Source organism: Halomonas sp. PBN3 (genome assembly GCF_000475415.1).
Lineage (GTDB): Bacteria > Pseudomonadota > Gammaproteobacteria > Pseudomonadales > Halomonadaceae > Halomonas > Halomonas shengliensis.
The window spans coordinates 1-45,750 of record NZ_AXCA01000170.1 but is presented as its reverse complement, the minus strand read 5'-3'; the positions used below and the strand labels follow the sequence as shown (position 1 = coordinate 45,750).

Below are 45,750 nucleotides of genomic sequence, written 5' to 3'. Positions count from 1 at the left end.
GCCTCGGCGATCAGCTGCAGCGAGGAGGACTTGGGGATGAAGCCGGAGGCACCGTAGTCGATGGCACGGCGCACCACATGGGGCTCGTCGCTGCCCGAGACCACCGCCACCGGAATATCCGGGGTCTGGCCGCGCAGCTGGATGAGGCCCGAGAAGCCATGGGCCCCCGGCATGTGCAGGTCGAGCAGGATCAGGTCGGCGTCGGGGTGGCGGGTGACCACCTCGGCGGTGGCCTCCATGGTGTCGGACTCCACGATCTCAGCCTGGGGCGCCAGCTGACGCAGCGCCTGGGTGAGGGCTGCGCGGAACAGCGGATGGTCATCGGCGACGATGAATTTCTGGGCAAAGGCCATGGATTCTCCTCCGGTTCCTCTGGCAGCGGGTCGCGGACCGCCACGCGGGCTCTTCTGTCGTGAATCGCATGTTACCCCATGGCCGAGGCGATTCCCAAGCGCCACGGCCACATTGTCGACAACACTCCCGATGGCCGAAAAGAAGCCGGCCCATGGGGGCCGGCTCGTTGGGATCGGATGGCGACGAGCCAGGCTCGTCACCATGCCTCAGCGGTTGGCGCGATGCTCGATCAGCTCGTCCACCACGCTGGGATCCGCCAGGGTGCTGGTGTCGCCCAGGCCGTCGCACTCGTTGGCGGCGATCTTGCGCAGGATGCGGCGCATGATCTTGCCGGAGCGGGTCTTGGGCAGGCCCGGCGCCCACTGGATGACGTCCGGCGAGGCGATCGGGCCGATCTCCTTGCGCACCCACTGGGTGAGTTCCTTGCGCAGCTCGTCGGTGGGCTCCGCATCGTCGTTCAGGGTGACGTAGATGTAGATGCCCTGGCCCTTGATGTCGTGGGGGAAGCCCACCACGGCGGCCTCGGCCACTGCCTCATGGGCCACCAGCGCCGACTCGATCTCGGCGGTGCCCATGCGGTGGCCGGAGACGTTGATCACGTCATCGACGCGGCCGGTGATCCAGTAGTAGCCGTCCTCGTCGCGGCGGCAACCGTCGCCGGTGAAGTAGGCGCCCTTGTAGGTGGAGAAGTAGGTCTGGGTGAAGCGCTCGTGGTCGCCCCAGATGGAGCGTGCCTGGCCGGGCCAGGAGTCGGTGAGCACCAGGTTGCCGTCCACGGCGCCCTCGAGGGTGTTGCCCTCGCTGTCGAGCAGTGCCGGCTGCACGCCGAAGAACGGCAGGGTGGCGGAGCCCGGCTTGAGCGGCGTGGCGCCCGGCAGCGGCGCGATCATGATGCCGCCGGTCTCGGTCTGCCACCAGGTGTCGACGATCGGGCACTTCGAGTTGCCGATCACCCGGTAGAACCACTCCCAGGCCTCGGGGTTGATGGGCTCGCCCACCGAGCCGAGGATGCGCAGCGAGTCGCGCTGGCTGGAGTCCATGACGTTGTCGCCATGGGCCATCAGGGCGCGGATCGCCGTGGGGGCGGTGTAGAGGATGTTGACCTTGTGCTTGTCGACGATCTCGCCCATGCGGCCATGGCTCGGGTAGCTGGGCACGCCCTCGAACATCAGGGTGGTGGCGCCGTTAGCCAGCGGGCCATAGACGATGTAGCTGTGCCCGGTGACCCAGCCCACGTCGGCGGTGCACCAGTAGACCTCGCCCTCCTGGTAGTCGAAGACATACTGGTGGGTCAGGCTGGCGTAGACCAGGTAGCCGCCGGTGGTGTGCTTGAGGCCCTTGGGCGCGCCGGTGGAGCCGGAGGTGTAGAGGATGAAGAGCGGATCCTCGGCCTTCATCTCCTCGGCGGGGCAGTCGGTGGGCTGGCCGTCGACCTGCTCGTGGTACCAGAGGTCACGCCCCTCCTTCCACTCGATCTCACCACCGGTGCGCTTGACCACCAGCACCTTCTCGCACACCTCGGTGCCGTCGCGGGTCAGGGCGGCGTCGACGTTGTCCTTGAGGGGCACCTGCTTGCCGCCGCGCACGGACTCGTCGGCGGTGATCACCAGCTTGGACTTGGCACCGATGATGCGCTGGGCCAGGGCGTCCGGGGAGAAGCCGCCGAACACCACCGAGTGGACGGCGCCGATGCGCGCACAGGCCAGCATGGCCACCGCGGCCTCAGGGACCATCGGCATGTAGAGGGTGACCACGTCACCCTTCTTGACGCCCTGGGCCTTGAGCGCATTGGCCAGCTGGCAGGTGCGCTCATGCAGGTCGCGATAGCTGATGTGGGCGGCGTCGTTGGGGTCGTCGCCCTCCCAGATGATGGCGGTCTGGTCGCCACGCGTCTCCAGGTGGCGGTCGAGGCAGTTCACGCTGGCGTTGAGCGTGCCATCCTCGTACCAGCGGATGTCGACGTTGTGCGGGTCGAAGCTGGTGTGCTTGATCTTGCTCGGGAACTTGAACCAGTCGACGCGCTTGGCCTGCTCGCTCCAGAAGGCCTCTGGGTCGTCCACGGACTGCTGGTACATGGCCTGGTAGGTGTCCTTGTCGGCCCAGGCCTTGGCGGCGATGGCATCGCTCACCGGATAGACGTTCTGCTGTTCGCTCATGGAGTTGCCTCTGTCCTTGGGGTGGCCCCGTCAGATGGATGGAAACCGGCGACTTGATTAGGGTTGTTGACGCCGTCGGTGCCATGGGAAATGTGAAGCCAGCATAGCGCCTCGCGGCGCCACTTCCCCTTAGACATTGGTATGATCAAAATTCCTTTTTATAACAAAAGCTTAAGTCGTATTTTCGAGCACCGAATCGCCACGGTAGACCAAGGTCTCGGCACAGCGCCGACAGCGGTAGCGACGCCCCTGGCGGGCCAGGGCGTGGCGCCGCGGGGTGAAGGCGTGCTCCCGACAGCCGCAGGCGTAGCGGTGGGGAGCCGGGCTCGCCCGTCCGGTATCGAAACGGTGGGTGGTGGAAGGCGGAAGGCCGAAGAGGCGGCGCATCACCGTCTGCCACTCGCGGCCATGAGGCCGGGCCCGCCGGCCATCCGCCAGGTGGTGGACCAGCCAGTGGGCCATCTCGTGGGGCACCACCTCGACCAGGAAGGCCTCGCGGTTCTCGGCGTAGAGCACCGGGTTGAAGCGCAGCCCGCCGCGGCCGAAGTGGGCCTGGCCGGCGCTCTGCCCGCGCAGGTCGAGCCATACCCGGGGACGCGGCAGGTGGGGGTGCACCTCGCGACACAGCGCGTAGGCCGCCTCGACCCGCGCATGCAGGGCCTGCGCCAGGGCCTCCCGGTCGAGGGTGGCGAGGCGGTCGGGGTCGGGGGGCGGCAGCGCGGGTCGGGTCATGGGGTGCTAGAATGGCGCCAGCGTCGCCCGGCGACAAGCCCCGCCGTCGACGCCTCCATCCCGCCAGCGAGAGTGAGCGCTCCGATGTCTGACACCCCGCCGCCCGTCCCCCTGCTTGATGACGACGAGCTCGACCGCCTCGACGACTTCCTCGCCTCGGCGCGCGTGCCCGAGGACGCCCTGGACCTGATCGGCACCCACGGCTTCCTGGTGGCGCTGGCGGTGAGTCCCCGGGAGACGCTGCCGGCGGCCTGGGTGGCCGAGCTCTTCCAGGGGGAGCCCGCCTTCGCCGATGACGCCGAGCGCGAGGCGATCCTCGGCCTGCTGGAGAGGCTGCGCCACAATGCCATCGCGACCCTGGAGCAGGGCGGCCTGCCGGAGCTCCCCTTCGAGCTCACCCTCGACGGTCTCCCCGCCGAGGAGACCCCCATCGGCGACTGGTGCGCCGGCTTCATGGAGGGGGTCTTCCTCGATGAGCCAGCGTGGTTCGAGGAGGACGAGGAGGCCGCCGCCACCCTGCTGCTGCCCTTCATGGCGCTCTCCGGGCTCTTCGACGAGGAGCCGGACATGGCGGAGTTCGTCGCCGACGCCGCGCGTCTCGAGGCGCTGGTGCGCCAGCTCCCCGAGCTGGTGCTCGACCTCTACCTGCACTATCGGGTGCCGCCGGAGAGCCCCAAGCCCACCCCGCGCCGCAAGAAGCCCGCCGGTCACGGCAAGGGCAAGCGGTAAGCGCCGAACGCCGATGACCGGCGTGGCGCCGAATCGCTGATATACCGAGAATTTCCTGGCGGCTTGGCGCTAGCGTAACCGGGTGAGCACCCCGTCCAGGGTGCCGAAGAGCCACTCCCGCGCCCGCTGCCACAGCGACCGCCGCGCCCAGGCCGCGGGCTCGATCTCGCGGCTGGCGGCATAGTGGCGCTCGAACAGCGCAGCCACCTCACCGGCGAAACGGCGGTCCTCCACCTCCTGGTTGGCCTCCAGGTTCCAGTGCAGGCTCCAGTGATCGAAGTTGCAGGAACCGAGGCTCACCCAGTCGTCGGCCAGCGAGACCTTGGCGTGGATGAAGGTGGGCTGGAACTCGAAGATGCGCACCCCTGCCTTGAGCAGGCGGCCATAGAAGCGTTGGCCGGCATAGCGCACCCCGGGGTGGTCATGGCGCTCCCCGGGCAGCAGCAATCGCACGTCGATCCCGCGGCGCGCCGCCTGCACCAGGCGCCGACGCAGGGTCAGCGTGGGTGCGAAGTAGGGGGTGCAGAGCCAGAGTCGATGGCGTGCGGTGACCACCCGGCCGTGGAGCGAATGGCGGATCGCCTGGTAACGGTAGCCCTGGCCCCAGACGGCACGCCCGCGCATGCCGCGATAGCCCGCCGCCGGTCGAGCGGCGGTCGCCAGGCCATGCACCAGCCCCGTGGCGCCCTCGCCGCGGGTCAGCGGCGAATCCCACAGACGGCAGAACAGCCGGACCCAGTCGGCCACCACTGGCCCCTGGATGCGCACCGCCACCTCGTACCAGGCGTCGAGGAACTCGTCCACCGCGCCGAAGCCACCGGTGAAGGCGACCCGGCCATCCACCACCACCAGCTTGCGGTGGTCGCGGGTCAGGTTGCGCGCCAGGGAGTGCAGGCCCAGGGGATTGAAGAAGCGCAGCGCCACGCCCCCCGCCTGCAGCCGCTCACGATCGCGCCCGGCGAGCCCCATGGCGCCATAGCCGTCGAGCAGCAGCAGCACCGCCACCCCGCGCTCGGCGGCGCGCACCAGGGCATCGATCAGCGCCGAGGCGAGCCGCCCCGACTCCATCAGGTAGAGCTCGATCAGGATCGAGCCACGTGCCTGCTCGATGGCCTCGAACATCGCCGGCAGGAAGCGGCTGGCCTCCGGCAGCAGCTCGAAGTCGTTGCCTTCTCGCCAGATCCCGTGCATCCCTCGCCTCTCCGTCCGTCGTCGCCTGGCTCGGCGCCACCGCGCGCCGACTGACCCGGCGCCCTTCGACGACTATACTGGCACTCCCCTCCCTTTCCAGCACCCGGGGCAAACGGATGGCCTTGCTGCACTCCCTCACCGCGCCCCTGCGCGCCTCCATGAGCCGCCTCCTCGACGCCTGGGTGCGCCCGCGCCTGATCGAATCCGCGCCCCACGCCCTGGCTCTCGACCCCGACCAGGCGGTCGTCTACGTACTGCCCAGGCCCGCGCTGAGCGATACCTGGCTGCTGGCGGCCTTGACCCGCCGGCATGGCCTGCCCCTCGCCGCCGGCTCGGTACGCCTGGGCGAGCGACGCCTGCCCGGGGTGCTGGCCCTGCCGGCGACACGCCGCCGGCTGCTGGGCGGCAAGGCCCGGACCCGGCCGCCCTTCCAGGCGCTGGTCGAGGCGCTCGAGGCCGACCCCGAACTGGCGGTGCAGCTGGTGCCGGTGAGCGTCTTCTGGGGACGCGCCCCGGGCAAGCGCTTCGGCTTCTGGCGCCTGGTCGCCGCCGACAGCTGGCAGCTCACCGGGCGGCTGCGCCGGCTGCTCTCGATGCTGGTCAACCGCCGCAGCGTGGAGCTGCACTTCGGCGCCCCGCTGCCCCTGCGCGAGCTATGCGACGGCCGCGACCCAACACTCACCAACCGCAAGGCGGCGCGCCTGCTGCGGGTCCACTTCCGCCGCGTGCGCACGCGGGTGCTGGGCCCCGACCTCTCCCACCGCCGTACCCTGATCGAGGGGGTCGCGAAGAGCCCCGAGGTGCGCCGGGTGATCGACGAGCTGGCCGGCGAGGGGCGCCTGTCGCGGCCCCGCCTGCAGGGCCGCGCGCTGCGCTATGGCCGCGAGATCGCCTCCAACATGACCTACCCGGTGCTGCGCTTCCTCGACGGCCTGCTGCGGCGGCTGTGGAACCGGCTCTACGATGGCGTCGAGGTCCGCGGCCTGGCCGAGGTGAAGGCGCTGGCCGAGGATCACACCCTGGTCTATGTGCCCTGCCACCGCAGCCATATCGACTACCTGCTGCTCTCCTACGTACTCTACCAGGAGGGGCTGATGCCGCCGCATATCGCCGCCGGGCGCAACCTCGACATGCCACTGGTGGGGCCCCTGCTGCGCCGCGGCGGCGCCTTCTTCCTGCGTCGCAGCTTCCGCGACAACCGCCTCTACGCCACGGTGTTCAACGAGTACCTGCACCGGCTGATCGCCCGCGGCCATCCGCTGGAGTACTTCATCGAAGGCGGCCGCTCGCGCAGCGGACGCATGCTGCCGGCGCGCCCCGGCATGCTGGCGATGACCCTGCGCTCCTTCCTGCGCAGCCACGCCACCGGCCAGGCGCGCCCGCTGGCCTTCATCCCCGTCTACATCGGCTACGAGCGGGTGATCGAGAGCGCCAGCTACCAGCGGGAACTCCGCGGCGGCAGGAAACGCAAGGAGAGCCCCCTGGCGCTGCTGCGGGTAGTAAGGCATCTGCGCCAGCCCTTCGGCCGGGTCAGCGTCAATGTCGGCGAGCCGCTGGCGGTGGCCCCCTACCTGGACGCGACGCTAGGTGAGGCGTGGCGCCGCGACGGCGAGGAGCGCCCCGCATGGCTGGCTGACATGGTGCCACGCCTGGGAGAGACGCTGTGCCGGCGCATCAACGCCGCCGCCGCTCTCAACCCGGTCAACCTGGTCGCCCTGGTGCTGCTGGCCACCTCCCACCACGCCATCGAGGAGCGCCTGATGGAGCGCCAGCTCGCGCTGCTGGCGGCGCTGCAGCGGCGACTGCCCGGCAGCACGCGGGTCAGCCTGCCGGAGGGCGAGCCACCGGCGTGGATCGCCCAGGCCCTGGCGCTGGGCATGATCCAGCGCCGCGAGCAGCCGCTGGGCGACATCCTGCTGGCCGACGCCGGCCAGGCCGGCCGGCTGGGGTGGTACCGCAACAACGTGCTGCACCTCTTCGCCCTGGCCGGCCTCACCGCCTTCGCCTTCCACCACCAGCCGGCGCATCGCCTGGAGGCGCTGACCGAGCTGCTGGCACCGGGCTGGCCGATCCTGGCACGCGAGCTGATGGTGGCCCCGCCGGCCTCGTTGCGCCAGGCGCTGGCGGCGATGCTCGACACGCTGGTGGCCCTGGGGCTGCTGGTGCCGGACGGCGACGCCGGCTGGCGGCGGCCCGAGGACGACATCGAGGCCGGCGAGTGCCTGGACCTGCTGGGCCAGCTGATGCAGCCCTCCCTGGAGCGCGGCTACCTGCTGCTCGCGGTGCTGCTGGACGCCGGGCCGGCGCGCCTCGGCGCCGAGGCACTGGCCGAGCGCAGCCGCCAACTCGCCGAGCGCCTCGCCCTGCTCTCGGGGCTCGACTCCCCGGAGTTCTTCGACAGCCGGCTCTTCGTCGGCCTGGTGGACGGTCTCGAGCAGCAGGGGTGGCTATGGCGGGACGCCGAGGGGCGGCTGGTCTTCGACGCGCAGCTGAGCGAGGCGGCGAAGCGCTCGCGGCGGCTGTTCGACCCGGCGCTGCGCCACCGGCTGCAGCTGGTGACCCACCGCGAGGCGGATCACCCCGCCGTCAGCGAGCGGTGCACATAGAGGTCGTAGCGGCTGGTCTTGCCCTCGAGCACATGGCGCGGCGCCGGCCCCGCGATGGGCGGTGCCTTGCGCGGGCGCTTGACCACCACCCGGTGGGTCGCCACGTCCAGGGCCGCCTCCAGCAGGCGCGGGGCATCGGCGTCGTCGCCGGCCAGGGTGCGGAAGAGCCGCATCTCCTTCTTGACCAGCGCCGACTTCTCGCGATGGGGAAACATCGGGTCCAGGTGCACCACCTGGGGCGGGAAGGCCGCCGCGGCCACCAGGGCCTCGAGCTCGCGGGCCGCGTCGCCCCACGCCAGGCGCATGCGCGCGGCGACCTGCGCCGTCTCGGCGTCCGCCCGGGCCCGCGCCAGGCCATCCTCGAGCAGGGCGAAGATCGCCGCCACCCGCTCCACCAGCAGCACCTCGGCCCCCAGACTCGCCAACACGAAGGCGTCGCGCCCCAGCCCCGCGGTGGCGTCCACCACGCAGGGCGTCACCCCCCTGGCGAGGCCGCAGGCACGCGCCACCAGCTGGCCACGCCCCCCGCCGAAGCGGCGGCGATGGGCGGCGCGGCCGGCGGTGAAGTCTACCGCCAGCGGATGACCGTAGCGCCTCTCGTCGCCGGCCAGCACCAGGCGCCCCTCGCGACGCGCCAGGGTCAGCTCGGCCTCGGCCTCCAGGGGCAGGCCGAGCCGCTCGGCGAGCGCCGCCAGCGCCTGCCCCTGCACCGCCACCGGGGCACTCACCTGGCCTTCTTCCACGCCACTTCGTTGCGCAGGTAGACCGGCTGGGCGAGATGCGCCGGCTGGCCACCGCCGTCCTCGAACGTCGCCATGGCGAGCAGCGCCATGTCGGCGGCGTCCGCCTCCACCTCGGGCAGGTGCTGGCCGAGCTCGGCCTGCACCTCGGCGGGCATGCGCTCGAGCAGCGTCCAGCCGGAGCCCACCCCGACCCAGTCGTGGTCATCATGCCCCGACGGCAGGCGCAGGCGCTCCGGTGCCATCACCGCCTCGTCCAGCAGCCGCTCCGGGCGAGCGCCGGTGCACTGCCAGGCGGCGACGTAGATCTCGCCCATGCGCGCGTCCAGGGCGGTGACCAGCCAGCGGAAGTGGTGCCGGCGGTGGGCACCCAGTGCCAGGGCCGCCAGGGTGGAGACACCGACCAGCGGGCGGTCGAGGCCGTAGGCGAGCCCCTGGGCGGCGCCGGCGGCGATGCGCAGGCCGGTGAAGGAGCCGGGGCCATGGCCGTAGGCGATGGCGTCGAGCTCGGCGGGCGCCACCCCGGCCTCGGCCAGCACCTCGTCAACCATGGGCAGCAGGCGCCGGGTGTGCTCGCGGGGGGTCAGCGCGAAGCGGGAGAGCAGTTCGTCGTCGGCGCCGAGGCGCCGCCGCAGCAGCGCGGCGGAGCAGGCGCTCGACGAGGCATCCAGGGCCAGCAGGATCGACATGGCAATACCATCCGGGAAAAACGGGCGGACATTATACGTGGCCGGGCCCCGAACGACGATGGCCCGCTCGAGGCGGGCCATCCGAGTGGAAGCGCTGGCGTAACTCCGAGGGGCGCCGGGGACAGGCCTGGAGGGGTTCACCGCGCCCCCGCTCAGGCATGTCGCCGGGCAAGCCCCTGCGAACAGGGCTCGATCAGCCCTCCAGGGCCTTGAGCACCCGCCTCTTGATATCGTCGACGCTGCCGATGCCCTCGACGCGATGGTAGGCCGGCGCGGCCTCGGGGTCCTGCTCGGCCCAGGCCTGGTAGTAGTCGACCAGCGGCGCGGTCTGCTCGTGGTAGACCGCCAGGCGGTTGCGCACGGTGGACTCGCGGTCGTCGTCGCGCTGGATCAGCGCCTCGCCGGTGACGTCGTCCTTGCCGGCCTCCTTGGGCGGGTTGTGGTCGACGTGGTAGACCCGGCCGGAGCCCGGGTGCACGCGGCGACCGGCCAGGCGGTTGACGATCTCCTCGTCGTCCACGGCGATCTCCAGCACGTGGTCCAGCTTCACCCCGGCCTCCTTCATGGCATCGGCCTGGGGAATGGTGCGCGGGAAGCCGTCGAACAGGAAGCCGTTGGCGCAGTCGGGCTGGGCGATGCGCTCCTTGACCAGGTCGATGATGATGTCGTCGGAGACCAGCCCGCCGCTGTTCATGATCTCCTTGACCTTGACGCCCAGCTCGCTGCCCTCCTTGACGGCGGCACGCAGCATGTCGCCGGTGGAGATCTGCGGGATGTTGAAACGCTCGCAGATGAACTGGGCCTGGGTGCCCTTGCCGGCACCGGGGGGGCCCAACAGGATCAAACGCATGATCGAGTCCTCGTGGTCAAGTGGTTGTCAGTAATGAAGAAATCGTGGGTGGTGAACGATAACCGCGGCCCGGGACCAGCACAAGCGCCACCCCCTTCCCCACTCCCGCCGAGGCACGAAAACGTCTTGCATTTCAACGCTCTCGCCCCGTGTTGCACTTTGGTCTTGGCGCACCGTGCCGGGCCGAAAATGACGACGGCGCCCCGCGGGGCGCCGTCGTCCGGGCAGGGGCTAGCCTGGCCCTAGAGCAGCAGTCGACGGATGTCGGTGAGCAGCTGCCCCAGCAGCGCGGTGAAGCGCGCCGCGTCGGCCCCGTTGACCGCGCGGTGGTCGTAGGAGAGCGACAGCGGCATCATCAGCCGGGGCTGGAAGGTCGCGCCGTCCCACACCGGCTTCATCGACGCCTTGGAGACGCCGAGGATGGCGACCTCCGGGGCATTGACGATGGGGGTGAAGGCGGTGCCACCGATGGAACCCAGGCTGGAGATGGTGAAGCAGCCGCCGGTCATCTCCTCGCGCTTGAGCTTCTTCGACTGCGCCTTCTTGGCCAGCTCCACGGATTCCTTGGCGAGGTCGATCAGCGACTTCTTGTCGGCGTCGCGGATCACCGGCACCATCAGGCCGTCCGGGGTGTCCACGGCGATGCCGATGTGCACGTACTTCTTGTGCACCACCGTCTCGCCGTCGCTCTTCAGGCTGACGTTGAACTGCGGGTACTGGCGCAGGGCGTAGGCGCACGCCTTGATCAGGAAGGGCAGCGGCGTGAGCTTGGCGCCTTGGGCCTCCGCCTCGGCCTTCATGGACTTGCGGAAGGCCTCCAGCTCGGTGATGTCCGCCTCGTCGAACTGGGTGACATGGGGCAGGTTGACCCAGCTGCGGTGCAGGTTGGTGGCGCCCATCTTCATCAGGCGCCCCATGGGCTTCTCTTCCACCTCGCCGAACTGGCTGAAGTCCTGATCAGGGATCGGCGGGATGCCGGAACCGGCCGCCGCGGACGCGCCAGGGGCGGCCTGGGCCTTGCCCTGGTTGGCCATCACCTGCTTGACGTAGGCGTGGACGTCTTCCTTGAGCACGCGCTGCTTGGGACCGCTGGGCGGGACCTGAGTCAGGTCGACGCCGAGCTCCCGGGCCAGCATGCGCACCGCCGGGCCGGCATGGACCAGCTTGCCCTCACGGGGCTTGTAGGACGCCATCTCGGCCTCGGGACTCGGGGTGCCGGCCGGAGTCGGAGCGGGCTTCTCGGCCTGGGGCTTACCTGCCTGAGACGCTTCGGCCGGCTTCCCGCTCGCCTTGCCGCCGCTCGAGGCGGGCGCGGGGGCGGCGCCGGCGGTCTCGATGACGCCGATCAGGTCACCCTCGGAGACGCTGTCGCCCTCCTTGACGGCGAGCTCCACCAGCCGGCCCTTGTGGGGGCTCGGCACATCCATGGAGGCCTTGTCGGACTCCAGGGTGATCAGCGGCGTCTCCTCCTCGACCTCGTCGCCCTCGGCCACGGCCAGTTCGATGATCGGCACGTCGCTGGCGCCGCCCAGGTCCGGCACCCGGACCTCATGACGCTGCGGCTCGCCGCCGCCCTGGGGGGCGGGCTCTGGCTCGGACTCGGCAGCCGCCTGGGGCTCGCTCGCCGTGGACGCGGGGGCCTGCTGTGCCTCGCCGCCCTCGTCGGTGATCTCCATGGTGCCGATCAGGTCGCCCTCGGAGACGGTGTCCCCCTCCTTCACGGCCAGGGAGACCAGCCTGCCGGCATGGGGGCTCGGCACGTCCATGGAGGCCTTGTCCGACTCCAGGGTGATCAGCGCTGCCTCGAGGTCAACCTCATCGCCCTCGGCCACCGAGACCTCGATCACCTCGACGTCGCTGTCGCCGCCGAGGTCGGGCACGGTGATCTCCACGGTGCGCTTGCCGCCGCCGCCCTTGGCCGCCGGGGTCTCGGCGGCGGGCTGCGGGGCCTTCTCGGGCGCCGGTGCGGCCTTCTCCTCGGCCTGGTCCGCCGCCGGCGCGGCGTCGCCGTCGCCCTCGATCTCGAGTTCGACGATGTCGTCACCCTCGGAGACGGTGTCGCCCTCCTTCACCAGCACCTTGACCACCTTGCCGCCCTTGGGCGAGGGCACGTCCATGCTGGCCTTGTCGGATTCCAGCGTGATCAGGGTGTCCTCGGCGTCGATGACGTCGCCTTCCGACACCGCGATCTCGATGATCTCCACATCGGTATCGCCGCCGATGTCCGGTACTTTGATGATTTCGCTACTCAAGGTCGCGCTCCTTCCAAATCGTGCCTGGAGGGGGCGGGCACGGGCCCGCCCCACCGGATCAGTCGGTCAGCGGATTCGGCTTGGCCGGATCGATGTTGTACTTCGCCAGCGCCTCGCCGATCACCTTGCGATCGAGCTCGCCGCGCTCGGCGAGCGCCTTGAGGGCGGCCACGGCGACGAAACGGCGATCCACCTCGAAGAACTCGCGCAGCTTCTCGCGGGTGTCGGAGCGGCCGAAGCCGTCGGTCCCCAGCACGTGGTAGTCGGTGGGCACCCAGGCACGCACCTGGTCGGCGAACAGGCGCATGTAGTCGGTGGCGGCGACCGCCGGCCCCTGGCGACCCTCCAGGCAGCGGGTGACGTGGGGCTTGCCCGGCTCGGCCTCAGGGTTCAGGAAGGCCTCGCGATCCAGGCCCAGCGCCTCGCGACGCAGCTCGCTGAAGCTCGGCACGCTCCAGATGTCGGCGCCCACGCCCCAGTCCTCGCGGAGCAGCTCGGCGGCGGCCTCGACCTCGCGCAGGATGGTGCCGGAGCCCATCAGCTGCACCCGGGCCTTGTCACCCTGGGTCTCGCGCAGCAGGTACATGCCCTTGATGATGTCGTCGGCGGGCACCTCCTCCAGCTCGGGGTGCTCGTAGTTCTCGTTCATCACCGTCAGGTAGTAGAAGCAGGGCTCCTTGTCGACGAACATCCGGGTCAGGCCGCTCTGCACGATCACCGCCAGCTCGTGGGCATAGGTGGGGTCGTAGGTGCGGCAGTTGGGGATGGTAGAGGCCTGCAGGTGGCTGTGGCCATCCTGGTGCTGCAGGCCCTCGCCGTTGAGGGTGGTGCGGCCCGCGGTGCCGCCGACCAGGAAGCCGCGCGCCTGCAGGTCGCCGGCCGCCCAGGCCAGGTCGCCGATGCGCTGGAAGCCGAACATCGAGTAGTAGATGTAGAAGGGCAGCAGCGGCAGGCCGTGGTTGGCGTAGGAGGTGGCCGCGGCGATCCACGAGGACATCGCTCCCGCCTCGGTGATGCCCTCCTCGAGTACCTGGCCGGCCTTGTCCTCGCGATAGAACATCAGCTGGCCCTTGTCCATGGGCTCGTACTTCTGGCCCTCGGAGGTGTAGATGCCGAGCTGGCGGAACATGCCCTCCATGCCGAAGGTCCGCGCCTCGTCGGGGACGATGGGCACCACCTGCTTGCCGAAGCTCTTGTGCTTGACCAGGCCGTTGAGCACCCGCACGAAGGCCATGGTGGTGGAGACCTCGCGGCCCTTGGAGCCGCCCATCTGGCTGGCGAATATCTTGTCATCGAGGCCCGGGATCTCCAGCGCCTCGAAGTCGTGCTGGCGCGCCGGCAGGTAGCCGCCCAGCCGCTCGCGCTGGAGATGCATGTACTTCATCTCCGGCGTGTCGTCGGCCGGCTTGTAGTAGGGCATGTCATGCTCGATCTCCTCGTCGGAGATCGGGATGCCGAAGCGGTCGCGGAAGCGCTTGAGCACCTCGGGATCGTCGATGGACTTGACCTGGTGGGCCTCGTTGTCGGCCTCGCCGCCGTCGGCACCCAGGCCGTAGCCCTTGACGGTATGCGCCAGCACCACGGTGGGACGCCCGTTGGCGTTGTTCACCGCCTGGTGATAGGCCGCGTAGACCTTGAACGGGTCATGGCCGCCGCGGTTGAGCTTCCAGATGTCCTCGTCGGAGAGGTCCTTGACCATCTCGGCGGTCTCCGGGTACTTACCGAAGAAGTTCTCCCGGGTATAGGCGCCGCCGTTAGCCTTGCAGTTCTGGTACTCGCCATCGACGGTCTCGTCCATGAGCTTCTGCAGGACGCCCTTCTTGTCCTTCTCGAAGAGCGGATCCCACAGGCGGCCCCAGACTACCTTGATGACGTTCCAGCCGGCGCCGCGGAAGACGCCCTCCAGCTCGTCCATGATGCGCGAGTTGCCGCGCACCGGACCGTCGAGGCGCTGCAGGTTGCAGTTGATCACGAAGATCAGGTTGTCGAGCTTCTCGCGGCTGGCCAGGTGGATGGCGCCCAGGGACTCCGGCTCGTCACACTCGCCGTCGCCCATGAAGCACCAGATCTTGCGGTCCTGCATCGGCTGCAGGTCACGCTGGTCCAGGTACTTCATGACGTGGGCCTGGTAGATGGCCATGATCGGGCCCAAGCCCATGGAGACCGTGGGCAGCTGCCAGAAGTCGGGCATCAGCCAGGGGTGCGGGTAGGACGAGAGCCCGTTGCCGTCGACCTCCTGGCGGTAGTTGTCCATCTGCTCCTCGGTCAGGCGCCCCTCGAGGAAGGCACGGGCGTAGATGCCCGGGGAGCTGTGGCCCTGGATGAACACCAGGTCGCCCTGGAAGTCACCGTTGGGGGCACGGAAGAAGTGGTTGAAGCCCACCTCGTAGAGGGTGGCGCTGGACATGTAGCTGGCCAGGTGGCCGCCGATGCCCTTGTGCTTGCGGTTGGCGCGGGTCACCATCGCCGCCATGTTCCAGCGGATCATGGAACGGATCTTGCGCTCCATGAAGAGGTCGCCGGGCATCGGCGCCTCGCGGTGCACCGGGATGGTGTTGCGGTGCGGCGTGGTCGCCGAGAAGGGGGGCTGGGTACCGTCGCGGCGCAGGCGGTCGGCCAGGCGCGTGAGCAGGAACCGGGCGCGCTCCTCGCCCTCATGATCCAGAACCGACTCGAGGGATTCCAGCCACTCTTCGGTCTCGACCGGATCGAGATCCTCTCTTGCCTCCAGACTCATAGACGTCTCTCCGAATGACGATGGGATGTCGTGTGCTCGCTGAGCGGGCAGCAGGCGCCCTCTCGCCAGAGAGGCAGCACGCCGCATGACAACGTTGTAATTTTCCTACAGGACGGGCGCCGGACGCACCGTTTCTGCGTGGAAGATACCGTATATGCCCCGCCCTGCCAATTCAACAAGGATTGGAATTATTTTCCACAAACAAGATATTGCACCGCAGCGCAAGGGCTTGCGAGGCACCGGGCAAGATGATTCCGACCAAGGTCAAGGGGTTGTAAGTAAACTACCGTTTCAAGCAAGCGAGCGGCCTGCGTCAGCCCGGCGCCGGCTGCGTGGCCAGGCGCTGCCGCCAGTAGGCCCAGTCGAAGGCCGGCCCGGGGTCGGACTTGCGCAGCGGCGCCACCTCGGCATGGCCGGCGATGCGCGTGGCATCGAGGGCGGGATAGGCGGCGAGGAGCGCGCCAGCGACCTCGGCCAGGCGCTCGTACTGGGCGGCGGTATAGGGCGAGACCTCGTCGCCCTCCAACTCGATGCCGATGGCGAAGTCGTTGAGGGCGGTTCTCCAGCGCTTGCCGTCGTGCCAGCGGGAGCGCCCGGCGTGCCAGGCGCGGCGCTGGAAGGGCACGAACTGCACGCACTCGCCGTCGCGGCGGATCAACAGGTGGGCCGAGACCCGCAGCCCCTGGATGGCGGCGAAGAAGGGGTGTGCCGACGGGTCGAGGCGGTTGGTGAAGAGGCGCTCGATGGCATCCCCGCCGAACACCCCCGGCGGCAGGCTGATGGAGTGCAGCAGCAGCAGCGATACCTCGCCATCCGGGCGCGCGTCGCAGTTGGGCGAGGGCACCCGCCGCGCCCCCGCCAGCCAGCCCTGTTCGATCACCATGCGCCTCCCCTGACGTGATTCGAGTGGATTGCCTATAATGGGCGCCCCCGGCCGGCTCGGCCACCCCACCTCGACCCGTGAGGCAACGCATGCACTACCAGGACGCCCTAGCCGAAGAGATCCGCGACGCCGCCGCCCGCCTGCTGGCCGAGGATGTCGGCCCCGGTGACATCACCGCCGGGCTGATCCCCGCCGAGCAGCACGCCCGGGCCCGGGTCATCACCCGCGAGGCCTGCGTGCTGTGCGGGGTGGCCTGGGTCGACGAGCTGTTCCGGCGCCTGGATCCCACGGTGGCCCTGCGCTGGCAGGCTGCCGACGGCGACCGCCTGGAGGCGGGCCAGGCCTTCCTCGAGCTCGAGGGCTCGGCACGCAGCCTGCTGACCGGCGAGCGCGCCGCGCTCAACCTGCTGCAGACCCTCTCCGCCACCGCCACCCGCACCCGCCACTACGTCGACCTGATCGGAGACACCGGGGTGCGCCTGCTGGATACCCGCAAGACCCTGCCCGGCCTGCGCCTGGCCCAGAAGTACGCGGTGGCCTGCGGCGGGGGACACAACCACCGTCTCGGCCTGTGGGACGCCTTCTTGATCAAGGAGAACCATATCGCCGCCTGCGGCGGCATCGCCGCGGCGGTGCAGGAGGCCCGCGATATCGCCCGCGACCTGCCGGTAGAGGTGGAGGTGGAGACCTTCGAGGAGCTGGAGCAGGCGCTGGCCGCCGGGGCCGACGTGATCATGCTCGACAACTTCGGCCTTGACGAGCTGCGCGAGGCGGTGCGCCGCGGCGCCGGCCGCGCGACCCTGGAGGCCTCCGGCAACGTCGACGAGACCACCCTGCGTGCCATCGCCGAGACCGGCGTCGACTGCATCTCCAGCGGCGCCCTGACCAAGGACGTCAAGGCGATCGACCTCTCCATGCGCCTGCTGGACTGAGACGGATCGACCGGGCGCCGGCGGGAGGCGCCCTCAGGTCTCCAGCGCCTCCAGGCGCTTCTCCAGGCGGTGGCGCGGCAGCCGCTCGCCGCCGCGCTCGACCCACTCCTGCCCCAGGTCGCGCCAGCCGCGGCGCACCAGCCCCTCGGCCAACAGCAGGCTCGCCTCGATGCTGGCCCGCCCCACGCCCTGCTCTACCAGCAGCCGCTCGGCGTGGATCAGCAGGGTCGCGCCGATCCCGCGACGCGCCAGCGACGGCCAGACATAGAGGGTCACGATGCGCCCTCGGGCCGGCTCGAGCTCCAGGAAGCCCACGCAGCGCCCGTCGCAGTCCGCCACCAGGGTGGTGTAGAGCGCCTGGCGCGCCGCCCAAGCGCTGGCATCGCGGGGCAGCGCCGAGACCCAGGCCTCGCGCTGGGCCACGCTGTAGTGGGCCATGGCGCCCTGCATGACGGCGTGGTGGAAGACCTCGGCCTGGTCGGCGGCGTCACGCGCCCGCGCCTCGCGATAGCGGATGCGTGCGCCGGGCCGTGCCGCGGCCTGGCCGGCGTCCGCGTTGAGGGTGTCGTTCATGGGGAGGTCTCCTGCCGGGGTGTTGGCGAGAGCCTACACAAGGGCGCCGGTCCCGCCAACCGGCCTCGCCGCCGCAGCGGGCGGCAGGCATAATGCCCACCATGAGCGCCCCTGCCCCCCTTCACGAGATCACACTGTCGCCCATCGGCGTCATCGAGAGCGACTTCCCCGACAAGTTCGGCGTGCCCCGCCAGCCGGGGCTCGCCCCCTCGGCGCGCGCCACGCTCCGGCTGCTGCCGCCCTACGACGACCCGCTGGCGGTCCGCGGCCTGGAGACGTTCAGCCACCTGTGGCTTACCTTCCTGTTCCATCAGAGCCCCGAGCGCTGGACCCCGCTGGTGCGCCCGCCGCGCCTCGGCGGCAACCGCAAGGTCGGCGTCTTCGCCAGCCGCAGCACCCATCGCCCCAACCGCCTGGGGCTCTCCCTGGTGGAGCTCCTCGCGGTCGACCTCGGCGACGGGGTCAGGCTGACCCTGGCCGGCACCGACCTGGTGGGCGGCACTCCCGTGCTGGACATCAAGCCCTACCTGCCCTGGGCCGAGGCGCGACCCGAGGCCCGCGGCGGCTTCGCCCCCGAGGCGCCGCCCCGGCTGCCGGTAGGCTTCACCGCGGCGGCCGAGACGGCGCTGGCCGCGCGCGAGGACGCCGCCTCGCTGCGCACGCTGATCATCGAGGTACTGGCCCAGGACCCGCGGCCGGCCTATCGCCGCGGCGACGAGGCACGCCCCTACGGGGTGCGCCTGCGCGACGTCGACGTGCGTTTCCGCACCCTCACCGACGAGGCGGGTATCACGCGCCTCGAGGTGGTGGAGATCGCTACGCCCTGACGCGACCAGGGGCCCCGCAGGGCCCCCGGTGATGAAGCGCCAAGCCCCGCAAGGCTCAGTCGAAATCGATGCCGATGCGGCGGCCCACCTCCTCGTAGGCCTCGATCACGCCGCCCAGCCCCTGGCGGAAGCGGTCCTTGTCGAGCTTCTCGCGGCTCTTGGCATCCCACAGCCGGCAGCCGTCCGGGGAGAACTCGTCGCCGAGCACGATCTGGCCCTGGAAGAGGCCGAACTCCAGCTTGTAGTCCACCAGCAGCAGGCCGCCGTCGGCGAAGAGTTGCTTGAGCACGGCGTTGACCTTGAAGGTGAGCGCCTTCATCTCGGCCAGCTGCTCGGGGGTCGCCCAACCGAAGGTCTCGGCCAGCGACTCGTTGATCATCGGGTCGTGCAGGGCGTCGTTCTTAAGGAACAGCTCGAAGGTGGGCGGGTTCAGCTCCTGCCCCTCGGCGACGCCCAGACGCTTGACCAGGCCGCCGGCGGCGAGGTTGCGCACCACGCACTCCACCGGGATCATCTCGAGCCGCTTGACCAGGCTCTCGGTGTCGGAGAGGCGCTTCTCGAAGTGGGTGGGCACGCCGGCCTCGGCGAGCGTCTCCATGATGAAGGCGTTGAAGCGGTTGTTGACCATGCCCTTGCGGTCCAACGACTCCATGCGCTCGCCGTCGAAGGCACTGGTGTCATCGCGGAACTGCAGTATCACGCGATCGGGGTCATCGGTGGCGAAGACCGACTTGGCCTTGCCGGCGTAGAGTTCTTGACGCTTTTCCATGGCAGCCTCCGGGGGCTCGAGTCAGGAAGGAAGGTAGGGCTCAGGCGATGGCCTGCCACGCCAGGCCATCGTCCTGGCAGGTCACCATCAGCCGCGATTCGTCGCCGTCGAGCAGCGGCACCAGGGCCTCCAGCGCCAGCTCGGGGCGGTTGTTGTGTTCCGAGAGGTGCGAGCAGGCGATGCGCTGCAGGCGATCCAGGCCGAGGCGGGGCAGCAGGCGGGCCGCCTGGGCGTTGGCCAGGTGGCCCCAGTCGCCCCCCACCCGACGCTTCAGCCGCGGCGGATAGGGCCCCTCGGCCAGCATGCGCACGTCATGGTTGCACTCCAGCACCAGGGCATCGCAGCCGGCGAAGGCACGCGCCACATGCTCGGTGGGATGCCCCAGGTCGGTCAGCAATCCCAGCCGCCGCTCGCCGCCCTGGATGCGGAACTGTACCGGCTCGCGGGCATCGTGGGGCACGGTCACCGGGTCGATGGAAAGCCCCTTCACCGCGAAGCGCGCCTGGGGAGTGATCCAGCGGCGTTCCGGCAGCTCGCCGAGGCGTCCCGAGGCCCAGGTGCCCGGGGTCAGCCACACCGGCAGCCGATAGCGGCGTGCCAGGGCACCGATGCCCCGGATATGGTCGCCGTGCTCGTGGGTCACCAGCAGGGCATCGAGCTGGCGCGGGTGCATGCCCAGCCGTCTCAGGCGCCGCTCCGCCTCGCGCAGGCTGAAGCCGCAGTCCACCAGCAGGTGGGTCTCGCCGTCGCTGACCAGGGTGGCATTGCCCTTGCTGCCGCTGCCCAGGGAGGCGAAGCGCAGCCGCCCAGGCGCCTCCTGCGTCACCGTCATCAGCGCAGCAGGCTCGCCACCCGCTCCAGCAGTTCACGGCGATCCTCGGCGCTGAAGCCTTCTTCGCTGGCACTCTCGGCGCGCAGCAGGGTCCGTTCGGGCCCTTCGCTCTCCAGTACCAGGCGGATCTCGCGCGGCGACGGCGATGACACCAGTCCCTTCCAGAAGCCTTCACGGCGCTCGGAAAGAGGCAGATAACGGATGCGATGGGAGTAGTCCGCCGGGGTGCTCTCCAGCAGCTCACGGCTTCCCTCGAGGGTAAAGTCCTGACGCAGCTGGTACTCCAGCTCGGCCCAGGTCCGCTCGATATCCAGCGGCACCTCGACCACCCACTCGTCGCCGCGCTCGACCAGGCGCAGGCGCTCCTCGCCGGCCAGCCCCTGGGCGCGCAACGAGGCGGCGCTGGAGGCCGAGGCGCTGCGCGCGGCGAAGTACTCCTCCAGGGCGTCCAGGCAGGGGCCCAGCGGGCGGCCGGCCTGATCGCAACGCACCTCGCTGTCGCCGCTGCGCAGCCCCTGGCGAACGCTGAGCCGCGCCTGGCGGGTCTCGATCACCCCGCGGGCGGAGTCGCTGGCCTCGACGCCGAGGCCACGGCTGCGGGCGAAGCCCTCCAGCTGGGGCCAGACGCTGTCCGGGGCGGCAGCCACCACCAGCCAGGCGTCATCGCCCACGGCGCGGCGCTCGACGAAGTCACGCTCGACGCGGCCGGCGCCCAGCGCCTGGGGCGCCGGCGCCTCGAAGCCATCGTCGCCGGGGCGGAAACTGCCGGCGGCCTCGGGCACCGGCATGGCATCGCGGAAACGTTCACGGTCGCGCCCCTCGGGAAGCACCAGGGGCGGTGCCTGGCGAGCATCGGCGTAGTCGATGTTGCGGTCGTGGTAGTAGCCGTCATCGCGGGCGCAGCCGGCCAGGGCGACGAGCGCCGCCAGGGGCAGCCATTTCAGCGCGGGGGTCATGAGTCCACCTTGCATCCAGTTCTCCAGGGGTCCGGCGCGGCGCCGATCAGTCGTCGATCAGCCCGGCCAGCTGCAGGGCCTCGCTGATGGTGGAGTGGTACTTCTCCGAGAGCCAGGTGAGCGGCAGGCGGATGCCGGGCTCGACCAGGCCCATGCGGTGGAGCGCCCACTTGACCGGGATCGGGTTGGCCTCGATGCCCAGGTTGGTATGCAGCGGCATCAGGCGGGTGTTGAGCTGGTGGGCGCGCTCGGCGTCGCCGGCCACCGCGGCGGCGCACAGGTCATGCATCACCCGGGGCGCCACGTTGGCGGTCACCGAGATGTCGCCGTGGCCGCCCATCAGCATGAAGTCGCAGGCGGTGCCGTCGTCACCGGAGTAGAGCATGAAGTCGCTGCCCTTGAGGCGCCCGATCAGGTCCTCGGCGCGCTCCAGGTTGCCGGTGGCGTCCTTGAGGCCGACGATGTTGTCCACCTCGGCCAGGCGCAGCACGGTCTCGTTGTAGAGGTCCGAACAGGTGCGGCCGGGCACGTTGTAGAGGATCACCGGCAGCTTGCTGCCCTCGGCGACGGCCTTGAAGTGGCGGTAGAGCCCCTCCTGGGTGGGCTTGTTGTAGTAGGGGCAGACCGACAGGCAGTAGTCAGCCCCCACCTCGCTGGCGTAGCGCGCCAGCTCCACCGCCTCGGAGGTGGCGTTGGCGCCGGTGCCGGCGATCACCGGGATGCGCCCGTCGACCTCCTCCACCACAGCACGGATCACGTCGAAGTGCTCGGCGAAGGACATGGTGGTGGGCTCGCCGGTGGTGCCGGCGGCGACGATGCCGTCGGTGCCGTTGTCGAGGTGGAAGTTCACCAGGCGGCGCAGCGCCTCCCAGTCGATATCGCCATTGACCTTCATCGGCGTCGCCAGGGCGACGATGCTTCCCGTAACCATCCTCATCTTTCCTCTCGGTTCGACTGCTGCCGGTACGGCTGCGGCGCCAGGCCCCGGCCATGCCGGGGCGCAAGGGGCAGGCTGCCCCGCAAGGGTCAAATGGTACTCAGGCGACCGGAGCCTGTACAGCGGCGGCGCGACTTTCCCCAGCCGCGCTTTGACAGCCGCTCGGCGGTTGCGTGTAATCGATGCCTCCCCTACCCGACCCAGGAGGCATCCATGAGCGTCAGCATCGGCCAGCCCGTCCCCGACTTCACCGCCCTCGCCACCGGCGAGGGCGAGATCACCCTCTCGGCGCTGCAGGGCCGGCAGGTGGTGGTCTACTTCTACCCCAAGGCCAGCACCCCCGGCTGCACCACCGAAGGCGGCGACTTCCGCGACCGCAAGGCGGACTTCGACGCCGCCAACACGGTGATCCTGGGGGTCTCCCGGGACGGCATCCGCGCCCAGGAGAACTTCAAGGCCAAGCAGGGCTTCAACTTCGACCTCATCTCCGACAAGGAGGAGGCGGTGTGCCGGCTGTTCGACGTCATCAAGCTCAAGAAGCTCTACGGCAAGGAGCACCTGGGGATCGAGCGCAGCACCTTCCTGATCGACGCCGAGGGCAGGCTTTCCCGGGAGTGGCGCGGGGTCAAGGTCAAGGGGCATGCCCAGGAGGTGCTGGAGGCGGCCCAGGCACTGCATGAGGGTCGCCTGAGCGCCGACTGAGGGCATCCGCCACCGCGCCGGCGCCCCTCACTCCCCCGCCGGCGCGACGTGGCCCTCGTCCTCGCGGTGGCGCTTGATCCCCCGGGGCCAGGCATAGACCAGCGCCTTGAGCAGGGTGGCCAGGGGAATGGCGAAGAAGATCCCCCAGAAGCCCCAGATCCCGCCGAAGAACAGCACCGCCACGATGATCGACACCGGGTGCAGGTTGACCGCCTCGGAGAACAGCACCGGCACGAGCACGTTGCCATCCAGCGCCTGGATTACGCCGTAGGCCACCAGCACGTAGAGGAACTGGTCGGTCATGCCGAAGTGGAAGCCGGCCACCGCCGCCACCGGCAGGGTGGCCACCGCCGCGCCGATGTAGGGCACCAGCACCGAGAACCCCACCAGCACCGCCAGCAGGGCGGTGTAGGGCAGGCCGAAGAAGGCGAAGGTGACGAAGGCCACGGTGCCGACGATCATGATCTCGATGAACTTGCCACGCACGTAGTTGGCGATCTGGCTGTCCATCTCGTGCCAGATGCGGGTCATCAGGGTGCGCTTCTGGGGCAGCAGCGAGACGGTGAAGCCCACCAGCGCCTCGCGATCCTTGAGCAGGAAGAACACCAGGATCGGCACCAGCACCAGGTAAACGATCAGCGCCAGCACGTTGCCGAGCGAGGCCAGCGACAGCGTCAGGGCGCGCTGCCCGAGCTGGGTGATCTCGCGTCCGGCCGCGGCGATCCAGTTCTGGATCTGGTCCGGGGTGACCAGCTGCGGATAGCGCTCCTGGAGGTCATCGAGCAGCCGCTGGCCGCTGGCAAACATGCGCGGCGTCTCCTGCACCAGCCCCACCAGCTGGTTCCAGATCAATGGCATCAGGATCAGCGCCATGGCCAGCAGCAGGCCCACGAAGGCCAGGAAGACCAGCGTCACCGCCAGCAGGTGCGGCACCCGATGGCGCTCCAGCCAGCTCACCGCCCCCTGCAGCAGGAAGGCCAGCACCAGGGCGGTCAGGAAGGGGGCCAGCATGCGCCCCATGAAGATCACCACCGCGAAGCCCACCACCAGCAGCACCAGCAGGATCACCGCCTCCTCGTCGGAGAGGTAGTGGTCGACCCAGCTCTTGAGCACCGCCCGCAGCGTCATGAGGCGCGCTCCTCGCCCTTGCGCAACCAGTAGTGGTAGACGCCGCCGCGCTCCTCCCTGGCCGGCATGGCATGGGGGCTGAGCTCGACATAGCTGGCGAAGTCCTGCCAGGAGCCGGCATCGGTGGCACGCACCTCGAGCAGCTGGCCCGCCTCGAGCCGGGCCAGCGCCTGCTTGGCCTTGAGCAGGGGCAGCGGGCAGGGCAGCCCGCAAACGTCGAGCACTTGGTCGGGTTGCAGCGACATGGAGACTCCCGGAAGAATGCAGGAAGGCGCCGCCGGCGTGCCGGCGACGGGGACCGTAAAGGTTCACAGGCACCAGAGATTTAAAGGCACTTTGCGGGGCGAATCAATGTCAGAGAGCGAGCGTACGCCCCGCCCGAAGGAGAGCACCCCCATGCCATCGCGCCCCCTCATCCGCCTCGCCGGCGTGCTGCTTGGCCTCGGCCTGGCGCTGCCCGCCGCCGGCCAGTGGACCACACCCGGCTGGGAGCAGGAGGCCGAGCTGCCCAGCCTGTCGAGCGCGGGAAGCCGCGCCGCCGCCGGCGAGGAGTACCGCCTCGGTCGTGCCTGGCTGCGCCAGTTCCGCGCCCGGGCACCGCAGTGGCAGGACCCCATCGCCCGGGCCTACGTCGAGGCGCTGGTGGCGCGCCTGGCGCCTCACAGCGGCCTGGGCGGCAGCGACCTGATCGCCACCCTGGTGGACAGCCACCGCCTCAACGCCTTCGCCGTGCCGGGCGGGGTCATCGGGGTCAACGCCGGGCTCTTCGCCTTCGCCGCCCGGGAGGCGGAGCTGGCCTCGGTGCTGGCCCACGAGCTCGGCCACCTGGCCCAGCGTCACTACGCCCGCGGCCAGGCCCGCGCCGAGCAGACCCAGGTACCGGCCATGGCGGCCATGCTCGCCGGCATGCTGATCGCCGCGGCGGGCGGCGGCGACGCCGGCATCGGCGTGGCCATGGGCTCCCAGGCCGCCTTCATCCAGGACCAGCTGGCCTACTCGCGACGCTACGAGCAGGAGGCAGACCGCCTCGGCCTGCAGGTGATGGCTGGGGCCGGCTACGACCCCGAGGCCATGGCGTCGATGTTCCGCGCCATGCAGCGCCTGACTAGCCTGCAGGGCGGCACCCCCCCGGAGTTCCTGCTCACCCACCCGCTGACGGAGTCGCGGATCAGCGATACCGCCTCACGCGCCGCCCAGCTCGAGGCCACTCCCCGCCGCGAGGACCTGCAGTACCACCTGGTGCGTGCCCGGGCGCTGCTGAGCATCCATGCTCGCGACCCGCAGCAGGCGCTGACCCGCCAGGCCCAGGACGCCCCACCGGCCGCCGCCCGGCGCTACCTGGAGGCGCTGGTCGCCGCCGAGCGCGGCGAGACCGCCACCGCCCTGCGCCGGCTCGATGCCCTGGCCGGGGAGCTGCCCGACCTGAGCCTGCTGCCAGCCTCGGCCGCCGAGGTCGCCCTCGACGCCGGGCGCATCGACGACGCCATCCAGCGCAGTCGCCGCCTGCTGCGGCTGGTGCCGGGCCATGTACCCACGCAGCTGGTGCTCGGCGAGGCGCTGCTGCAGCGCGACCCGGACGAGGCATGGCGGGTCCTGAGGGAGCTGGCCGAGCGTCGCCCGGAGGATCCCGGGGTCTTCACCCTGCTGGCCGAGGCCGCGGGGCGCAGCGGCCGCGAGGCCTGGGGCCACCTGGCCCGTGCCGAGCACCAGCAGCTGACCGGGCGCATCACCGAGGCGATCCGCCAGCTGGGGGTGGCCCGCCGCGTGGCCGAGCGCGACGGCGACGCCGCCGCCACCGCCCGCATCGACCAGCGCTACCAGGCCTTCCTCGGCTACCGGGAGACGCTGGAGGAGTTTCAGTAAGCGCAGGAACACGCCAGCGCCCGGACATGGCTTGCAACAAAAGACACCCCGGAGGCCTTGGCCTTCGGGGCGTCTCGTCGACGCGCGCTGGTGGCTCGACGCTCACTTCTGGAAGTTGAGCATCCGCTCCAGGGGCTTGAGCGCGGCCTGGCGCAAGGCGGCGTCGACCTGGATCTCGCCGTGGCCGTGGCGCAGGGCGTCGGCCAGGTTGTCCAGGGCGTTCATCGCCATCCACGGGCAGTGGGCGCAGCTCTTGCAGGTGGCGCCGTTGCCGGCGGTGGGCGCCTCGAAGAGGGTCTTCTCGGGCACCGCCTGCTGCATCTTGAAGAAGATGCCGCGATCGGTGGCCACGATCAGCTTGTCGTTGGGCAGCGCCTTGGCCGCCTGGATCAGCTGGGAGGTGGAGCCCGCCACGTCGGCCAGTGCCACCACCGAGGCCGGCGACTCGGGGTGCACCAGCACCGCCGCCTCGGGATAGAGCGCCTTGAGCTCCTCGACCCCCTGGGCCTTGAACTCCTCGTGGACGATGCAGGCGCCGTCCCACAGCAGCATGTCGGCGCCGGTCTGCTTCTGGATGTAGCCACCGAGGTGCTTGTCCGGAGCCCACAGGATCTTCTCGCCACGGGCCTGGAGGTGCTCGATCACGTCCACGGCGATGGAGGAGGTCACCACCCAGTCGGCGCGCGCCTTCACCGCCGCCGAGGTGTTGGCGTAGACCACCACGGTGCGCTCGGGATGCTGGTCGCAGAAGGCGCTGAACTCGTCGGCGGGACAGCCCAGGTCCAGCGAGCAGGTCGCCTCCAGGGTAGGCATCAGCACACGCTTCTCCGGGGAGAGGATCTTGGCGGTCTCGCCCATGAAGCGCACGCCGGCCACCACCAGGGTGTCGGCCGGGTGACGGGCGCCGAAGCGGGCCATCTCCAGGGAGTCCGCCACGCAGCCGCCGGTCTCCTCGGCGAGCTGCTGGATGGCATCGTCGGTGTAGTAGTGGGCCACCAGGACGGCGTTGTAGGCCTCGAGGAGGCGCTTGATCTCCTCGACCCGGGCCTCGTCCTCGGCGGGGATTCGGGTGGGGCAGTAGGTGCGGGTCAGGTGCTCACGCACCTGGGCACGGGAAGTCGTGATCGTCATCGTGTCTACCACTGTGACCGGCAGGGGCTCCCCCTGCGCATTACGGGAACATCCCGGCCGCGCGCTCCGCGCGGTGGATGCGCCGATGAGCCTGGCCGCGTCTCTCGCCTGCAGGCTCCTGAGGCCTATTCTAGACCACGACGCTGGGGAATTGACCCCTCCCGGTCAAGGAATCGTCATCCCGACATGGCAGCCCGGTCGGCCGGGCACATGTGCCCCAGCCGAAAACGCCCCGACCTCAGGGAGGCCGGGGCGTCGGAATTGGTGGGTCGTGTAGGATTCGAACCTACGACCAATTGGTTAAAAGCCAACTGCTCTACCAACTGAGCTAACGACCCGAGCTTGCGAACAAGCCTCGGTCCGGATGGTGGGTCGTGTAGGATTCGAACCTACGACCAATTGGTTAAAAGCCAACTGCTCTACCAACTGAGCTAACGACCCGTCCGAACGGGGGCAGATAATACTGATCGCCCCTCCGGCTGGCAAGGGATTTTTTGCCTTTTGTCGCCGACGCGGCTCAGCGGCGCCCCTTGGGCTTGCGCATCGCCTGTACCGGCTTGCGCTTGTGCTTGTCGCGGCTCCAGCGGTTCTTCTCGTCCGGGGTCAGGTCCGGCACCTTGCGCGGCGGCAGGCCGGCCAGCTCGGCCAGGTCGTCGATCTCCTCCTGGGAGAGCTCCACCCACTCGCCGGCCTTGGCCCGCTTGTCGAGGAAGATGTTGCCGTAGCGCACCCGCTTGAGGCGGCTGACGGTGAGCCCCTGGGACTCCCACAGGCGACGCACCTCGCGATTGCGCCCCTCCATGATGACCACGTGGAACCAGGTGTTGATGCCCTCGCCGCCGAACTCCTGGACGTCGGTGAAGCGCGCCGGGCCGTCGTCGAGCATCACCCCCTCGACCATGGCCACCACCTGCTCCTTGGTCACCTCCCCCATCACCCGCACGGCGTATTCGCGCTCCACCTGGGTGGAGGGATGCATCAGCCGGTTGGCGAGCTCGCCATCGGTGGTGAACAGCAGCAGGCCGCTGGTGTTGATGTCGAGGCGGCCGATGGCGATCCAGCGCTCACCCTTGAGCCGCGGCAGCCGGTCGAACACGGTGCGCCGCCCCTCCGGGTCCTTGCGGGTGCACAGCTCCCCCTCGGGCTTGTTGTACATGATCACCCGCCGCGGCACCTCCTCGGCGCCGCGCAGGGTCACCGGGCGGTTGTCGAAGAGCACCTTGTCGCGGGTCTCGATGCGGTCGCCCAGGGTCGCCACCTGGCCGTTGACCCTGACCCGGCCATCGGCGATGGCGGCCTCCATCTCGCGGCGCGAGCCGAGCCCGGCGCGGGCCAGGACCTTCTGCAGTTTTTCGCTGGTGTTGCTCATGAGTCATCGTTCTCACTGGGTGTGGATTCCGTCCCCGAGGCAGCGTCATCGTCGACGCGGCCCCGGGCACGTTCGGACAGGCGGGCTTCGAGGTCGGCGAAGCTCAGCCCGGTCCGCTCGGACGCCGTCCCGGCGTTCTCGTCGTCGGCCATCTCGGCCGTCGTCTCGGAGGAGGCGGCGCCTGCCGCCTCCTCCTGGTCATCTGCCGGCGCCTCGGCCGGCGCGTCCGCCTGGGCGAGGATCTCGGCCTGGGCCGGCGGCGGCCCCTCCGGCTCCTCCTCCGGCGCCTCGAAGGCCTTGAGCTCGTGCATCGGCGGCAGCTCGTCGAGGGTCTTGAGGCCGAAGTCGTCGAGGAAGCCGCGGGTGGTGGCATAGACCGCCGGGCGCCCCGGTACGTCGCGATGGCCCACCACGCGGATCCAGCCGCGCTCCAGCAGGGTGCGCATGATCGAGCCACTCACGGTGACGCCGCGCACCTCCTCGATGTCGCCCCGGGTCACCGGCTGACGGTAGGCGATCAGCGCCAGGGTCTCCAGCAGCGCCCGGGAGTAGCGCTGGGGGCGCTCGTCCCACAGCCGCGACACCCAGGGCGAGAGTCGTGGGCGGATGCGCAGCTGGTAGCCGGAGGCGGTCTCGATCAGCTCCATGGCGCCGCGCTCGTGGCGCACGCCGAGGCGCTGCAGCGCCTCGCGCAGGGCGCGGCGCGGAGGGCGCTCGTGGTCGTCGAAGAGCGCCTCGAGGCGCTCCAGGGCCAGCGGCTCACCGGCGGCCAGCAGCGCAGCCTCGAGGATCTCGTCCAGGGCCTCGGGAAATTCCATGGCGGTCATGTCGTCCCCTCCCCGTCCTCCTCGAAGGCGCTCTCGCCCTCCGCAGCCAGGTCGTCCAGCTCGCCGCCCTCTCCCCTGCCTCCCTCGCCCTCTTCCAGGCTCGCCCGGGAACGCACGTGGATCGGCGACAGCGGGGCATTCTGGACAATCTCGATCAGCGTCTCCTTGGCGAGTTCGAGGATCGCCATGAAGGTCACCACCACCCCGGCACGCCCCTCCTCCAGGGTGAAGAGCGCCTCAAAGGGGGTGAAGTGCCCGCCCTCGAGGCGCGCCATGATCGCCAGCATGCGCTCCCGGGTCGAGAGCCCCTCGCGGCTGATCTGGTGGGTCTGGTTGAGCTCGGCGCGGCGCAGGATGCCGGCCAGGGCCCCCAGCAGCTCGTCGAGCCCCACCTCGGGATGGATCACCCGGCTCTCCAGCGGCGGCAGCGCCGCCTGGGCGGGGAACCAATCACGCCCCAGGCGCGGCAGCTCGGCCAGCGCCTCGGCGGCGTGCTTGAGCCGCTCGTACTCCTGCAGGCGGCGGATCAGCTCGGCGCGAGGGTCCTCCTCCTCGTCGTCTCCGCCCTCCTTGGGCGGGCGCGGCAGCAGGGTGCGCGACTTGATCTCGGCGAGCATCGCCGCCATCAGCAGGTACTCGCCGGCCAGCTCGATCTCCATCGCCTTCATCAGCTCCACGTACTCGATGTACTGGTGGGTGATGGCGGCGACGTCGATGGCCAGGATATCGAGGTTCTGGCGCCGGATCAGGTAGAGCAGCAGGTCCAGCGGCCCCTCGAAGGCCTCGAGGAAGACCTTGAGCGCCTCCGGCGGGATGTAGAGGTCCTCCGGCAGCTCGGTGATCGGCTCGTCGAACAGCCGTCCGAGCACCGCGGCATGGCCGGCCGCGGCGGCGGTCTGCTCGGGACTGGCGGTATCGGGGGTGGCGCTCACGCGGCGTGCCTCTCCAGGGACGCAGGATCAACGGGGCAGTCTAGCAAGAGCGCGGCGCAGGAGACAGCACCTGTCCCCTGCTCCCAGGACTATCTCAGGTAACCATGCGGCGATAGCGAAAGGCGCCGGGGACAGGTCGAAGAAGGGATCCTATGCCAGGGGTGAGGAGCCCTGCTCCGAACGGGCTGGCCATGGGTGGCCAGCAACGGACCTGCAAGCGGAGCGGGACGCGATAGCGCAGCAGGGCGTCGGTAGCGTAGATAGGGAAGTATGCACAGCGCCCATCGACGGTCCGGCGCCCCGGGGCCTGTCGCCGGGAAGACCTTGAGCGATGCTGCCATCTGCGATAGCCGTGTCCCTACTCCGCCTTGGCGGCCTTGCGGTAGCGCCCGACGTAGTCGAAGAGCTTCTCGCGCACCTGCCAGTGGCGGCCCACCCTCCTGCCCACCACGAAGTCGGGGTGGCGCAGGCGGCGGCGCTCGGCCACCACCTCCTCCGGGGTGACGGGCCGGAAGGGTACCCCCGGGGCCCGCAGGTGCTGGCGAAGGAAGGCCGCGGCGAAGGCGCCTCGCTGGGCCGGGGTCTCCAGGGCGAACCACTCGGACAGCGTCACGCCCTCCTCGTCATGATAGGTGACCTTGAGCCGCGCCAGGCCGCGGCCATTGACGGTGGCCTCGAGCTGCATGCCGGCGACCCGCAGTACCCGGGCGTCGCGCAGGCGCAGCGCCTCCTTCAGCTTGTCGTCGGCGTCCACCAGCAGGGTCTGGCAGCCGTGGCAGCGCCGGGCGGCGATATCGTTCTCGGCGCCGCACTCCCCGCACACCTTGAAGCGAAAGCGAAACGAACATTGCTCCATCGCCGTCGTCGTCGACGTTGATTTTCCGCTTTTCGCACGGGATCGGGCGCGACTAGAAAGAACCAGCCCCTGGCAGCGCCTCCCGAAGTGCTCGATCACGAGTTCACCATCGCGCTTGCCCCAGAAGAGGTTGGCGTGGCCGCAGGCGGGGCACGGCACCTGCACCGGCTCGCTGTCGGAGGCGGGCCGCGGCGATCCCACCTCCGGCGCATAGAGGTCCCAGGGGTTGCCGGCGTAGTCGAGGACCAGGCAGTCACGCTTGCCCGGCGCGAGGCGAAGGCCGCGGCCGACGATCTGCTGGTAGAGGCTCACCGACTCGGTGGGGCGCAGGATGGCGATCAGGTCCACGTGGGGGGCATCGAAGCCGGTGGTCAGCACCGCCACGTTGACCAGGTACCTGAGCTCGCGGGCCTTGAAGGCGGCGATGAGCCGTTCGCGCTCGACGGAGGAGGTCTTGCCGGTGACCAGCGCCGCCTCCCCCGCCGGCAGGTAGCCGAGGATCTCCTCGGCGTGGGCGACGCTGGCCGCGAAGAGCATCACCCCCTGGCGGTCACGGGCGCGCTCCACCACCTCGGCGATGATGCCGGGGGTGGCGCGGTGGCCCGCCACCACCCGGTTGAGCGCCTCTTCCCGGAACAGGCCGCTGGTCCCCGGCGTGAGTGCCGAGAAGTCGTAGCGCTCCACGGCGGCATCGATGCGCCGCGGCTCGGCCAAGTAGCCCTGCTTGACCATCAGGCGCAGGGGCTGCTCGAAGACGCAGTCGCGGAAGAAGCAGTCCGCCTCGCCGCGCACCATGCCGCGATGGTGACGGTGGTAGATGAAGCCCTGCCCCAGCCGGTAGGGGGTGGCGGTCAGCCCCAGCACCTTGAGGCGCGGGTTGGCGGCGCGCAGCCGCGCGATCACCCGGCGATAGCCGGCGTCCTGGTCCGGCGAGACCCGGTGGCACTCGTCGATCACCAGCAGGGTGAAGTCGCCGGCCGCGAAGCGCTCGAGTCCGCGCACCACCGACTGCACCGAGCCGAACACCACCTGGCGACCGCTCTCCTTGCGCTTAAGGCCGGCGCTGAAGATATCCGCCGCGAGGCCATAGGCCTGGTACTTGGCGTGGTTCTGTTCCACCAGCTCGCGCACATGGGCCAGCACCAGCACCCGCCCCCGGGCCAGGCGCGCCAGCTCGGCGATCACCAGCGACTTGCCGCTGCCGGTGGGCAGCACCACCACCGCCGGCGCGTCCGAGCCGCGGAAGTGCGCCACCACCCGGTGCACCGCCTCCCGCTGGTAGGGGCGCAGCGCGGGCGCCGCAGACGCCGAAGGCGGCCCGGAGGCCGCCTTCTGGTCGGGGTGGCGAAGCCCCAAGGGCTCAGTCCACCCAGACGCGGGCGTTGCGGAACAGCCGCAGCCAGGCGCCGTCCCGGGTCCACTCGGCCGGGCGCCAGGAGTTGGTCACCGCGCGCACCACCCGTTCCGGGTGGGGCATCATGATGGTGACCCGGCCATCCGGGGTGGTCAGGCCGGTGATGCCCGAGGGCGAGCCGTTGGGGTTGGCCGGGTAGCGGGTGGTCACCTGGCCGTGGTTGTCCACGTAGCGCAGGGCCACCTGGCCGCCGCCCTGCATCCGGCGCAGGTGGGCGCTGTCGCGGAACTCGGCGCGGCCCTCGCCATGGGCCACGGCGATGGGCAGACGCGAGCCCTCCATGCCGGCCAGCAGGATCGAGGGGCTCTGCTCCACCTGGACCATGGCCACCCGGGCCTCGAACTGCTCCGACTCGTTGCGCACGAAGTGCGGCCACGCCTCGGCGCCGGGGATCAGCTCCTTGAGCTGGGCCAGCATCTGGCAGCCATTGCACACGCCGAGCGAGAAGCTGTCGTCGCGGGCGAAGAAGCCCGCGAACTGCTCCCGGGCGCGGGCGTTGAAGAGCACCGACTTGGCCCAGCCGCCGCCGGCGCCCAGCACGTCGCCATAGGAAAAGCCGCCGCAGGCCACCAGCCCCTTGAACGGCTCGAGATCGATGCGCCCCTCGAGGATGTCGCTCATGTGCACGTCCACCGCCTCGAAGCCGGCGCGGTCGAAGGCCCAGGCCATCTCCACCTGGCCGTTGACCCCCTGCTCGCGCAGCACCGCCACCGCCGGGCGGGCCAGGTTCAGGTAGGGGGCGGCGATATCCTCGTCGACATCGAAGCTCGGCTGGGCGGAGAGGCCCGGGTCGCGGTCGTCGAGCAGGCCGTCGAACTCGCTCTTGGCGCACTCGGGGTTGTCGCGCAGCGCCTGGAGGCGATAGCTGGTCTCGGCCCAGTTGCGCTGGGCCAGCAGCCGGGTGGTCTCCAGCAGCGGCTCCTCGAAGAGGGTGACGCGCACCTGGTCGTCGTAGCGCGGTCGGGCGATGACGCCACAGGTCTCGATGCCGGCGGCGGCGAACTGGGCCAGCACCTCCTCGGTGTGCTGGCGTTTAACCTGGATCACCGCGCCCAGCTCCTCGGCGAACAGCGCGTTGAAGGCCTCCACCGGCTCGTCCACCAGCCAGTCGAGCTTGATCTCGAGGCCGGCGTGGGCGGCGAAGGCCATCTCCAGCAGGGTCACCAGCAGGCCGCCGTCGCTGCGGTCGTGGTAGGCGAGCAGCTTGCCCTCGGCGTTGAGGCCCTGGATCACCGCGAAGAAGGCCTTGAGGTCCTCGGGGTCGTCGAGGTCCGGACAGGCGTCGCCAACCTGGCCGTAGACCTGGGCCAGCGCCGAGCCGCCCAGGCGATTCTGCCCCTCACCCAGGTCGACCAGGATCAGGTCGGACTCGTCCTGCTCCAGGTTGATCTGGGGCGTCAGGGTCTGCATGGCATCGGTGACCGGCGCGAAGCCGGTGACGGTGAGGGAGAGCGGCGCGGTGACGCTCTTCTCCTCGACCTCGCCCTTGTCGTTCTCCGCCTGCCAGGCGGTGCGCATGGACATGGAGTCCTTGCCCACCGGGATGGCAATGCCCAGCGCCGGACAGAGCTCCATGCCCACGGCATGCACGGCGTCATACAGCGCCTGGTTCTCGCCGGGGTGGTCCGCCGCGCTCATCCAGTTGGCGGAGAGCTTGATGTCGCCGAGCGCGGCGATGGGGGCGGCGGCCAGGTTGGTGATCGCCTCGGCCACCGCCAGGCGCGCGCTGGCGGCGGGGTCGATCAGCGCCACCGGCGGGCGCTCGCCCATGGCCATGGCCTCGCCGGCGTGGGTGTCGAAGCTGGCCGTGGTCACGGCGACATCGGCCACCGGCACCTGCCAGGGGCCCACCATCTGGTCGCGGGCCACCTGACCGGTGATGGAGCGGTCGCCGATGGTGATCAGGAAGCTCTTGGAGGCCACGGCGGGCAGGCGCAGCACCCGCTCCATGGCCTCGCGCAGGTCGAGGTTGTCGAGCATCACGCCGGGCATCTCGGTGGCCTGGCGCGAGAACTCCCGGGTCATCTTCGGCGGCTTGCCGAACAGCACGCTCATCGGCAGGTCGACGGGCTGGCTCTCGAAGTGGCCGTCGCGCACCGCCAGGTGGTGCGCCTCGGTGGCCTCCCCCACCACCGCATAGGGGCAGCGCTCGCGGGCACAGAGGGCGTCGAAGGTGGCGAGGTCCTCCGCGGCCACGGCCAGCACGTAACGCTCCTGGGCCTCGTTGCACCAGATCTCCAGCGGGCTCATTCCCGGCTCGGCGTTGGGCACCGCGCGCAGGTCGAAGAGGCCGCCGCGCTCGCCGTCCTTGACCAGCTCGGGCAGGGCGTTGGAGAGCCCGCCGGCCCCCACGTCGTGGATGAAGCGGATGGGGTTGGCCTCACCCAGCGCCCAGCAGCGGTCGATCACCTCCTGGGCGCGGCGCTCGATCTCGGGGTTGCCGCGCTGCACCGAGGCGAAGTCCAGGTCGGCGCTGGAGGCGCCGGAGGCCATGGAGGAGGCCGCGCCGCCGCCCAGGCCGATCAGCATGGCGGGGCCGCCCATCACGATCAGCTTGCCACCCACCGGGATCTCGCCCTTCTGGACGTGACCGTCGCGGATGTTGCCGTAGCCGCCGGCGAGCATGATCGGCTTGTGGAAGCCGCGGCGCTCGATGCCATTGGGCCCCAGCACGTCCTGTTCATAGGTGCGGAAGACGCCGGCCAGGTTGGGGCGGCCGAACTCGTTGTTGAAGGCCGCCCCCCCGATGGGGCCCTCCAGCATGATCTCGAGGGCCGAGACGATGCGCTCGGGCTTGCCGTAGTCGAAGGCCTCCCAGGGCTGCACGAACTCGGGGATGCGCAGGTTGGAGACGGTGAAGCCGGTGAGCCCCGCCTTGGGCTTGCCGCCGATGCCGGTGGCGCCCTCGTCGCGGATCTCGCCGCCGGCACCGGTGGCCGCTCCCGGGTGCGGCGCGATGGCCGTGGGGTGGTTGTGAGTCTCCACCTTCATCAGGATCTGGATCGGCTCCTCGACGGCGGCGTAGCGGGCACGCTCCTCCGCCCGGCCGGTCAGCGGCGCGGCGAAGAAGCGCGGCGCCGTGGTGCCCTCGATCACCGCGGCGTTGTCGCTGTAGGCGGAGAGGATCTTGCCGGGGGAAGCCTGGTGGGTGTTCTTGATCATCTTGAACAGCGAGAGGGGCTGCGCCTCGCCGTCGATCACCCAGTCGGCGTTGAAGATCTTGTGACGGCAGTGCTCGGAGTTCGCCTGGGCGAACATCATCAGCTCGACGTCGGTGGGGTTGCGGCCCAGGTCGCGGAAGGCCGCCACCAGGTAGTCGATCTCGTCCTCGGCCAGCGCAAGCCCCAGCTCGACGTTGGCGGTGACCAGCGCCTCGCGACCGCCCGCGAGGATATCGACGCTGCCCAGCGGCGCAGGCTGGTGGCGCTCGAAGAGCTTGGCGGCGTCGCTTGGGTCGGTGAGCACCGTCTCGGTCATGCGGTCGTGCAGGGTGGCCACGATGCGGGCGAAGGCCTTCTCGGAGAGCATGCCCTTGAGCTTCACCCGGTAGGCGATGCCGCGCTCGATGCGGCGGATCTTCGCCAGGCCGCAGCTGTGGGCGATATCGGTGGCCTTGGAGGACCAGGGCGACTGGGTGCCGATGCGCGGCACCACCAGGAACAGCTGCCCCTCCCCGCTCGCCTCGCTCAGGCCCTGGTGGGCGCCGTAGTCGAGCAGCCGCGCCAGCACCGCGCCTTCGTCGTCGGAGAGCTCGCCGTCATGGTCGACGAAGTGCACGTACTCCGCCGAGAGCGAGGCGACATCGCCCACGGCGTCGTGCAGGGCGGCCAGCAGCTTGGCATGACGGAAGGCGGAGAGGGCGGGGGCGCCGCGCAGTTCGAGCATATCCTGGAGCCTCTGGAATTCATCGGGAACGGGGCCGCGGCCAGCGGCGAGGAGCGCACATGATACTGGAAAGGCCGTGGGGGAAGAAATCGAGGGCGGCGCCGGACGGGTGACAGCCACGACGGAGCTTTGTATCGTGGAGGGCCTCATCCCGGCCCGTCATCGCATGCCCTCGACCCCGAACGCCCTGTCCGGGCGCCTGGCCATCCGCCTGCTGGCGCTCATCGCCCTGTGCCTGCTTCCCGAGCCGCCGCGGCCCGGGCCGGACGGCCTGCTCGAGACGATCCGCGAGCGTGAGCTGCTCAGCGTGCATACCCGCAACACCCCCACCACCTTCTACGAGGGACGCGAGGGCCCCACCGGCTTCGAGTACGAGCTGATGCGCCGCTTCGCCGGACGACTGGGCGTCAGCCTCACCCTTCGCGCCGACCACCATATCGAGAGCGCCCTGGCGGCGGTGCGCGAGCAGGGGGACATGGCCGCCGCCGCCCTGCCCCTGGAGCCCGGTCGACCCGGGGTGATATTCAGCCGGCCGATCATCGCGCTGGAACCGGTGGTGGTCTACCGCCGCGGCCTGCCCCCGGTGGAGGCCCCCGCGTCGCTGGTCGGCCTGGCCATCGGCACCATCGCCGGCGCCGGCACCGGCCGGGTGCTGGCGGAGCTGAAGCGGGAGCTCCCCGACCTCGAGTGGGTGGACTCCACCGAGGTGGAGGTCGCCGAGCTGCTGGGCATGGTGGAGGATGGCGAGCTCGACGCGGCGGTGCTCTACGACCACCAGTTTCGCCTCAATCGCCTGTTCTTCCCGGGCGTGGAGCGCGGCTTTCCCCTCGGCGATTCGCTCTCCATGACCTGGGCCTTCCCTGCCGAGGGGGGGCTGGCACTCGCCGAGGCAGCCAATCGCTTCCTCGCCGGGCTGCGCGAGAGCGGCGAGCTCGACGCCCTGGTGGCACGCTACTTCGGCCACGACGACTACCTGGAGTACGTCGGCACCCGCACCTTCCTCGACCACGTGGAGGCGCGCCTGCCCGACTACGCCGCGCTGTTCCGCGAGGCCGCCCGGGCGACCGACTTCGACTGGAAGCTGCTCGCCGCGGTGAGCTATCAGGAGTCGCACTGGGATCCCCTGGCCACCTCCCCCACCGGGGTGCGCGGGCTGATGATGCTGACCAACGCCACCGCCGGCGACCTCGGGGTCGACGACCGCCTCGACCCGGCCCAGAGCATCCACGGCGGCGCCCGCTACCTGCGCCAGCTCTACGAGCGGCTGCCCGACTCGATCCAGGGCGACGATCGCCTCTACATGGCCATGGCCGCCTACAACGTGGGACTCGGCCACCTCTACGACGCCCGGCGCATCACCGAGACCCGCGGCGGCGACCCCGACCGCTGGCGCGACGTGCGCGAGTCGTTGCCCCTGCTCCAGGAGCGCGAGTGGCACAGCCAGACCCGATACGGCTACGCCCGCGGCGGCGAGCCGGTGCTCTACGTGCGCAACATCCGCCGCTACCACGAGATACTGAGCTACGTGGAGCGCAGCCGGCGCCAGTTCCCGCTGCTCGACGCCCGGGCCCGCGACCCCGAGCCGGGTGGCTGAGCGCCCCGCTCAGCCCCGCCGCTCGGCGAAGAACGCCTTGAGCAGGCGCGACGCCTGGGCGGCCAGCAGCCCGCCCTCGACCACCACCCGATGGGGAAACCAGGGCTGGGCGAAGAGGTTGGCCTTCGACTCCACCATGCCGCTGCGCGGCTCGGCGGCGCCATAGACCACCCGCGCCAGGCGCGCGTGGAGGATCGCCCCGGTGCACATCACGCAGGGCTCCAGGGTCACATAGAGGGTGCAGCCCTCCAGGCGGTAGTTGCCGAGCCGCGCCCCTGCGTCGCGCAGCGCCTGCACCTCGGCGTGGGCGCTGGGGTCATGGCACCCCACCGGCGCGTTGAAGCCGGCGCCGACGATCTCGCCGGCGGCGTCCACCACCACCGCGCCCACCGGCACCTCGCCGGCGGCAAGCCCGAGCCGGGCCTGATCCAGGGCCCGATGCATGTAGAATTCGTCGCTGCGCACCGCCTCGACTCCCTGTAGACTGGCTGGAAACAAACACCCGTATGAATGTCGCTGGAGAGCCCCATGACCGACGCCCTTGACGACCTGGTGACCCTGCTGGCCCTGGAGCCACTCGAGGAGACGCTGTTCCGTGGCACCAGCCAGGATCTCGGCCTGCCCCAGCTGTTCGGCGGCCAGGTGCTGGGCCAGGCGCTCTCCGCGGCCAGCCAGACCGTGCCCGCCGAGCGCCGCCCGCACTCGCTGCACGGCTACTTCCTGCGCCCGGGCGACCCGCGCCGCCCGGTAGTCTATCAGGTCGACGCGGTGCGCGACGGCGGCAGCTTCACCACCCGGCGGGTCACCGCCATCCAGAAGGGGCGGCCAATCTTCTTCAGCAGCGCCTCCTTCCACGGCGAGGAGGCGAGCCTCGACCACCAGACTCGCATGCCGGATGTCGCCTCGCCGGAGCGCCTGATCGCCGACGGCGCCCGCCTGGCCCGCTTCGACGACCACCCGGTCGAGTTCCTGCTCGACGGCGAGGGCTGGGCGCCGGGCGAGCCGGCCCACAAGAGGGTCTGGTTCCGCCTGGTGGGCGAGCTCCCCGATGACCCCGCGCCCCACCGCAACCTGCTCGCCTACGCCTCCGACTTCAACCTGCTGACCACCGCCCTGGTGCCCCACGGCATCGACTTCCGCGACCCGCGCCTGCAGATCGCCAGCCTCGACCACGCCCTGTGGCTGCACCAGGACGTGCGCGTCGACGACTGGCTGCTCTACGACATGGAGAGCCCCTGGGCCGGCGGCGCCCGCGGCTTCGCCCGAGGCAGCCTCTACGATCGCCAGGGCCGCCTGGTGGCTTCCAGCGCCCAGGAGGGCCTGACCCGTCTGCGCGAGGGCGAGGACTAGCCGCGACGCCCCGCCGGCGCTACCATGCCCGCCAGGCCGCAATAGCTCAGTTGGTAGAGCAACGCACTCGTAATGCGTAGGTCGGAGGTTCGACTCCTCTTTGCGGCACCAGAAAGCACCGAAAAAACGGCTACTTGGCGCATCGGCGCGGTAGCCGTTTTGCGTTGCCCGGCTTCCAGGTAGCAAATAAGTTCTCGCCGTCAGGACTTGCCGGCAGTGAAGCCGCCGTCGACCATCAGGGTGGTGCCGGTGATGAAGCTCGCCTCGTCGCTGGCCAGGAACAGGAAGGCGTTGGCGATCTCCTCCGGGCGTCCCAGTCGCACCATGGGGTGCAGGGAGATCAGCCCCTGCAGCAGCTCGTCGTCCAGCGCCGCGAGCAGCGGGGTGTCGATGTATCCCGGCCCGATGGCGTTGACCCGCACCCCCTTCGGGGCCGCCTCGATGCCCAGGGTGCGGGTCATGTTGACCACCCCGCCCTTGGCGGCGGTATAGGCGGCGGTCTGGGACTGGCCCATCATGCCGAGGATGGAGGCGCAGTTGACGATGCTGCCGCTGCCCTGGCGATACATCACCCGCAGCGCCGCCCGGGCCACCCGGAAGACCCCGTTGAGGTTGATGTCGATGATGCGCAGGAAGTCGTCGTCGCTCACCTCGTCGGAGGGGGCGATGCCGCCGATGCCGGCGTTGTTGAACACCGCATCCACGCCACCGAGCTCGTCGACGGTCTCCGCGAAGAGGCGGTCCACCTGGGCGGTGTCGGTGACGTCACACGCCTTGAACAGGCAGCGCCCGGCGTAGCGGCCGTCGAGCGCCGCCGCCCGGTCCGCCCCCTCGCCGCCCTCGAGGTCGGCGATCACCACGCTGGCCCCCTCCTCCAGGCAGCGCTCCACGCTGGCCAGGCCGATGCCGCTGGCGCCGCCGGTGACGATGACGTTCTTGCCCTTCATTCGCATGCGATCTTCCTCTGGTCTGGGGGCACGGCGCCCTGCCGTGCCCTGGCGCCCCCAGTGTAGCCAACCCCGCGCCCCCGGCGGGCGACTTTCCCTTGAGGGCGAGCGCCGTGTCAGCCCGTCTTGACCCGCATCAACTCTCCCCAGCGGGTGGTGTAGCGTGGCGTGCGCCGTTCGCAGCGCAGCGCCCAGGCGCTGTCGCGCCCGGGCAGGCCGAAGCGCACCGTGTCGCGGCCCATCTCGCGGTTGAGGCGGTCCAGGGTCGCCATCAGCCGCTGGCTGCGCGCGCGACGGGCGTCGTCCTCCGGGGTCTCGAGCAGCGAGGCCTGGCGCCGCTCGACATCCACCAGGTCGAGCAGCATCACCCCGCACTTCTGGTAGCGGTAGCCCTCCAGGTAGATCGCCGCCAGGGCGCGGCGCGCCGCCGCCAGCAGCTCGCGGCTGTCGGCGCTGGGGGCCGGCAGCGCCACCACCGCGGCGTTGCGGTACTGGGGCTCGCCGGCCAGGAAGGGGTTGGTGCGCACGAAGACCTGCACGGCGTGAGCCAGGCTGCCCTGGCGGCGCAGCTTCTCGCCAGCGCGGGTGCAGTGCTGGCGGACCGCCGCGGCCAGCTCCGGGTAGTCGCCGGTGAGCCGCCCGAAGGAGCGCGACACCAGCAGGCGCTGGCGCGGCTCGCCCATGTCGTCGAGGATGATGGCCGGCCGCCCGCGCAGCTCCCAGACGATGCGCTCCATCACCACCGAGAAGCGGCTGCGCACCCAGCGCGGGTCGGCCTGGCGCAGCTGCCAGGCGTTCTCGATGCCCATCAGCGCCAGCCGCTCGGCGCTGCGCCGGGCCACGCCCCACAGGTCGTCCACCGGACAGGCCGCCAGTGCCCGGCGCGTGCCCTCCCCCTCGGCGTCGAGGCGGCACACCCCCTCGAAGGCGGGTTCGCGCTTGGCCAGGCGATTGGCCAGCTTGGCCAGGGTACGGGTGGGCGCCAGCCCCACCCCCACCGGGATGCCGGTCCAGCGGCGCACGGTGTCGCGCAGTGCACGGCAACGCGGCTCGAGTTCGTCATCGGGGAAGCCGGCGAACCCTACGAAGCTCTCGTCGATGGAGTAGAGCTCCACATCGGGGGAGAACTCGGCCAGCACCTGGTTGACCCGCCGCGACATGTCGCCGTAGAGGGCGTAGTTGCTGGAGAGCAGCACCGCCTGGCGGCGTACCGCCGGCGGCAGCAGGTGCAGCGGTGCGCCCATCGCCACCCCCAGCGCCTTGAGCTCGTGGGAACGCGCCACCACGCAGCCATCGTTGTTGGAGAGCACCCCCACCGCGCGCCCCTCCAGGCGCGGGTCGAAGACCCGCTCGCAGCTGACGTAGAAGCTGTTGCCGTCGACCAGGGCGATCACCGCTCGCCTCCCGACAGGGCATGGAGCACATGGGTGACCACGCCCCACACGTGGCACTCGCGCCCCGCCAGGGGGATCGGCGCGAAGCGCGGGTTGCTGGCCAGCAGCCACACCTCGCCACCGCGCCGCGCCAGGCGCTTGACGGTGGGCTCCCCCTCTAGGGCGATCACCACCACCCGGCCGGGCAGCGGCTCCAGGCTGCGATCCACCACCAGCAGGTCGCCGTCGTGGATGCCGTCGCCGAGCATGGAGTCGCCCTCGGCACGCACGAAGTAGGTGGCCGCCGGGTGCTTCACCACATGCTCGTGGAGGTTGATCTCCGCCTCGAGGTGGTCGTCGGCGGGGCTGGGGAAGCCCGCCCGCACCCGACAGCCCATCAGCGGCAGGCCGGGGTGCACGACGGAGGGGGCGGCGCGGCCGATCGGAAGAGCACGGGTCGCAACAGGCAAGGACATGGGCACCCCCACAAATACTGTATTTATAGACAGTATCAGGCAGATAGGTGCCGCTGACAACTCATTCCCAGGGTTTACCCGGCAACAGTCTCAGCTCGGCAAGCGGCAGTGGGCGGCTGAACAGGTAGCCCTGGAAGGCATGGCAGCCGTGGGCGATCAGCCAATCGCGCTGGGCCTCGGTCTCGACCCCCTCGGCGATCACCTCGAGCTCCAGGCTGCGTGCCAGGGCGATGATGCTGGCGACGATGGCCGCCGAGGTCTCGTCGTCGAGCAGGTCGCGCACGAAGCTCTGGTCGATCTTGAGCTGGTCCAGCGGCAGGCGCTTGAGGTAGGCCAGCGACGAGTAGCCGGTGCCGAAGTCATCCAGGGCGAAGCTCACGCCGTGCTCGCGCAGCCGGAGCATCTTGGCCCGCGCCTCGTCGCGCGCCTCCAGGAAGAGGCTCTCGGTGACCTCCAGCTTGAGGCGCTCGGCCGGCGCCCGGGTGGCCTCGAGGATCGCCACCACCCGCTCGACGAAGTCGGCCTCACAGAACTGTCGCGGACTGACGTTGACCGCCAGGGTCAGGTGGCGCCGCGCGGGGTCGGCGACCCAGCGCGCCAGCTGGCGGCAGGCGCTCTCCAGCACCCAGGTGCCGATGGCCACGATCAGGCGGTTCTCCTCGGCCAGGGGGATGAACTCCCCGGGCGAGACGCGGCCCCGCTCGGGATGCTCCCAGCGCACCAGCGCCTCGACCCCCACCACCTCGCCGTGGCGCGCCACCTGGGGCTGGTAGTGGAGCAGCAGCTCCTCGCGCGGCAGCGCCAGGCGCAGGTCCGCCTCCAGGCGCGCCCGGGCCTGCAGGCGCACCTGCATCTCGGGGTCGAAGAAGCTCAGGGTGTTGCGCCCCGCGCCCTTGGCCTGGAACAGCGCCATGTCGGCCTGCTGCAGCACCTCGTCGACCCCGGTCTCGTGGTCGCGGAACAGGGTCACGCCGAGGCTGCCGGTGACCAGCAGCCGCTCGCCGCCGAGCAGCACCGGCGCCTGCAGCGCCGCCAGCAGCTTGTGGGCCACGCGCTCGGCGATCACCGCCACCCCCTCGGGGCGCTCGCCCAGGTCGTGGAGCAGCAGGGCGAACTCGTCGCCACCCAGGCGGGCCAGGGTGTCGGTGTCGCGGACCACCGCCCCCAGCCGTCGCGCCACCGAGCGCAGCAGCTGGTCGCCACGGTGGTGGCCCAGGGTGTCGTTGACCTGCTTGAAGTTGTCCAGGTCGAGGAAGATCAGCGCGCCGTAGCGGCCGTTGCGGTAGCTATCGCGCAGCACCCCCTCCAGGCGATCGAGCAGCAGGCGGCGGTTGGGCAGGCCGGTGAGGGGGTCGAAGAAGGCCAGCTGGTGGATCTCCTCCTCGGCGGCCTTGCGCTCGGTGAGGTCGCTGAAGGTGGCGACGTAGTGGGTCAGCTCGCCCTGGGCGTTGCGCACCGCGCTGATGGTCAGCCACTCGGGGAACACCTCGCCGTCGCGACGGCGGTTCCAGATCTCGCCCTGCCAGCTGCCGTCGCGGGTCACGGCCTGCCACATCGCCGCATAGAAGGCCTCGTCATGCAGCCCGGAGCTGAGCAGGCGCGGGTTGCGGCCCAGCACCTCGGCCTCGGGGTAGCCGGTGATACGGGTGAAGGTGTCGTTGACCCGCAGGATGCGCCCCTCGGCGTCGGTGATCAGCATGCCCAGATGGGTCTCGAAGGCGGTGGCGGCGATGCGTAGCTGGGCCTCGGTGGCCCGCTCCTCGGTGACGTCGCGCACCACCGCCAGGGCGCCGCCGGCATCCGGGCCGTGGTCGTCCAGGGCGCTGAGCACCGACCGGAAGTGGCGCCTCTCGCCGGCGAGCTCCAGCCGGTAGTCGTACTCCACCGGGCCGCCGCCCTGGCGAAGCTCGGCGAAGGCCGCATCGAGCTGGGCGGCGAGCTCCGCCGGCAGCGCCTCGCGGTAGTGGCGTCCCTGCAGGGTGGCGGGGGCGGCCAGCAGCTCGCCGGGGTCGGGGGCGTGCACGAAGACGAAGCGTCCCGCCGCATCGAACACGAAGATGATGTCCTGGATCGAGCCCACCAGCGCCTGCAGCCGGGCCTCCCGGGACTGAGTCTCCTGGCGCGCCTGCTCGCGCTCGGCCACCCGCTGGCGCACCTCCGCCTCCAGGCGCAGGCGATTGAGGTAGTGACGCAGCACCAGGCCGCCGAGGCCGATCACCGCCAGGGCGATGGCCAGGCGCAGCCACAGCCGGTGCATCCAGCCCGTCAGCACCACCGACACCTCCTCGCCGATCACCGCCACGAAGGGCAGCTCACCGACACGCCGCAAGGTGTAGTAGTGCTCTTCGCCATCCAGGGGCGAGACGGTACGAAAGCTGTCCCGCGGCAGCCCGCTGTCGATGAAGGAGCGGGTCAAGGGCTCCGAGATCGGCTCGCCCTGCACCTCCAGCGGATCGCCCGCCTCGAAGGCGGGGCGCCGCGCGATCAGCTGCATGGCGGTGTCGACCAGGGCGGTGCTCTGGCCCGAGGCCATGCTCAGCCGCTCCAGGTCGTAGGCGAAGGAGGCCAGGTTGAGCTCGGCGTGGACCAGCCCGCCGTCGGCCAGGCGCTGGGCATGCACCACCCGGTAGCCACGGGCGAGGTGCGACCAGAACAGCGGTGTGACCCGCCGCTCCCCCGGCGGCGCCGCCAGCAGCTCGCGGTGGTAGGGCAACCCGCCCAGGGCATAGCCCGGCGGATAGGCATCGCCGGAGGAGGCCAGCACCCGCCCCTGGCTATCCAGCACACTGAGCCGGTCGAGGAAGGGCAGCTCGTCGCCCAGCGCGGCCAGCCAGCTCCCCAGCTCGTTCGGGACCTCGTCCTCGATCCGCGCCGCCACGCTGGCCAGCAGCACCTCGCTGGCGGAGAAGGTGCTGACCACCCACTCCGCCACCAGGTCGGCGCGGGCGGCGGTGCGCTCCTCGGCGGCGTGGATGTCGCGACGGTACTGCTCGAGCATCAGGGCACCGATCACCCCCAGCAGCACTACCACGCCCAGCAGGTAGACGAGGATGGCACGCCGCCGCTCACGGCGCAGGTCGGAGGCGGCGGGTGGCGCGAGGTCGGCGGAGTGCGTCATGCTGATGGCGGTCCCTGCAGGGTGAGAGCATCCTGCCGACAGTGTAACCATTCGCCACGGAGTGTGCCGTTTAGGTACCGTCGTCGCCTGCCGATTCGGAGCGCCGCCCCATGGAAGAGGTCACCCGCGACTTCCTCGATGCCAACCAGCCGCTGCTGCGCCTGGCCGTGGCCCTGCTGCTGGGGTCGCTGATCGGCATCGAGCGTGGCTGGGTCGCCCGCGAGCAGAAGTTCGGCGAACGCATCGCCGGCATCCGCACCCACGCCCTGGTGGGGCTGCTGGGCGGGCTTGCCGCCCTGCTCTCCACCGCGCTGACCCCCTGGGCCTTCCCGCTGGTGTTCCTGGCGGTGGCGGGCATCGCCCTGGTGGCCTGGCGGGCACGCCTGCGCGAGGCCGAGGACTACAGCATCACCGGCCTGGTGGGGCTGCTGCTCACCTTCTGCTTCGGCGCCGTGGCGCTGGCGGTGGACCCGGCCCTGGCCACCGCCTGTGCCGTGGTCACCGCGGTGATCCTAGACAACAAGCGCGAGATCCACGGCCTGCTCTACCAGCTGCAGGCCCATGAGCTCGACGCCGGCCTCAAGCTGCTGGTGATCAGCGCGGTGATGCTGCCGCTGCTGCCCGACCGCGGCCTGGGCCCCGGCGGCGCGCTCAACCCCTACGAGATCTGGTGGATGGTGGTGCTGATCGCCGCGGTCTCCTTCGTCGGCTACTTCGCCATCCGCCTGGGCGGCGCCGAGAAGGGCATCCTCTTCACCGGGCTGTTCGCCGGGCTCTCCTCCTCCACCGCCCTGACCCTGCACTTCGCGCGCCAGTCGCGGCTCGCCCCGGGGCTCTCGCCGATGCTGGCCGCCGGCATCCTGATCGCCTGCGGCACCATGTTCCCGCGCATCCTGCTCTATGCCGCGGTGATCAGCCCCGCCCTGCTCCCCGCGCTGCTGCTGCCGACCGCCCTGATGGGCCTGACCCTCTACCTGCCGGCGCTATGGCTGTGGCGCCACCACCGCGGCGACGGGGCGATCCGCCAGCCAGTGGCGGGG

General features: G+C 70.6%; 37 protein-coding genes and 3 tRNA genes. 10 read left to right on the top strand and 30 right to left on the bottom strand.

What is annotated here, in order from left to right; translation table 11 throughout:
- The 3 genes from Q673_RS30585 to Q673_RS30575 all read right to left on the bottom strand — a co-directional run.
- The coding region (locus tag Q673_RS30585; RefSeq protein WP_023006549.1) for a response regulator at positions 1 to 353 on the bottom strand (353 nt) is incomplete at its 3' end.
- A 207-nt stretch (positions 354 to 560) separates the two neighbouring features.
- Complete coding sequence (gene acs / locus Q673_RS30580) at positions 561 to 2,510, bottom strand: acetate--CoA ligase (protein ID WP_023006548.1); 1,950 nt, start codon at positions 2,508 to 2,510, stop codon at positions 561 to 563.
- Between the two features lie 171 nt (positions 2,511 to 2,681).
- Positions 2,682 to 3,242: a SprT family zinc-dependent metalloprotease gene (locus tag Q673_RS30575; RefSeq protein WP_023006547.1), complete on the bottom strand. Its 561-nt coding sequence runs from the start codon at positions 3,240 to 3,242 to the stop codon at positions 2,682 to 2,684.
- Between the two features lie 84 nt (positions 3,243 to 3,326).
- Between Q673_RS30575 and Q673_RS30570 the strand changes: the two genes are divergently transcribed.
- Positions 3,327 to 3,971 (top strand): YecA/YgfB family protein, encoded by a 645-nt coding sequence (locus Q673_RS30570; RefSeq protein WP_023006546.1) that lies wholly within the window; start codon positions 3,327 to 3,329, stop codon positions 3,969 to 3,971.
- Between the two features lie 69 nt (positions 3,972 to 4,040).
- Here Q673_RS30570 and Q673_RS30565 read toward each other — a convergent pair whose 3' ends face one another.
- Entirely contained in the window at positions 4,041 to 5,162 is a 1,122-nt protein-coding gene (locus tag Q673_RS30565) for a phospholipase D-like domain-containing protein (protein WP_023006545.1), read from the bottom strand.
- Between the two features lie 116 nt (positions 5,163 to 5,278).
- Between Q673_RS30565 and plsB the strand changes: the two genes are divergently transcribed.
- Positions 5,279 to 7,768 (top strand): glycerol-3-phosphate 1-O-acyltransferase PlsB, encoded by a 2,490-nt coding sequence (plsB, locus tag Q673_RS30560; RefSeq protein ID WP_081712046.1) that lies wholly within the window; start codon positions 5,279 to 5,281, stop codon positions 7,766 to 7,768.
- Here the strand turns inward: plsB and Q673_RS30555 are convergent.
- The 6 genes from Q673_RS30555 to ampD form a co-directional block, all read right to left on the bottom strand.
- Complete coding sequence (locus Q673_RS30555; protein WP_052004261.1) at positions 7,738 to 8,436, bottom strand: class I SAM-dependent methyltransferase; 699 nt, start codon at positions 8,434 to 8,436, stop codon at positions 7,738 to 7,740. The genes plsB and Q673_RS30555 overlap by 31 nt on opposite strands.
- A 56-nt stretch (positions 8,437 to 8,492) precedes the next feature.
- A complete protein-coding gene (gene tsaB / locus Q673_RS30550; RefSeq protein WP_023006542.1) occupies positions 8,493 to 9,197 on the bottom strand; it encodes a tRNA (adenosine(37)-N6)-threonylcarbamoyltransferase complex dimerization subunit type 1 TsaB in 705 nt (234 codons plus the stop codon).
- A 193-nt stretch (positions 9,198 to 9,390) separates the two neighbouring features.
- Positions 9,391 to 10,047 (bottom strand): adenylate kinase, encoded by a 657-nt coding sequence (gene adk, locus Q673_RS30545; protein ID WP_023006541.1) that lies wholly within the window; start codon positions 10,045 to 10,047, stop codon positions 9,391 to 9,393.
- Positions 10,048 to 10,289: 242 nt separating this feature from the next.
- Positions 10,290 to 12,299 (bottom strand): pyruvate dehydrogenase complex dihydrolipoyllysine-residue acetyltransferase, encoded by a 2,010-nt coding sequence (gene aceF / locus Q673_RS30540; protein WP_023006540.1) that lies wholly within the window; start codon positions 12,297 to 12,299, stop codon positions 10,290 to 10,292.
- Positions 12,300 to 12,357: 58 nt separating this feature from the next.
- Positions 12,358 to 15,036 carry a pyruvate dehydrogenase (acetyl-transferring), homodimeric type gene (gene aceE, locus Q673_RS30535; RefSeq protein WP_023006539.1) on the bottom strand — a complete coding sequence of 893 codons (2,679 nt, stop codon included), beginning with the start codon at positions 15,034 to 15,036 and terminating at the stop codon, positions 12,358 to 12,360.
- A 313-nt stretch (positions 15,037 to 15,349) separates the two neighbouring features.
- The gene (ampD, locus tag Q673_RS30530) at positions 15,350 to 15,919 is read right to left on the bottom strand and encodes a 1,6-anhydro-N-acetylmuramyl-L-alanine amidase AmpD (protein ID WP_023006538.1); all 570 of its coding nucleotides are present in this window, start codon (positions 15,917 to 15,919) and stop codon (positions 15,350 to 15,352) included.
- A gap of 89 nt (positions 15,920 to 16,008) precedes the next feature.
- Between ampD and nadC the strand changes: the two genes are divergently transcribed.
- A complete protein-coding gene (gene nadC / locus Q673_RS30525; RefSeq protein ID WP_023006537.1) occupies positions 16,009 to 16,851 on the top strand; it encodes a carboxylating nicotinate-nucleotide diphosphorylase in 843 nt (280 codons plus the stop codon).
- A gap of 33 nt (positions 16,852 to 16,884) precedes the next feature.
- Here nadC and Q673_RS30520 read toward each other — a convergent pair whose 3' ends face one another.
- Positions 16,885 to 17,424 carry a GNAT family N-acetyltransferase gene (locus Q673_RS30520; RefSeq protein WP_023006536.1) on the bottom strand — a complete coding sequence of 180 codons (540 nt, stop codon included), beginning with the start codon at positions 17,422 to 17,424 and terminating at the stop codon, positions 16,885 to 16,887.
- 101 nt (positions 17,425 to 17,525) lie between these two features.
- On the opposite strand from Q673_RS30520, the gene tsaA reads away from it, so the two are divergent.
- Entirely contained in the window at positions 17,526 to 18,251 is a 726-nt protein-coding gene (tsaA, locus tag Q673_RS30515) for a tRNA (N6-threonylcarbamoyladenosine(37)-N6)-methyltransferase TrmO (protein WP_031218380.1), read from the top strand.
- A 55-nt stretch (positions 18,252 to 18,306) separates the two neighbouring features.
- Here tsaA and purC read toward each other — a convergent pair whose 3' ends face one another.
- The 4 genes from purC to dapA are packed head-to-tail and all read right to left on the bottom strand — an operon-like array spanning position 18,307 to position 21,739.
- Entirely contained in the window at positions 18,307 to 19,020 is a 714-nt protein-coding gene (gene purC / locus Q673_RS30510; RefSeq protein WP_023006534.1) for a phosphoribosylaminoimidazolesuccinocarboxamide synthase, read from the bottom strand.
- 40 nt (positions 19,021 to 19,060) lie between these two features.
- The gene (locus tag Q673_RS30505; protein ID WP_023006533.1) at positions 19,061 to 19,852 is read right to left on the bottom strand and encodes an MBL fold metallo-hydrolase; all 792 of its coding nucleotides are present in this window, start codon (positions 19,850 to 19,852) and stop codon (positions 19,061 to 19,063) included.
- On the bottom strand, positions 19,852 to 20,823 hold the full coding sequence (locus Q673_RS30500; RefSeq protein WP_031218379.1) for a hypothetical protein: 972 nt from the start codon (positions 20,821 to 20,823) through the stop codon (positions 19,852 to 19,854). The genes Q673_RS30505 and Q673_RS30500 overlap by 1 nt, the downstream gene beginning before the upstream one ends.
- Positions 20,824 to 20,854: 31 nt before the next feature.
- The gene (gene dapA / locus Q673_RS30495) at positions 20,855 to 21,739 is read right to left on the bottom strand and encodes a 4-hydroxy-tetrahydrodipicolinate synthase (RefSeq protein WP_031218378.1); all 885 of its coding nucleotides are present in this window, start codon (positions 21,737 to 21,739) and stop codon (positions 20,855 to 20,857) included.
- A gap of 219 nt (positions 21,740 to 21,958) precedes the next feature.
- Here dapA and Q673_RS30490 point away from each other — a divergent pair, with 219 nt between their 5' ends.
- Entirely contained in the window at positions 21,959 to 22,447 is a 489-nt protein-coding gene (locus tag Q673_RS30490) for a peroxiredoxin (protein WP_023006530.1), read from the top strand.
- Between the two features lie 27 nt (positions 22,448 to 22,474).
- On the opposite strand, the gene Q673_RS30485 is transcribed toward Q673_RS30490, so the two are convergent.
- Entirely contained in the window at positions 22,475 to 23,575 is a 1,101-nt protein-coding gene (locus Q673_RS30485; RefSeq protein WP_023006529.1) for an AI-2E family transporter, read from the bottom strand.
- Positions 23,572 to 23,820 carry a sulfurtransferase TusA family protein gene (locus Q673_RS30480; protein ID WP_023006528.1) on the bottom strand — a complete coding sequence of 83 codons (249 nt, stop codon included), beginning with the start codon at positions 23,818 to 23,820 and terminating at the stop codon, positions 23,572 to 23,574. Before Q673_RS30480 ends, Q673_RS30485 begins: the two co-directional genes overlap by 4 nt.
- 151 nt (positions 23,821 to 23,971) lie before the next feature.
- On the opposite strand from Q673_RS30480, the gene Q673_RS30475 reads away from it, so the two are divergent.
- On the top strand, positions 23,972 to 25,438 hold the full coding sequence (locus Q673_RS30475) for a M48 family metalloprotease (protein WP_023006527.1): 1,467 nt from the start codon (positions 23,972 to 23,974) through the stop codon (positions 25,436 to 25,438).
- A gap of 102 nt (positions 25,439 to 25,540) precedes the next feature.
- Here Q673_RS30475 and nadA read toward each other — a convergent pair whose 3' ends face one another.
- The 8 genes from nadA to purL all read right to left on the bottom strand — a co-directional run bounded on the left by nadA (position 25,541) and on the right by purL (position 35,852).
- The gene (nadA, locus tag Q673_RS30470; protein ID WP_023006526.1) at positions 25,541 to 26,569 is read right to left on the bottom strand and encodes a quinolinate synthase NadA; all 1,029 of its coding nucleotides are present in this window, start codon (positions 26,567 to 26,569) and stop codon (positions 25,541 to 25,543) included.
- A 262-nt stretch (positions 26,570 to 26,831) separates the two neighbouring features.
- Positions 26,832 to 26,907 (bottom strand) — tRNA-Lys (locus tag Q673_RS30465).
- A 27-nt stretch (positions 26,908 to 26,934) separates the two neighbouring features.
- Positions 26,935 to 27,010 (bottom strand) — tRNA-Lys (locus Q673_RS30460).
- Between the two features lie 76 nt (positions 27,011 to 27,086).
- A complete protein-coding gene (gene rluB / locus Q673_RS30455; RefSeq protein WP_023006525.1) occupies positions 27,087 to 27,938 on the bottom strand; it encodes a 23S rRNA pseudouridine(2605) synthase RluB in 852 nt (283 codons plus the stop codon).
- Positions 27,935 to 28,765, bottom strand: a complete 831-nt coding sequence (gene scpB, locus Q673_RS30450; RefSeq protein ID WP_023006524.1) for an SMC-Scp complex subunit ScpB — start codon at positions 28,763 to 28,765, stop codon at positions 27,935 to 27,937. Before scpB ends, rluB begins: the two co-directional genes overlap by 4 nt.
- Positions 28,762 to 29,697: a segregation and condensation protein A gene (locus Q673_RS30445; protein WP_023006523.1), complete on the bottom strand. Its 936-nt coding sequence runs from the start codon at positions 29,695 to 29,697 to the stop codon at positions 28,762 to 28,764. The genes scpB and Q673_RS30445 overlap by 4 nt, the downstream gene beginning before the upstream one ends.
- Before the next feature lie 358 nt (positions 29,698 to 30,055).
- The gene (locus tag Q673_RS30440; RefSeq protein ID WP_052004260.1) at positions 30,056 to 31,810 is read right to left on the bottom strand and encodes a DEAD/DEAH box helicase; all 1,755 of its coding nucleotides are present in this window, start codon (positions 31,808 to 31,810) and stop codon (positions 30,056 to 30,058) included.
- A 103-nt stretch (positions 31,811 to 31,913) separates the two neighbouring features.
- A complete protein-coding gene (gene purL, locus Q673_RS30435) occupies positions 31,914 to 35,852 on the bottom strand; it encodes a phosphoribosylformylglycinamidine synthase (protein WP_023006521.1) in 3,939 nt (1,312 codons plus the stop codon).
- Between the two features lie 166 nt (positions 35,853 to 36,018).
- Here purL and mltF point away from each other — a divergent pair, with 166 nt between their 5' ends.
- Positions 36,019 to 37,446, top strand: coding sequence for a membrane-bound lytic murein transglycosylase MltF (gene mltF / locus Q673_RS30430; protein ID WP_031218374.1), 1,428 nt, complete (start codon positions 36,019 to 36,021; stop codon positions 37,444 to 37,446).
- A 9-nt stretch (positions 37,447 to 37,455) separates the two neighbouring features.
- Here the strand turns inward: mltF and tadA are convergent, their stop codons facing one another.
- Positions 37,456 to 37,911, bottom strand: a complete 456-nt coding sequence (tadA, locus tag Q673_RS30425; protein ID WP_023006519.1) for a tRNA adenosine(34) deaminase TadA — start codon at positions 37,909 to 37,911, stop codon at positions 37,456 to 37,458.
- 63 nt (positions 37,912 to 37,974) lie between these two features.
- On the opposite strand from tadA, the gene Q673_RS30420 reads away from it, so the two are divergent.
- Positions 37,975 to 38,796, top strand: a complete 822-nt coding sequence (locus Q673_RS30420; protein WP_023006518.1) for an acyl-CoA thioesterase — start codon at positions 37,975 to 37,977, stop codon at positions 38,794 to 38,796.
- A gap of 35 nt (positions 38,797 to 38,831) precedes the next feature.
- Positions 38,832 to 38,907, top strand: a tRNA-Thr gene (locus Q673_RS30415).
- Positions 38,908 to 38,996: 89 nt separating this feature from the next.
- Here the strand turns inward: Q673_RS30415 and Q673_RS30410 are convergent.
- From Q673_RS30410 to Q673_RS30395, 4 genes are all read right to left on the bottom strand, one after another.
- Entirely contained in the window at positions 38,997 to 39,749 is a 753-nt protein-coding gene (locus Q673_RS30410) for an SDR family NAD(P)-dependent oxidoreductase (RefSeq protein ID WP_031218373.1), read from the bottom strand.
- A gap of 110 nt (positions 39,750 to 39,859) precedes the next feature.
- Positions 39,860 to 41,137: a Y-family DNA polymerase gene (locus Q673_RS30405; protein WP_023006516.1), complete on the bottom strand. Its 1,278-nt coding sequence runs from the start codon at positions 41,135 to 41,137 to the stop codon at positions 39,860 to 39,862.
- Positions 41,134 to 41,592, bottom strand: a complete 459-nt coding sequence (locus tag Q673_RS30400) for a LexA family protein (protein ID WP_031218372.1) — start codon at positions 41,590 to 41,592, stop codon at positions 41,134 to 41,136. Before Q673_RS30400 ends, Q673_RS30405 begins: the two co-directional genes overlap by 4 nt.
- Positions 41,593 to 41,653: 61 nt before the next feature.
- The gene (locus Q673_RS30395) at positions 41,654 to 44,710 is read right to left on the bottom strand and encodes an EAL domain-containing protein (protein WP_023006514.1); all 3,057 of its coding nucleotides are present in this window, start codon (positions 44,708 to 44,710) and stop codon (positions 41,654 to 41,656) included.
- 110 nt (positions 44,711 to 44,820) lie between these two features.
- Between Q673_RS30395 and Q673_RS30390 the strand changes: the two genes are divergently transcribed.
- Positions 44,821 to 45,750 (top strand): MgtC/SapB family protein (locus Q673_RS30390; RefSeq protein WP_023006513.1); only part of this gene is annotated, 930 nt, incomplete at its 3' end.

Coding starts and splice junctions, on each gene's coding strand:
- acs (WP_023006548.1), bottom strand. CDS start 2,510: ATGAGCGAACAGCAGAACGTCTATCCGGTGAGCGATGCCATCGCCGCC.
- Q673_RS30575 (WP_023006547.1), bottom strand. CDS start 3,242: ATGACCCGACCCGCGCTGCCGCCCCCCGACCCCGACCGCCTCGCCACC.
- Q673_RS30570 (WP_023006546.1), top strand. CDS start 3,327: ATGTCTGACACCCCGCCGCCCGTCCCCCTGCTTGATGACGACGAGCTC.
- Q673_RS30565 (WP_023006545.1), bottom strand. CDS start 5,162: ATGCACGGGATCTGGCGAGAAGGCAACGACTTCGAGCTGCTGCCGGAG.
- plsB (WP_081712046.1), top strand. CDS start 5,279: ATGGCCTTGCTGCACTCCCTCACCGCGCCCCTGCGCGCCTCCATGAGC.
- tsaB (WP_023006542.1), bottom strand. CDS start 9,197: ATGTCGATCCTGCTGGCCCTGGATGCCTCGTCGAGCGCCTGCTCCGCC.
- adk (WP_023006541.1), bottom strand. CDS start 10,047: ATGCGTTTGATCCTGTTGGGCCCCCCCGGTGCCGGCAAGGGCACCCAG.
- aceE (WP_023006539.1), bottom strand. CDS start 15,036: ATGAGTCTGGAGGCAAGAGAGGATCTCGATCCGGTCGAGACCGAAGAG.
- ampD (WP_023006538.1), bottom strand. CDS start 15,919: ATGGTGATCGAACAGGGCTGGCTGGCGGGGGCGCGGCGGGTGCCCTCG.
- nadC (WP_023006537.1), top strand. CDS start 16,009: ATGCACTACCAGGACGCCCTAGCCGAAGAGATCCGCGACGCCGCCGCC.
- Q673_RS30520 (WP_023006536.1), bottom strand. CDS start 17,424: ATGAACGACACCCTCAACGCGGACGCCGGCCAGGCCGCGGCACGGCCC.
- tsaA (WP_031218380.1), top strand. CDS start 17,526: ATGAGCGCCCCTGCCCCCCTTCACGAGATCACACTGTCGCCCATCGGC.
- purC (WP_023006534.1), bottom strand. CDS start 19,020: ATGGAAAAGCGTCAAGAACTCTACGCCGGCAAGGCCAAGTCGGTCTTC.
- Q673_RS30505 (WP_023006533.1), bottom strand. CDS start 19,852: ATGACGGTGACGCAGGAGGCGCCTGGGCGGCTGCGCTTCGCCTCCCTG.
- Q673_RS30500 (WP_031218379.1), bottom strand. CDS start 20,823: ATGCAAGGTGGACTCATGACCCCCGCGCTGAAATGGCTGCCCCTGGCG.
- dapA (WP_031218378.1), bottom strand. CDS start 21,739: ATGGTTACGGGAAGCATCGTCGCCCTGGCGACGCCGATGAAGGTCAAT.
- Q673_RS30490 (WP_023006530.1), top strand. CDS start 21,959: ATGAGCGTCAGCATCGGCCAGCCCGTCCCCGACTTCACCGCCCTCGCC.
- Q673_RS30485 (WP_023006529.1), bottom strand. CDS start 23,575: ATGACGCTGCGGGCGGTGCTCAAGAGCTGGGTCGACCACTACCTCTCC.
- Q673_RS30480 (WP_023006528.1), bottom strand. CDS start 23,820: ATGTCGCTGCAACCCGACCAAGTGCTCGACGTTTGCGGGCTGCCCTGC.
- Q673_RS30475 (WP_023006527.1), top strand. CDS start 23,972: ATGCCATCGCGCCCCCTCATCCGCCTCGCCGGCGTGCTGCTTGGCCTC.
- nadA (WP_023006526.1), bottom strand. CDS start 26,569: ATGACGATCACGACTTCCCGTGCCCAGGTGCGTGAGCACCTGACCCGC.
- rluB (WP_023006525.1), bottom strand. CDS start 27,938: ATGAGCAACACCAGCGAAAAACTGCAGAAGGTCCTGGCCCGCGCCGGG.
- scpB (WP_023006524.1), bottom strand. CDS start 28,765: ATGACCGCCATGGAATTTCCCGAGGCCCTGGACGAGATCCTCGAGGCT.
- purL (WP_023006521.1), bottom strand. CDS start 35,852: ATGCTCGAACTGCGCGGCGCCCCCGCCCTCTCCGCCTTCCGTCATGCC.
- mltF (WP_031218374.1), top strand. CDS start 36,019: ATGCCCTCGACCCCGAACGCCCTGTCCGGGCGCCTGGCCATCCGCCTG.
- Q673_RS30420 (WP_023006518.1), top strand. CDS start 37,975: ATGACCGACGCCCTTGACGACCTGGTGACCCTGCTGGCCCTGGAGCCA.
- Q673_RS30410 (WP_031218373.1), bottom strand. CDS start 39,749: ATGCGAATGAAGGGCAAGAACGTCATCGTCACCGGCGGCGCCAGCGGC.
- Q673_RS30400 (WP_031218372.1), bottom strand. CDS start 41,592: ATGTCCTTGCCTGTTGCGACCCGTGCTCTTCCGATCGGCCGCGCCGCC.
- Q673_RS30395 (WP_023006514.1), bottom strand. CDS start 44,710: ATGACGCACTCCGCCGACCTCGCGCCACCCGCCGCCTCCGACCTGCGC.